Here is a 55760-nt window from a genome sequence, read left to right as displayed (position 1 = left end):
GCTTGCAGTTCGACTCCTGGATCGCCGGCGGCATGATGTGGTCCTCCGAGCCGGAGACGAACAGCAGCGGCGCCCGGTTGTCGTTGTGGTAGTCGACCCAGGTGTCCTGGTGGCCCGGCTGGAAGTTGGCCAGCACCCCGCCCCACAGGATCCCGCCGCTCGCCGGGATCGCGTACCGCTCGTAGAGCGCCCGCGCCTCGTCCTCGTCGAACGTGTTGGTGAAGGCGTACTTCCACTCCTCGAAGGTCAGAGGGATGGCCTTGTGCCGGTTGGCCGGCGACTTGAGGACCGGGAACGTGGACTTCAGCTGCGACAGCGGAACGACCCTCACGCCCTCGGTCGGCGCCGAGTTCAGCGCGACCCCCGCCACGCCGTGGCCGTGGTCGAGCAGGATCTGGGTGAACGCGCCGCCGGCCGAGTGCCCCATGATGATCGGCGACTCGGGCAGAGCACGGATCGCCTCCTCGAAATGCGCGATGATCTGCGGGACGGTGACGTTCAGGACCGGGGTGGGGTCGGCGTTGAGCGCCTCCACCTCGACCTCGAACCCGGGGTAGGCCGGCGCGATCACCTGGTGCCCCTTGGCCTCGTAGTGCGCGATCCAGTTCTCCCAGCTGCGCGGGGTCACCCAGAATCCGTGGACCAGAACGATCGGCTTCATGGGCCGATCGTGGTGGGAGCGCGTCCACCCGCGAATCACGTGCGGCGCGTAGTCAGTCGTGCAAACTCCCGCGTAGCTGCCGGCGCGACCGCACGCCGAGCTTCCGGTACACCTTGCGCAGGTGGTAGTCGACCGTGTTGGCGCTCAGGAACAAATTCGCCGCTATCTCGGCATTCGTTCCACCATCCCGGGCCAGGCGCGCAACGGCGGCCTCCTGGGGGGTCAAGGCCGTTTCGTCTGGCTTGCGTACGGGGGTGAGCACGGTCCCGCCGAGCGCGCGCAGCTCCTTGCGCGTCCGCTCGGCGAACGCCTCGGCCCGCACCGCCTCGAACATCTCCAGCGCCGTGCCGAGCTGCTCGCGGGCGTCCCGCCGTCGCCGCTGCCGGCGCAGCCATTCGCCGTAGAGCAGATGCGCCCGGGCCAGGTCGCCGTAGCCGAGGGTGCCGGTCAGCCCGTCGATCGCCCGCCGGTGGTGCGCCTCGGCCTCGTCGTGGCCGGCCAGCAGGGCGCGCGAGCGATCGAGCAGCCCCCGGCCTCGGGGCGAGCCGGCGGCACGGACCGCCACGTCGAGGTCGGCGAGGGCGAGCTTGGCGGTGCGCCGGTCGCCGGAGCGCAGCGCGGCCTCGACCAGGTCGGGCAGGCCCCAGGCGTACCGTCGCGGGTTGCCGAGCTTCATCAGGCCGAGCAGAGTGTCCCGGGCCGACGCGTACTGGCCCTCGGCGATGTCGCGCGTCGCCAGGCTGAGCTGGGTCACGGATTGCAGCGCACCAAGGTTGAGCATCTCGAAGACGCCGAGCGCCGCGCGCACCGATTCCTTGACCCCCGGCTCGTCGCGCCAGGTCACCAGCTCGGGGTGGCGCCAGACCAGCTCCTGGTCGGCGGTCATGCCGAGAGCCCGGCGCAACCGCTGGCCGGCCGCGTCGTGCCGGTCGGCCTCGAGCAGCCGGCCGAGCAGCGCCTCGGTCATCGCGCCGAGGTAGTGCACCTGGTCGAGGGCGTACAGCGCGCCGGTGCGGCGGGCGGCCGCCTCGGCCCGGTCGAGAAGCTCCTTCTTGGTGTCGTCCTCCCAGATCAGGTTGGCGAAGTTGACGCCCACCACGAGGCGGGACAGCAGGATGTCGTCGGGCACGGCCGGGTCGGCGATCGCCGCGATCGCGCGGCGCAGGGCCGGCACCCCGTCCTCGTACCGGCCGAGCGTGAACGCCGTGTATCCGGCCAGGATCAGCTCGTCGACGCCGGCCGGGTGCTCGCCGGCCAGCGGCGCGGCCGCGGCGGCGATCTCCGCCTCGGACACGGTGGACACGTATTCGGCGCCGATCGCCTGCTCGACCGCCTGCACCACGGCCCGCAACGCCCGCTCCCGGTCGTCACCGAACGCCTCGGCTGCGGCCAGGCATCGCGCCACCCCGAGCTGCTGCCCGATCGGCACTCCCGCGTTGATCTCAGCGGCGGCCCGGGTGAGCAGGGCCTTGCCGCGCGACGGTCCCGGCAGCGCCGCCTCGTCGACCGCGTCCAGCAGCAGGACCGCCCGGCTGAAGGCGCCGGCGGCGACGGCCGCCTCGGCCGCGTGGACCTGGCGGATGTCCCGGGCGGCCGGGTCGGGCGTCAGTTCGACCGCCCGGGTCAGGAAGGTGGCGCGGGCGGTGTGGCCGCCGCGGGCCCCGGCCCGGTCGGCGCGGCGTTCCAGTTCGGCCGCGACCTGTTCGTCCGGCCCGTCGGCCGCCGCGGCCAGGTGCCAGGCGCGCCGGTCGGCGTCGGCGCCGTCGGTGGTGACCTCGGCCAGCGCCCGGTGCACGGCGCGGCGGGCCGCGGTCGTGGCCCCGCCGTAGACGGCCGAGCGCACCAGCGGATGCCGGAACGTCGCGGGCGGGGACCCGGTGACGAGACGGTCGGCCTCGGCCGGCGCGGCGTCGGCCGGACCGGCGCCGAGCAGTCGCCCGGCCGCCGTCAGCTGGTCGCCGCTGCCCCCGGACGCCGCGGCCAGCAGCAGCCACGTCCGCGTCGCCTCGGGATAGTCCCGGATCTGGGCGGTGTAGTGCGCCTCCAGGCGGCTGCCGACCGGGATCGGCTCGGGCAGCGGGGCGCTGCCGGTGAGTTGTTCGGCGGTGAGCTCCCGGCCCAGATCGGTGATCGCGAGCGGGTTGCCGCCGGTCGACCGGGCGACGTGCTCGGCCAGGGCCCGGTCGACCGGGGTGTCCACCACGTCGGTGAGCAGTGCCACCGCGGGGTCGGCGGCCAGGCCGGCGATGTGCCGCTGCTCGACCCCGGCCAGCAGGCCCGGCTCGTCGTCGTCGTCGGCGCGCAGGCCGAACAGGAGCACCACGCCCTCGGCGTGCAGGCGACGGGCGACGAAGGCGAGGGCCCGCAACGACTCGCGGTCGAGCCACTGGGCGTCGTCCACCACGCACAGCTGTGGCGAGTCGGCGAGCAGGGTCAGGGCCGCGAGGCTCACCAGGAACAGGTCGGAGGTCGGGCCGTCGGCGAGGCCGCAGGCCACCTCGAGGGCGGCGCGCTGTCCGGCCGGTAGCCGCCCGCGGTCACCCAGCAGCGGGATCAGCAGCCGGTGCAGCGCCGCGTACGGGAAGTCGGCCTCCGACTCGACGCCGCTGATCCACAAGGCTCCGGGCGCGGTGCTCTCGGCGTACCGAAGCAATGCGGTCTTGCCGACGCCGGCCTCTCCGCGCAGCACCAAGCTCGAGCTGCGCCCGGCTCGCGCCTGCCGGAGAAGCGCGTCAAGCGCGGCGCACTCCGCCTCGCGGCCGAAGAGTCGAAGGGATTCCACGGCGAGACGACCCGGCGATCCTTGTCACAGGCCGGAGAGGCGCTGGCCGGCGCGGACGACGGCCATCGCGTGCCGCTCGCCGGGGCGGCGACCCAGGCGCTCGATCGGTCCGCTTATCGAGATGGCGGCGATCACCCGGCCGGTGCGGTCGCGGATCGGGGCGGAGACACTCGCCACACCCGGCTCGCGCTCGGCGACGCTCTGCGCCCAGCCGCGCCGGCGCACCTCGGCCAGCGTGCGGCCGGTGAACTTGCAGCGGGGCAGCAGCGGCATGACGGCCTCGGGCGGTTCCCAGGCGAGCAGGATCTGCGCGGCCGAGCCGGCGGTCATCGGCAGCACCGAGCCGACCGGGACGGTGTCGCGCAGGCCGCTCGCGCGCTCGGCCGCGGCCACGCAGATGCGCTCGTCGGCGCGGCGCAAGTAGAGCTGCCCACTTTCCCCGGTGGCATCCCGCAATGCGGAAAGCAGGGGCTCGGCCGCGGTCAGCAGAACGTCCGGTGCGGCGTTCGCCAGCTCGCCCAGACGGGGGCCCGGACGCCACCGGCCCTGGGTGTCGCGGACCAGCATCCGGTGTATCTCCAAGGCCTGGGCCAGGCGATGTGCCGTTGCCCGGGGCAGCTTCGTGCGCTCGACGAGCTCGGCCAGGCTGGCGCCGTCGACACACGCCGCCAGGATGACTACCGCCTTGTCGAGAACGCCGACACCGCTCATACTGTGTCCCACAAGCCGAAACATACCTCCCAGAATTTAGGATGTCCAGATGGTGGGAGTCACTCCGAAGCCGCGGACCTTGGCGGAAAAGGTCTGGGACGACCATGTCGTGCGTGCCGCCGACGGCGAGCCCGATCTGCTCTACATCGACCTCCACCTCCTGCACGAGGTGACCAGCCCGCAGGCCTTCGACGGTCTGCGGATGGCGGGCCGGCCCGTGCGGCGCACCGACCTCACGCTCGCGACCGAGGACCACAACACCCCGACCGGGTACGCGGATCCCTCGTTCAACACCCGTCGCGGCGAGCTCCTCACGATCACCGACACGGTCTCCCGCACGCAGATCGAGACGCTGCGCAAGAACTGCGCCGAGTTCGGCGTGCAGATCCGCCCGCTCGGCGACGTGCAGCAGGGCATCGTGCACGTGATCGGCCCGCAGCTCGGCCTGACCCAGCCCGGTCTGACCATCGTCTGCGGCGACTCGCACACCGCGACCCACGGCGCGTTCGGCGCGCTGGCCTTCGGCATCGGCACGAGCGAGGTCGAGCACGTGCTCGCCACCCAGACGCTGCCGCAGGCCAAGCCGAAGACGATGGCCGTCACGGTCGTCGGCGAGCTGCGCCCCGGCGTCTCCGCGAAAGACCTGATCCTCGCGCTCATCACGCAGACCGGCACCGGCGGCGGCAACGGCCACATCGTGGAGTACCGCGGCGAGGCCATCCGCAACCTCTCGATGGAGGGCCGGATGACCATCTGCAACATGAGCATCGAGTGGGGCGCCAAGGCCGGCATGATCGCGCCGGACGAGACCACGTTCGCGTACCTGAAGGGCCGCGAGCACGCGCCCGCCGGCGAGCAGTGGGACGCCGCGGTCGAGTACTGGAAGACGCTCGTCACCGACGAGGGCGCGGAGTTCGACACCGAGATCATCCTGGACGCCTCGGCGGTCAGCCCGTTCATCACCTGGGGCACCAACCCCGGTCAGGGCGCGCCGCTGGACGGCGTGGTGCCCGACCCCGACGAGTTCATCGAGGAGACCGACCGCAACGCCGCGCGCCGCGCCCTGGCGTACATGGACCTGACCCCGGGCACGCCGTTCCGGGACGTCCCGGTCGACGTGGTCTTCGTCGGCTCCTGTACCAACGGCCGGCTCGAGGACCTGCGCGCCGCCGCCGACGTGCTGCGCGGCCACCAGGTGCACGACGGCGTCCGCATGATGATCGTCCCGGGCTCGTACCAGGTGCGCGAGGCGGCCGAGGCCGAGGGCCTGGACAAGGTCTTCACCGACGCGGGCGCCGAGTGGCGCTTCGCCGGCTGCTCCATGTGCCTGGGGATGAACCCCGACACGCTCAGCCCCGGCCAGCGGGCCGCCTCCACGTCCAACCGCAACTTCGAGGGCCGGCAGGGCAAGGGCGGGCGCACCCACCTCGTCTCGCCGCAGGTCGCCGCCGCCACCGCCGTGGCCGGCCGGCTGGCCGCTCCGGCGGATCTGTAAGAGGAGATACCAGAGATGGACAAGTTCATCGCCCACAGCGGCAAGGTGATGCCGCTGCGCCGTTCCGATGTGGACACCGACCAGATCATCCCGGCGGTCTACCTCAAGCGGGTCACCCGCACCGGGTTCGAGGACGGGCTGTTCAACGCCTGGCGCGACGACCCCTCCTTCGTGCTCAACAACCCGGCCCACGCGGGCGCCACGATCCTGGTCGCCGGCCCCAACTTCGGCACCGGCTCGTCCCGGCAGCACGCGGTCTGGGCACTGCGCGACTGGGGCTTCAAGGTGGTCATCGCCGCCCGGTTCGGCGACATCTTCCGCGGCAACGCGCTCAAGGAGGGCCTGCTGCCCGTCCAGCTCGACCAGAAGGCCGTCGAGGCGCTCTGGGACATGGCCGACAGCGAGCCGGAAAAGCAGATCACGGTGGACCTCGAGGGCCGTCAGGTGCGCGTGGACGACGCCTCCTGGCAGTTCCCGATCGACGATTTCAGCCGCTGGCGGCTCATGGAGGGCCTCGACGACATCGGACTGACGTTGCGCCACGAGGCCGCGATCACCACGTACGAGAACAAGCGTCCCGTCTTCAAGCCGGCCGTCGCCTAAGGCGCGAAAAGCCCTGTCAGAACACGGATTTTCGCCCCCGCCGAGTCCCCGGCGGGGGCGAATTCGTTGCAACACAAGGGATTTTTTTGCACTAATGTTTGTGTCTGCTGGTCAGAGGGCATACGGTGCGCGCAGAATGGCTCGCATTGGGGCCTATTCTCAAGTTCGGGAGGAAAAACCGTGAACAAGGCCGAGCTCATCGAGGCGCTCGCCGCCCGACTGGGAGACCGGAAGACGGCGACGGCAGCGCTGGATGCGGTCATCAGCGAGGTACAGAACGCTGTTACCAAGGGCGACAAGGTGGCCATCACCGGCTTCGGCTCCTTCGAGAAGCGGGTGCGCAATGCGCGTACCGCGCGGAATCCCAGGACCGGCGAGACGGTGAAAGTGAAGAAAACGTCGGTGCCCGCGTTCCGGCCCGGCACGGCCTTCAAGGACATGGTCGCGGCCGGGAAGGTCGCCAAGGCGGCCCCCGCGAAGAAGGCGGCCACGACCGCGGCGGCGGCCAAGAAGACCACCGCCACCGCCGTGAAGGCGGCACCGGCCACCAAGACGGCGGCGGCCAAGAAGACCACCGCCACCAAGGCCGCGCCGGCCAAGACGGCGACGGCAACGAAGGCGGCGCCGGCCAAGAAGGCGGCGACCGCGACCAAGACGGCGGCGGCCAAGAAGACCACCGCCACCAAGGCCGCACCGGCCAAGACGGCGGCGGCCACCAAGACGGCCGCGGCGAAGAAGACGACCGCGACCAAGGCCGCACCGGCCAAGACCGCCGCCAAGACCACAGCCGCCAAGTCGACGGCCGCGGCCAAGAAGACGACGGCCGCGAAGTCGACGGCCACGAAGGCGACGGCCACGAAGGCGGCGCCGGCGAAGAAGGCGACGGCCGCGACCAAGACGGCGGCGGCCAAGAAGACCACCGCCCGCAAGACCACGACGGCCGCGGCAACCACCCCGGCCCGGGCCCGGGCGACCACCCCGACGGCCCGTAAGACCCGCTGACGTAGCCGTCAACGCCGCGTGAGGCGTCCACCCTTACGGTGGACGCCTTTCGTGTGTCCGAGCGCGGAAACGGCCGCTGGGCCTACCGTCCGGGCATGGAGCGAGAAGCGACACCCCGGGGGCTGGTCGGCCGGTCCGTGGTCGCCGTCGGGCTCTTCGCGGTCGCCATCGTGCCCGGGTGGACGCTCGGCGACCTGACCGAGGCGTGGACGGGCAACGGCCTGCTCGACTGGCTGGTCACCTGTGCCTGGTCGGGCCTGGCCGTACGCGTGCTGGCGCCGTGGGGCTCGTACCGGGCCCGGGACGGCTGGCTGGGGGCGATCCCGCTCTACGGCTGGTACCTGGTCTGCGTGCTGTGCTGGCGGGTCGCGCTGCTGCCCTATCGCGACTGGGAGCCGCGCGAGGACGAGCTCTGCCGGGCCCGCTGGCTGACCGGGGACCAGCTCGGCCTGTGGCGCTCCGACCGGGCGCCACGGTCGCTCAGAGCCGAGACGCGTCCAGCAGTCGGTCACCGGCCCAGGTGAGCAGCCAGCCGTCGCCCTTGGGCGTCTTGTAGGGCTCGGGATCGGCCTCGTCGCGCAGGGTGGCCAGCAGCGTCGGGATGATTTTGCCCTGACTGCAGATCACCGGCGGGCCGGCGCCGCGCAGTTCGAGCAGGCGCTGCGCGGCCAGTTTCGCCCGGGCCGGCGCCTCCTCGGCCACCGGCGGCTCGGCGAACGCGCCGTCCTGCACGATCGGGACGCCACCGAGCCGTGCGGCCAGCGGTTCCAGCGTCTGCTTGCAGCGCAGCGGCGTGGCCGAGATCAGCCGCTCGGGCCGCAGCAGCGAGAGCACCACGCCGATCCGGTCGGCCTGCTGCCGGCCGCGCTCGTCGATCGGGCGCAGCGCGTCGTTGCCCTTCCACTCCTTGCGCTCGCCGGCGTGCGCGTGCCGCACCAGCGCCACCACCGCGGTGATCGGTGGCAAGGCGGCCGCGTGGGCGAGCACGCCCCGCTCGTCGTCGTAGCTGAGCCGTTCGTGTGCGTCCTCGGGCGACAGCCAGGCGACCTCGTCGACCTCGGACGTGTCCACCACCGGCCCCTCGCCGGCCAGCCGCATGAGCCAGTGGTCGACCGTCTTGGGCGTGCCGCCGGGCAGGTCGTAGGCGACCGTGGGCAGCTTGATCAGTGGCACGCCGGCGCAGCCGGTCTCCTCGGCCACCTCCCGGACCGCGGCGGCGAGCGGGTGCTCGCCGGCGTCCAGCTTGCCCTTAGGCAGCGCCCAGTCGTCGTAGCGCGGCCGGTGCACCAGGCAGACCTCGATGCCGTCGCCCGCCGGGCGGTAGAGAACCCCGCCCGCCGCGTGGACCGGGACCGGCATCAGCCCGCCTTGCCGATGACCCGGCGCAGCAGGGACTCCTGCAGGTGCATGTGCGGATCGGACGGACCGAACGGCCGGCGGTGCCAGGTGCCGTCGCCGTCCAGGTCCCAGCCCTCGCTCTCGTCGCTCATCGACAGCTCCAGCACGTTGCGCAGGTCGCGCTGGGCCGACGGCTGCGTCACCCGCACCAGCGCCTCGACGCGGCGGTCGAGGTTGCGGTGCATGAGGTCGGCCGAGCCGATCCAGTACTCGGCGTCGTCGCCGGGGCCGAACCGGAACACGCGGGAGTGCTCGAGGAAACGGCCCACGATCGAGCGGACCCGGATGTTGTCGGACAGACCCTTTACGCCCGGCCGCAGCGCGCACATGCCGCGGATGATCAGGTCGGCTCTCACCCCCACCTGCGAGGCGCGGTAGAGCGCGTCGATCGTCTCCTCGTCGACCAGCGAGTTCACCTTGAACTGCACGAGCGCCTCGCCACCCTCGCGGGCGATCTCGGCCTGCTGTTCGATCCGCTCGATCAGCCCGGCGCGGACCCCGTGCGGCGCGACCAGCAGCCGGCGGTACTGCCGCTGGCGGCTGTACCCGGTCAGGACGTTGAACAGGTCGGTGACGTCCGCGCCCACCTCCGGGTCGGCCGTGAGCATGCCGAAGTCCTCGTACAGCCGGGCGGTCTTGGGGTGGTAGTTGCCCGTGCCGATGTGGCAGTACCGGCGGATCTGGTTGCCCTCCTGACGCACGACCAGGGCGGTCTTGCAGTGCGTCTTGAGGCCGACCAGGCCGTAGACGACATGGCAGCCGGCCCGCTCCAGAGTGCGCGCCCAGGCGATGTTCGCCACCTCGTCGAAGCGCGCCTTCACCTCGACCAGAACCACCACCTGCTTGCCGGCGGCGGCCGCGTCGACCAGCGCGTCGACGATCGGGGAGTCGCCCGACGTGCGGTACAGCGTCTGCTTGATGGCCAGCACGTTGGGGTCGGCGGCGGCCTGCTCGATGAAGCGCTGCACGCTGGTCGAGAACGAGTGGTACGGGTGGTGGACCAGGATGTCGCTCTCCCGCAGGCGGTTGAAGACGCTGCGCGGGACCTCGCCGTCGGCCAGCTGCGGGTGGGTGGACGGGACGAACGGGCGGTCCTTGAGGTCGTCGCGGTCGCACTCGCCGAACACCTGCCACAGCGCCGACAGGTCGAGCAGGCCGGGCACGCGCTGCACGTCCTGGCTGTCCATGTCGAGCTCGCGGACCAGGGTGTCGAGCACGTGGTCGCTGATCGACGCGGCCACCTCGAGGCGGACGGGCGGGCCGAAGCGGCGCTGGGCCAGCTCGCGCTCGAGGGCCTGCAGGAGGTCCTCGTCGCGGTCCTCGTCGACCTCGAGCTCGGCGTTGCGGGTCACCCGGAACAGGTGCCACTCCTGGATCTGCATCCCGGAGAAGAGCTGGTCGAGGTGGACCGCGATGAGCTCCTCGACGGGCAGGAACCGGGCGCCTCGGCTGTCGTTCTGCACCGTGACGAAGCGGGGCACGTTGTTCGGAACCTTTATGCGGGCGAACAGCTCGGAGCCGCCGTCGTCGGGGTCGCGCAGCACCACGGCCAGGTTGAGCGACCGGCTCGAGATGTACGGGAACGGGTGCGCCGGGTCGACCGCGAGCGGGGTCAGCACCGGGAAGACCTGCTCCCGGAAGTACGTCCGCAGGCGCTCGCGCTCGGCCGGCCCCAGCTCGCCCCAGCTGACGATCTCGATGCCCTCGGCCGACAGCTTGGGCCGCACCTCGTCGGCGAGGCAGGCCGCGTGCCGGGTGACCAGGTCGGCCGTCCGCTCGGTGATCATCTCGAGCTGGTTGCGCAGCGAGCTGCGGTCGCCGCCGCGCATCGGCAGGCCCGCGCTCAGCCGGCGTTTCAGCCCGGCGACCCGGACCATGTAGAACTCGTCGAGGTTGCTCGCGAAGATCGCCAGGAATTTGGCGCGCTCGAGCAACGGCGTGTTCGGGTCCTCGGCGAGCGCCAGGACGCGCGCGTTGAAGTCGAGCCAGGAGAGCTCGCGGTTGAGGAAACGATCCTCGGGCAGCTCGGGGGCACTGTCCGACTCGAAGACCTCGTCCGTCGCCGTCGACTCGGTGGCGTCGGCTATGTCCGTCATGAGGTGCTCCGTCGCTGTCGCCGGGACCTGCTCCGGCAGAGGCTGGATGGGACTGTCTTCCCCGCTCCGGGGCAGGAAGCGGCCGTTGGGGCCACGCCGGCGGGCTTCGGGGATCCGGGGCGAGGTCTGCATCGTTCCATCATTACGGTTTCCGGTGAAACGTGAAACGAACTGGACCTAGATCAACTCAACCGATTCCGGCTATTCCCAAACGGTGGACTTCCCCGCTGACCTGCGTAACGTCGACCCGCTGGCCGAGCCGCAGCAGCCGCAGACCCGATCGCTGGAACGCGTCGGCGCCGAAGGCCAGCTCAGTGCCGTCGTCGAGGAGGAGGGTGCCGGCCCGGGTGTGCGGGTCGAAGGTGGCGATGGTGCCCTGCATGCCCTGCACGCTACCGGGTTCAGGCGGCGGGGACGCAGCTCACCGTGAGTCCGAGATCACGCAGCAGAGCGCAGGTGTGCCGGCCGGCGCCGAGCGTCAGCACGCGGGCCAGGTCGTCGGGCGTGTCGACGTCCTGCCGCAGGCCGGGCCAGTCGCCGGTCAGCGGGGTCGCGCCGGAGGTGGCGTGGGCCGAGGCCGAGCCGATCCCGAACCGAGGGTCGAGCGGCTCGCCGGGCGGGACGGCCAGCAGCACGGTGCCGGTGCCGGCCGCGTCGGCCACGAAGCTGCGCCCAAGCGCCGCGCCGAGTGCCTCGTCGAGCTGCCCGGGGCGCAGGGCGGGCAGGTCCCCGGCGAGCACGGCGCGGAAGCGGCCGAGGCCGGCCACCTCGTCGGCGCCGAACCGCATGGCCCCGTTGAGGTCGGCGCCGGGAACGTCGGGCACGACCCGGGCGCCGAGGGCGGTCACCGCGGCCGCGGCCTGCGTGTCGTCGGTCACCACCACGAGCTCGGCCACGGCCGAGCCGGCCAGCACGGCCGACACCGTGTCGCGCACCATGGCCAACGCCAGGTCGGCGTGCCTGGCCGCGGGCACGGCGCCACGCAGCCGGCTCTTCGCCGCACTCAGCCGCTTGACGGGAATCACGGCAACCCACTCCCGATCCATTTCGTCAAGTCTGCCAGTGCGCAGCTCGCCGACCCCTGCCTGGTCCCGGGCGCCGCGAGCAGGCATGATTCCTGGCGAGGATGGGGCCGCGGTGGGGACACGCCGCGGGTAGGGCGGGAGGAACCGTGGTGCGGCGCAGGCTGGGATTCTGGCGGCGTTTCGCGGTCGTGGTGGTGCTGCCGGTGCTGAAGGTCTGGACCAAGCGGACCTGGAACGGGCTGGAGAACATCCCGCCGACCGGTGGCGTGATCGTCGTGCCGAACCACGCGTCGCACTTCGACCCGCTGGTGGTGGCGCACTTCATCTACGGGGCCGGCCGCTGGCCGCGCTTCCTCGGCAAGGCGAGCCTGTGGAAGGTGCCCGTTCTCGGGCCGTTCCTGCGCAAGGTCCAGCAGATCCCGGTGGAACGCGGCAGTGTGGAGGCGGTGAAGTCGCTGGACGCGCTGATCGAGGCCATCAACGAGGGCGGCGTCGTGGTGATCTACCCGGAGGGCACGACGACCCGGGAACCCGACCTGTGGCCGATGCGCGGCAAGACCGGCGCGGCCCGGCTCGCCCTGGTCACCGGCGCGCCGGTGATCCCGATGGCCAATTGGGGCGCCCACACCATCTACGACCCGCGCACCAGCAAGCTGAAGATCCGGGCGCGGACTCCGGTCGCGGTCACCGCCGGCAAACCCATCGACCTGTCCCGCTGGCAGGGTGCCCCGCCCACCCGGGCCACGCTCGAGCAGATGACCGACGAAATCATGCTGGACGTCCAGGAACTCGTCGGCCAGGTGCGCGGCGAGCAGCCACCGGCCGAGCTCTACGACCGGCCGGCGGCCAAGCGCGGCGCCTCCCCCGAGGAAGCGTGATGACCCGCGCCGTCGTCATCGGCTCCGGGGCCTGGGGCACGGCGTTCGCCAAGGTGCTCGGCGAGGCCGGGGCCAAGGTGACGATCTGGGGCCGGCGCGTCTCGGTGGTCGAGGAGATCCGCGACCGGCACACCAACGCGGGCTCGCTGCCCGGCCTGCGACTGCCCGAGCAGGTCACGGCGAGTTCCGATCTGGCCGCCGCGACCGACGGCGCCGAGCTGATCGCGATCGCGGTGCCGTCCCAGACGCTGCGCGGCAACCTGGCCGAGTGGGCCGGGCATTTCGGCCGCGACGCCACGGTCATCTCGCTGATGAAGGGCATCGAGCTCGGTACGACCAAGCGGATGAGCGAGGTCATCGTCGAGACGGCGAACGTCGAGCCCGAGCGGGTGGTGGTCGTCTCCGGCCCCAACCTGGCGCCCGAGATCGCCGAGGGGCAGCCCACGGCCACGGTCGTGGCCTGCCTCGACGAGGAGCGCGCCAAGCGGGTGCAGCACGCGCTCGCGCTGCCCTACTTCCGGCCGTACACGAGCGACGACGTGGTCGGGTGCGAGCTCGGCGGCGCGGTCAAGAACGTCATCGCCCTCGCGTACGGGATGGCCGCCGCGATGGGCCTGGGCGACAACACCCGGGCGTCGCTGATCACCCGCGGGCTGGCCGAGACCGCCCGGCTGGGCGTGGCCCTGGGCGCCGACCCGCTCACCTTCGCCGGCCTGGCCGGGCTGGGCGACCTCGTCGCGTCGTGCTCGTCGCCGCTGGCCCGCAACCGCACCTTCGGCGAGCACCTGGGCCGCGGCGAGAGCCTGGAGCAGGCGCAGGCGGCCACCCGGCAGACCGCCGAGGGCGTGAAGAGCTGCCTCTCGATCCGCGACCTGGCCCGGGCGCACGACATCGAGATGCCGATCGTCGAGCAGGTCGAGCGCGTGTGCCACGAGGGAGTGGACCCGCAGATCGCCGTGAAACTGCTCATGGGCCGGGAGATGAAGCCAGAATGACCTACTCCGACGGCACCCGAGCCGTGCACGCCGGCCTGCCCGAGCCCGTCGTGGGCGAGCCGTTCCTGCCCAGTCCGGTTTTTGCCGCGCCCTACCACCTCGACCCGGTGGAGGGGCCCGGGCAGAACGACTACGCCCGCACCCAGCACCCGACTCGCCGGCAGCTGGAGGCGGCGATCGGGCAGCTCGAGGGCGCGCCGACGCTGGTCTTCGCGAGCGGCCAGGCGGCGATCACCGCGCTGTTGCTGTCGACGCTGCGCGCCGGCGACACGGTGGCGCTGCCCTCCGACGGGTACTTCACGGTCCGCGCCTTCGCCCAGGGAACGCTTCGGGACCTCGGCGTCGCCTCCATCACGGTGCCGACCGCCGGGCCATATCCCGATTTCGCGGGCGTACGCCTCGTGCTGCTGGAGACGCCGGCCAACCCGGGCCTCGACGTGTGCGACATCGAAGCCGTCGCCGCGGCCGCGCATGCCGCCGGCGCCCTGGTCGCCGTGGACAACACCACGCCGACGCCGCTCGGGCAGAACCCGCTGGCGCTGGGCGCGGACGTCGTGGTCGCCTCCGGAACCAAGGCGCTGACCGGCCATTCCGACGTGCTGCTCGGTTATGTCGCGACGCCCGACGACGCGGTCTTCGCCAAGGTGGAGACGTGGCGCAAGCAGACCGGAGCGGTGCCGGGCGCGTTCGACTGCTGGCTCGCGCACCGGTCGATCGCGACGCTCGACCTGCGGCTGGCCCGGCAGACCGCGAACGCCGCCGCGATCGCGACGATGCTGCTCGAGCGGCCGGACGTGACCGGCGTGCGCTGGCCGGGGCTGGAGTCCGATCCGGCGTACGCGGTGGCCAAGGCGCAGATGCGCCGGATCCCCGGGGTGGTCTCGTTCGACCTCGGCACGGCCGACCGGGTCGCCCGGTTCCTCACCGCGGCATCGCTGGTCTTCGCGGCCACCTCCTTCGGCGGGGTGCACACGACGGCCGACCGGCGGGCGCAGTGGGGCGACGACACCTCTCCCGGTTTCGTGCGCCTGTCCTGCGGCATCGAGGACACGGCCGATCTGGTGGCCGATCTGAAGGCTGCCCTCGACGAAGCTTGATCGTATGAGTTGGGACAGCTTCTCCGGGGACGAGGTCGCGGCACTGACGACGGGCGAGGGCTTCTTCGCCGCGCCGGGGGAGCGGGTCTGCCCGGCCTGCGGCGAGCGGCGGCTCCGGGCGTACGTCAATGTGCCGGAGAATGCTCGCCGCCCGACCCTCGTCAGCTATGTCTGGTGCTCCGGGTGCCGAAAGTTCGTCGGCACCCGGGCCCGCCACCCGGAGGGCCTGGTCTTCTCCGACCCGCTCGCCGCGCTCTCCGTCGCGGAACGGCGTGAGCTGGAGCGCAGCCTCGTCGGCTTCCTCGCCCACCTCGATCGTCTGTGGGACGACGGGGTGCTGCCGCAGACGTTCGCGGCCTGACGCCTGCACGACACCGCCTTGCCAAGGGTGCTTCGTCGGCTCTATGGTTCATTACATGAGTAATGAACCGCAGAACTAGGGAGGCTCGGCGTGTTCGACGACCGCAGCCCGATCTACCTGCAGATCGCCGACGGGATCAAGAACGACGTCCTGAGCGGCGCCCTCAAGGAGGACGAACAGGTCATGTCCACCAACCAGTACGCGGCGTTCTACCGCATCAATCCCGCCACCGCGGCCAAGGGGTTCGCCCAGCTGGTCGAGGAGGGCGTGCTCTACAAGAAGCGAGGAATCGGCATGTTCGTCAGCCCCGACGCCCGGGAGAGGCTGCGCCGGGAACGGCGCGAGCGGTTCTTCACCGAGGTGGTCGACCCGATGCTGGCCGAGGCCAAGCGCATCGGTATCGAGGTCGACGAGATCGTGCGGCACCTCGGCGGTGCCCGATGATCGAGCTGCGCGGAGTCACCGTGCGGTACGGCCGGACGGTCGCCGTCGACGATGTCACCCTCGACCTGCCCACCGGCAAGATCTACGGCCTGCTCGGGCGCAACGGCTCGGGCAAGACCAGCCTGCTCAGCGCGCTCGCCTCGTTCCGCCGCCCGGCGTTCGGCGTGGTCCGGGTCGACGGCGCGGACGCCTTCGAGAACCCCGCGGTCATGCGGAACACCTGCTTCATTCGCGACACGCTGGACTGCAACGAGTCCGACAAGGTCCGCCAGCTGATGTGCTTCGCCGGCTGGATGCGGCCCACCTGGGACGCCGACTACGCCGCCAAGCTGCTCGACCTCTTCGAGATCAACCCCCGGAAGCGGGCCTCGTCGCTCTCCCGCGGGCAGAAATCTGCGGTCGGGGTCGTGCTCGGGCTGGCGTCGCGGGCGCCACTGACCATCCTGGACGAGACCTATCTCGGGATGGACGCGGTGGCCCGGGCCGCCTTCTACCGTGAGCTGCTCGAGGACTACCTGGCCCACCCGCGCACGATCGTCCTCTCCACCCACCTCATCGAGGAGGTCGCCGACCTCTTCGAGCGCGTGGTCATCATCGACCGCGGGCGGCTGCTGCTGCACGAGGAGACCGACGAGCTGCGCGGGCGCGGGGTCACCGTGACCGGGCCGGCCGCGGCGGTCGGCGAGTTCGTGGCCGGGCACACCGTGCTCGGCGAGCAGAGCCTCGGCGGCGTACGTGCGGTCACCCTCGACTGGCACCCGGCGGCGGACGACGTGGCCCGCGGCGAGTCGGCCGGGCTCACCTTCGGTCCGGTCGGCATCCAGGACCTCTTCATCCACCTCACGTCCCGAGCCGAGCGGCTGGAGGCCACCCGATGAGCGTCACCCGCGTCCTTTTCCGCGTCTACCGGCCGATCATCCTGCCGTTCGTGGCCATCATCGTGGTGGCCGAGGTGATCGCGGCAACCGCCGTCGCCTCGGCCCAGGACCTCGGCTTCAGCATGTGGCTGGTGCTGGGCGGCCAGGCGGCGAAGTACTGGCTGCTCGTGGTCGGCATCATCCTGATCGCCATGCAGCTGCGGCAGTTCGTGGTCAACGGGGCCACCCGGCACGAGTTCCTGGCCGGGATGGCCGTGTTCGGACTGGTCCTCGTGGTGGGCTGGGCCGTCGCGATCGTGCTCGGGCACGGTATCGAGAGCGCGGTGCTGGGCGCCTTGGACAAGCAGGGGCCGGACTACCCGACGTTCACCGCCGGCGGCGCATTGCGGGAGTTCGGGCAGCAGCTGCCGGTCTCGCTGGCCTACTTCGTGTCCGGGGCGACGATCGCGGCCGGGTTCTACCGCTGGCGGGCCTGGATCGGGCTCGTCGTGATGGTGGGCGGGGCGGTGCCCGCCATCGTGGCCGATGCGTTGCTCGGTTTCAACGAGTGGGGCGGCCTCACCCACGACGTGCCGTACCCCGGGGCGCTGGCGGCGTCGCTCGCCGCCACCGCCCTGGTGGCCTGGGGCCTGCACCGCGCGATCAGCGACGTGCCGATCCGCCGGACGGCCGGCTAGATGCGAACGGCGTGCTGGACCGAGTGCTCGTGCAGCCAGTCGCGGGTGACCGGCGTCGGAGAACCGCCGGTCACCCGGCGCAGGGCCTCGCCCGGGCCGACGCCCAGCAGCACCAGCGTCGTGCAGGCCAGCAGCGTCGAGCGGCCGACACCGCCGAAGCACTGCGTCGCCACGAAACGCCCGGCCCGTACGTGGGCCGCGAGGCGCCCGGCGAGACCGACCACCTCGGACGCCTCGTCGCGCGGCTCGGCACCCTCGCTCGGGAAGGGCAGGAAGTCGACGCCCAGTTTCGCCGCCGTGGCGACGGTGCCTCCGAGACCCATCTCCTGCTGCTCGGCCGTGGTCAGCGCGGACACCAGCACGGAGACCCCGTCGCCGGCCAGCGCGCTCAGCTGATCGTCGGCCCAGTCGTCCCCGCGCGGATGCGGGATGATCGCGAGCCGGCCGGAACCCATCCCGGCGATCACGTGGAGTGATGCAGTCATGAACGTGCTGTTTCCTTGTCCGGTGGCGGCGGACGGGTCAACCCGTGAGTGGCTAACGCAGAGTAGGGTTCCCCCCGGCATGACCGCTAGCGAGAGGCGCGAAGAAAAGTGACGACTCCCCGGAAAACCCGCGTCGCGATCGTGTTCGGTGGTCGCAGCACCGAACACGCCATCTCGTGCGTGAGTGCCGGGAGCATCCTCCGCGCGCTGGACCCCGACCAGTACGAGGCGGTCCCGGTCGGCATCACCCGGGACGGCGCCTGGGTGCTCGCCGGCACCGACCCGGCCAAGCTGGCGATCAGCGACCGCACGCTGCCCGAGATCACGTCGGCGAGCGGCAACGCGATCGTGCTCGCCGCCGACCCGACCGCCACCGAGCTGATCGTGCGCGACCCGGTCGACGGAGTCTCGTCGCTGGCCGGGGTGGACGTCGTCTTCCCGGTGCTGCACGGGGCGTACGGCGAGGACGGCACGATCCAGGGCATGCTCGAGATGGCCGGGATTCCGTACGTCGGCGCCAACGTCTTCGCCTCGGCCGCGGCCATGGACAAGGAGTTCACCAAGAAGCTCGCCGCCGTCGAGGGCATCCCGGTCGGGCCGTACGCGGTGCTGCGCGCGGGCGTTTCCCTCAGCGACGAGGACAAGGACCGCCTGGGCCTGCCCGTTTTCGTGAAGCCGTCGCGGGCCGGCTCGTCGCACGGCATCACCAAGGTGACCGACTGGGCCGAGCTCGACGCCGCGATCGCCACCGCCCGGCAGATCGACCCCAAGGTGCTGGTCGAGGCCGCGATCGTGGGCCGCGAGATCGAGTGCGGGGTGCTCGAGGGCGAGGCCGGCGGCGCGCCCGAGTCGTCGCTGCTCGCCGAGATCCACGTCGACGAGCACGACTGGTACGACTTCGAGGCGAAATACCTCGAGGGCGGGCGCTACGACATCCCCGCCACCCTCCCGGCCGAGGTGACCCGCAAGGTCCAGGAGTACGCGCGACGCACCTTCACCGCGCTCGACTGCGCCGGGCTGGCCCGGGTCGACTTCTTCGTCACCGCCGGCCACGAGGTCTACCTCAACGAGATCAACACGATGCCGGGCATGACGCCGACGTCGATGTTCCCGCTGATGTGGGCCGCGACCGGCCTCGAGTACCCGAAGGTCGTCGACCGTCTCATCCGGACGGCGCTACGCCGCGGAACCGGGCTTCACTGATCACATCCGGTGGGTACGCCCTTGGTGGTGGACTTCACGGTCTTGACCACCGGGTCGGAGAACTCGTTCGCCCATTGGGCGGTCTGGTTGTAGCTGGCCGGCACGGTGACCCGGACGGCGACCTCACGGTCCATTGTGGTGAACACGTCGGCGGCCGGGCCGTCCTCGCCCCACCAGCAGACGCCGTTCATCTTGAACATCGTCGCGTCCAGCGGCACACAGCCCGGGTGGCCGCCGTCGACCCGCTCGCACATCGTCGGCTGGGTGACGCCGCAGGCGACGGTGATCGGGGGCTCGCCCCAGGCCGCGTTCTGCTCCGGGCCCGCGCTGACCTTGCGGCCGGGCAGGTCGCGCAGCGTCGTCGGCAGCTGCGACGTGACGGCGAGGCAGACCTGGCCGGTGCGGGCGTCGAGCTTGGGCGCCGCCATCTGAACCGGGGTGGACGGCACGACGGCGGGAGTGGAGGCCGTCGCGGCGGGACTCGCCGCGTCGTCCTGCGGCAGGAACCGCCAGAAAATCAGGAGACCGGCCACGATGGCGATCGGGACGGCGAACGCGGCGGCCCAGAGGGCGGCGCTGCGTGTCGTCCTGTCCGGCTCGCGCACCTCGGGTGGCGTCTCCACGTCGACCATGCTCAGAGGTTTACCACGGAGCAGGTGAGGGTCCGCATGATGCCCGCGACGTTCTGGACTTTGCTCACAATGAGCCCGCCGAGGTCGTCGACCGTGTGCGCCTCGGCCAGCACGACCACGTCATAGGGGCCGGTGACCGCGTCGACCCGGATGACACCGGGGATCTTTCCGATCGATACGGCCACGTCATGGGCCTTTCCGACCTCTGTTTGGATCAGGATGTATGCCTGGACCACAATCCGCTCCCATCCGCCGCCAGCCGTAACCAGAACGTGAAACTACCGTAAGAATCCACTCGGCTGCGGGACGCATCGTCCCGGGTGCCCGCAAAGAGGAGAGGCTGCACAGGTGAGCATTGCCGAGATCGGCGAGTTCGGGCTCATCTCCCGGGTCGTGGCGCGGCTCGGGTCCGGGCCGAGGGCGCTGCTCGGCCCCGGGGACGACGGGGCGGTGGTGGCCGCTCCCGACGGCCGGGTCGTGGCCTCCACGGACGTTCTGGTCGAGGGCCGGCACTTCCGGCGGGACTGGTCGGGGCCCGCCGACATCGGTCACCGCGCGGCCGCGGCCAACCTCGCCGACATCGCGGCGATGGGCGCCGAGCCGACCGCGCTGCTGGTCGCGTTCTGCGCGCCGGGCAATCTCGACGTGGCGTGGGCGGAGGAGCTCGCGGGCGGCCTGTCGGCCGAGGCGGCGCTGGTGGGGGCGAGCGTCGTGGGCGGGGACATGTCGTCGAGCCCGACGCTCACGGTCGCGGTCACCGCGCTGGGCGATCTCGGTGGGCGGGCCCCGGTCGTACGGTCGGGGGCTCAGCCCGGCGATGTTCTCGCGCTGGCCGGGCGTACGGGTCATGCCGCGGGCGGCTACACGATCCTGTCCCGCGGATTCCGGACGCCGAAGATGCTCGTCGAGGCATACCGGCGACCCGTCGTGCCGTACGCCGCGGGCCCGTCGGCGGCCGACGCCGGAGCCACCTCGATGATCGACATCTCGGACGGACTGCTGCAGGACGTGGGACACGTCGCCGCGGCCAGCCTGGTGGCCATCGACATTCGCACCGACACGTTCACGGTGCCCCCAGCGATGCGGGACGCGGCCACGGCACTCGGCGTCGACCCGTACCAGTGGCTGCTGGCCGGGGGAGAGGACCACGCGCTCGCCGCCACCTTCCCGCCCGGCGCCACGCTGCCGGAGGGCTGGCAGGAGATCGGCACGGTGCACGACGGCGCCGGCGTGACCGTCGACCGCAAGCCCTGGAGCGGCCCGACGGGCTGGGACCACTTCCGCTGACCTAAAGTCGTCAGGTGTACGAGATCAAGATCAGAATGGCGGATTTCGGTGACCCGGCGGTGCGCGCGCTGCTGATGGACGTTCTCGGCGAATTGTCCGAGCGGTACGGCGGGAGCGGCGACGACACCCCCATCGGCGACGACGACTTCACCCCGCCGGACGGGGCGTTCTTCGTGGCCGACGACGGCGAGCGGCTGGTCGGCTGCGCCGGCTGGCGGCGGCACGGCGACGACGCCGAGCTGAAGAGGATGTTCACCGCGAGGTCGATCCGCGGGCGCGGGCTGGGCCGGCGGATGCTCGCGACCATCGAGGAGTCGGCGCGGGCGGCGGGCTGTCGCCGGTTGATCCTGGAGACCGGGGACAAGCAGCCGGAGGCGATCGCCCTCTACGAGTCGGCCGGGTACGCCCGGATCGAGGACTTCGGGTACTACAAGGACGAGGCGGACGTACGGTCCTTCGCGAAAGACCTGTGACACACACAGCCGCTGACACACGTAGCCGCCGGGCCATCGGCCCGGCGGCTCGGAGTGAGCTGGTCAGCTCAGGTCAGGCGCGGACGACCTTGCCGGCCTTGATGCACGAGGTGCAGACCTTGAGCTTCTTGGTCGTGCCGCCACCGGCCGGGGTGCGCACCGACTGGATGTTCGGGTTCCAGCGGCGGTTGGTCCGCCGGTGCGAGTGGGACACGTTGTGGCCGAAGCCCGGTCCCTTGCCACAGACGTCGCACACGCTAGCCACGGGTAACTCCTGGGTGTGAAGCGAAAACGTTGAACGTGCCCAGCAGTCAGCGCCAGGGCAACCCGGCAAGGTTACCCGATGGCCCCGCCGGACAGCCAATCGACCCCGCTGAGGTGCGGTCACCGGAGATTGTCAGGGGGCGTTAGTACGATTTTCGCGTGCTGGAGACCCTCGATGCCGCCGCGGTGCACCGCTGGTGCGGTGGTGGGCTCGCCGCGCTCCGCGCCCACCAGGACGAGATAGACGAGCTGAACGTCTATCCCGTCCCCGACGGCGACACCGGCACCAACCTCGTTCTGACCCTCACGTCGGCGCAGGAGGCTCTGGACGGGCCCCTCTCCGCCGACACCGGCGAGGCCGATGCCGAGGCCCCGCCGGCCGGCAACGCGCTGCGGCGCATGGCCCGCGGCGCCCTGCTCGGCGCCCGGGGCAATTCCGGCGTGATCGTCTCGCAGATCCTGCGCGGCATGGCCGACAGTCTCGCCACCACGGTCGCGGTGCGCGGGGTCGAGCTGGCCGGCGCGCTGCGCTCGGCCTCCGAGGCGGCCTATGCGGCGGTGGCCCGCCCGGTCGAGGGCACCGTGCTGTCGGTCGTCGCGGCCGCCGCCGACGGCGCCGGCCGCATCAAGTCCGACGATCTGGTCGTGGTGGCCCGGGCCGCGGCGCGGGCGGCGGCCGAGGCGCTGGCCCGCACCCCGCAGCAGCTGCCGGTGCTGGCCCGGGCCGGGGTGGTCGACGCCGGCGGGCGCGGCCTGGTGCTGCTGCTCGATGCCCTGGTCGACGCCCTCACCCTGTCCGCATCGGCCGTGCTCGCGCCGCCCGTGGTTGTCATCGAGGGCGAGATGTCCAATCATTTCGGATATGAGGTGCAATACCTTCTCGACGCCGCCGATGACGCCGTCGACCGGCTGCGCGAGACACTCGACGATCTCGGCGACTCGCTGGTGGTGGTCGGCTCCGGCGACGGCACGTGGAATGTGCACGTCCACGTGAGCGCGACGCGGATCGGCCCGGCCGTCGAGGCGGGCGTCGCCGCCGGCCGGCCACACCGCATCAGCGTCACGCCGCTCGAGTCCGGCCCGGCGCGCGCCGTCGAGGCCGCGCCGCCCGCACCGCAGGGCCGGGGTGCGGTGGTCGTGGCGGCCGGTGACGGGCTCACCGCGCTCTTCGAGGCCGAGGGCGCCACGGTCGTCGGGCGCAACCCGTCGATCCGCGAGATGCTCGACGCGATCGCCTCCACCGGCGTCGGCAGCGTCGTCCTGCTGCCCAACGACGCGAGTACGCACGCCGTGGCCACCGGCGCCGCCCGTGAGGCCGAGGCGGCGGGCGTGCGGGTCAGCGTCGTGCCGACCCGGTCCCCGGTGCAGGCGCTCGCCGCCCTCGCCGTGCGCGACCCGGCCCGCCCCTTCGCCGACGACGTGATCGCGATGGCCGAGGCCGCCGGCGCCTGCCGGTACGGCGAGGTCTGCACCGCCCAGCGCGACTCGCTCACGGTGGCCGGTCCCTGCCGGGCCGGCGATCTGCTCGGCCTGGTCGACGGCGAGGTGCACGTGATCGGCGCCGATCTGGACGACGTGAGCCGCCGCCTGCTCGACCGCATGCTCGGCGGCGGCGGCGAACTGGCCACCCTGGTGCTCGGCGCCGACGCCCCGGCCGCGCTGGAGGAGACGCTGCGCGGCCACGTCACGCACGTCTGGCCCTTTGTCGAGCTGGAGTGCTACGCGGGCGGTCAGCCCCGGTACCACCTGCTGGTTGGAGTGGAATGAGCGACCCGACGACCACCACCACACCGCTGCGCGCGGTGCTCGGCGAGCGCACGGCCAAGGCGCTCGCCACCCACCTCGAGCTGCACACCGCCGGCGACCTGATCTATCACTTCCCCCGGCGCTACGACGAGCGCGGCGAGCACACCGACCTGCGTGACCTGCAGATCGGCGAGCAGGTCACGCTGCTGGCGCAGGTGCAGTCGGTCAGCGTGAAACCGATGCGCGCCCGCAAGGGCAACATGCTCGAGATCACGATCGGCGACGGCTCCGGCGCCACCCTCACCTGCACCTTCTTCAACCAGGCCTGGCGCGAGCGCGACCTGAGACGTGGGCGGTGGGGCCTGTTCGCCGGCAAGGTCACCGACTTCCGCGGCAAGCGCCAGCTCAACGGCCCCGCCTATCAACTGCTGAGCGCCGACGCCACACAGGACGAGGCGGCCGAGGAGATCGAGGAGTTCGCGGGCGCGCTCATCCCGGTCTATCCCGCCGCCCAGGCCGTGCCGACGTGGGTGATCGCCAAGTGCGTCCGCACGGTGCTCGACACGTTCGAGCCGCCGCCCGACCCGCTGCCGGCGGCCGTGCGGGCCAACCGCAACCTGGCCGGCATCGGCACCGCCCTGCGCGAGATCCACCGTCCCAGCTCGAAAGAGGCGCTGTTCTCCGCGAAATACCGGCTGAAGTGGGACGAGGCGTTCGCCGTCCAGCTCACGCTGGTGCAGCGCCGGGCGCGCGCGGCGGCCACCCCGGGCACGGCCCGGCCCCGTACCGACGGGGGCATTCTCGAGAAATTCGACGCGAGCCTGCCGTACGAGCTGACCGAGGGCCAGCGTCACGTCGGTGAGGAGATCGCGGCCGACCTGGCCCGCCCGCACCCGATGCACCGGCTGCTGCAGGGCGAGGTGGGCTCCGGCAAGACCCTGGTCTCGGTGCGCGCGATGCTTCAGGTGGTCGACGCCGGCGGCCAGGCGGCCCTGCTCGCGCCGACCGAGGTGCTCGCCACCCAGCACTTCCGCGGCATCAGGGAGCAGTTGGGCGCGCTCGGCCGGGCCGGCGAGATCGACGGCGACCCGGGCGGCACCCAGCTCACGCTGGTCACCGGCTCGCTCGGGGCGGCCGCCCGGCGGGCCGCGCTGGCCAAGGTCGCCGACGGCACCGCCGGCATCGTGGTGGGCACCCACGCCCTGCTCTACGAGGGAGTCGACTTCAAGGACCTCGGCCTCGTCGTCGTCGACGAGCAGCACCGGTTCGGCGTCGAGCAGCGCGACGCGTTGCGCGCCAAGGCGGCCCGCCCGCCGCACGTGCTGGTGATGACGGCGACGCCGATCCCGCGCACGGTCGCGATGACCGTCTACGGCGACCTCGAGACGTCCACGCTGTCCGAGCTGCCGCGCGGCCGGTCGCCGATCGCGTCCCACGTCGTGCCGCCGGAGAGACCCGCCTTCCTCGACCGGGCCTGGAAACGCCTGCGGGAGGAGGTGGCGGCCGGCCACCAGGCGTACGTGGTATGTCCCCGCATCGGCACCGGCGGCGCCGATGAGGACGAGGAGCCACCGGGAGACAGCGAGCCCGCCCGGCGCCCACCCCTGGCCGTGACCGAGGTCGCGCCGCTGCTGGCCGAGGGTCCGCTGCACGGGCTGCGCATCGGGGTCCTGCACGGCAAGCTTCCCACCGACGAGAAGGACGCGGTGATGCGCGCCTTCGCCGCCGGCGACCTCGACGTGCTGGTCGCCACCACGGTGATCGAGGTCGGCGTCGACGTGCCCAACAGCACCGTAATGATCATCATGGATGCCGACCGGTTCGGCGTCTCGCAGCTCCACCAGCTGCGCGGCCGGGTGGGCCGGGGCTCGGCCGCCGGCATCTGCCTGCTGGTCACCGAGTCGGTGGAGGGCACCGCGGCCCGCGAGCGGCTCGACGCGGTCGCCTCCACGACCGACGGCTTCCGGCTCTCCGAGATCGACCTCGAGCAGCGCCGCGAGGGCGACGTGCTGGGTGCGTCCCAGTCGGGCCGCCATTCACACCTGCGGCTGCTCTCCCTGCTGCACGACGCCAAGCTGATCACCGACGCGCGCACCGAGGCGTCCGAGCTGATCGCCGGCGACCCCGACCTGTCCCGTCACCCCGCCCTGGCCGCCTCGGTGGCCGCGCTGGTCGACGAGGAACGCGCCGAGTACCTGGAGAAGGGATGATCCTGCACATCTGCCCACGCGACACGTGGGAGGCCGCGCGCGCCGCGGGCGTCTACGAGGGCGACACCCTCGCCACCGACGGATTCATCCACTGCTCGACCGAGCAGTGGGTGCACATGCCGGCGACGCTGCGGTTCCGCGGCCGCACCGACCTTCTCCTGCTGGAGATCGCCGAAGACCGCCTGCCGGTCGAGGTCACCTGGGAAGAGGGCGACCCGCCGCATCCCGAGGGCGCGCTCTTCCCGCATCTGTACGCCGCCCTGCCGACCGCCGCGGTCGTCGCCGTCCACGACTACCAACCGAACGAGGACGGCTCCTTCTCCCCGCCGAACATCTAGCTCGGAAAGACAAAGGGCGCGCCGGCCGATGGCCGACGCGCCCTTTCGTTACGTGCCTATCAGGCGGTGAACTTCAGCTTGCGCCGCCGGGCGACGAAGAAGAGCACGGCACCCGCGATCAGCAGGGCCGCCGCACCGGCCGCCAGGCCGCCGGCCGCGGCACCGGTGATCGGCAGGCTCGGGCTGCCACCGCCGCCACCGCCGGCCACCGGGGTGGTGGTGCTGGTGCTGGGCGTGGTGCAGACGAGCTGCTTCAGCGCGGCCTTGATCTCCTTGAGACCCACGATGTTGATCGTCACCTCGGTCGCGGAACCGGCGGCGAAGACCGCCTTCTCCGCGGTGCCGGCCGCGACGGTCAGCTTCTTGGTCTCGTCGCCGTACGCCACCGTGGCCTCGGCCGGGATGACGCCCTCGGGGTTGGTCACCGTCACCGTGACGTCGGTGCAGGTGTTCACGACGTCGACCGTCGGGAGCGCGCAGTCCGCCGGGGCGGCCCAGTTGTAGGTCTGGGTCTCCATGTTCGGGGCGCTGACGGTCACGGTGCCGGCACCGGCCGGAACGGTCACGGTCTCACCCTTGCCGGCGCCGACGGTGACGGTCTTGACCTGGTCGCCGTACTTGACGGTGAAGGTCTCCTCGTACTTGCCGTCGTTCGACAGGTTGATCGCCTGGGTGCCGTCGCAGGACGAGACCGCGGTGCTGGCCGGCGTGGTGCAGGACTTGTCGCCGCCGTTGTACCAGGCCTGCGGGCCCTTCGACTTGTTGCCGGGCGCGCCCTTCGAGCCGAGCTTGGTGTCGCCGTAGCGCGGGCCGTTGTCGGTGATCGTCGGGATGACGTCGTCGAGCGTGCCGAAGAACGAGTCGACCTGGGTGTAGCACGGCGGGGTCCGGACCCACAGCTTCAGCGAGCGCTGGTCGTTCGAGACGTAGCCGCTGTCCGTGTCGAACACGTACTGCGGAACGCTGAACTCCGGCTTCGGCGCGTAGTAGGCGACCGACGTGACCGGAACCTTGACGCCCTCGCAGAGGGTCACGTTGTCGTTCAGGTTGATGATCGTCGTGCCGCCGACGTGGTCCACCGCGAAGGTGTGGTTGAACGTGGCGCCCTTGGCGTCGACGCAGGTCGGCGCGGGCGGCGCACAATCCTGCTCGAGGGTCACCGTCGCCTTGTTGTTGTGGTCGGTCCAGTCGCTCCAGACCGCGTCGAACGAGATCGTGGCGGTCGCGGCCTGGTCGACGATCTGGGTGAACTGAACCGTGGACACGTGCCGGCGGGTCGCCGGCAGCAGCACGGTGCCGTTCTGGAGCGTCGCGTTCGAGTCGCCCACCTTGACCGGGGCCTCGCCCGGCGGCAGCTGCAGGTTCTGGACCGTGGCGCCGGTGGTGTCCTTGTAGTCGTTGGTGAGCGTCCAGGTGACCTGGTTCTTGCCGTTCACACACTTGGTCTTGCCGGTGACGTCGGCGGTGTGCGCGCTGGCGGGGCCGGCGACTGCCGCGACTCCGACCAGACCGATCACGGCGCCCGCGAGGACGGTCGCGGAGCGGTAGAGGAGCGATTTCCGCAAGAGGGGAACTCCATCCATCTGAAGGGGGGACAGGAGGTGCGGGGGCGCACCGACGTGGTCGGTACGCCCCGGGGTGTTGCTGTGCCTGCAAATGCCGCGGCGTCAGGCGGTGAACTTCACCTTGCGACGGCGGGCGAGGACGAACAGGACCGCGCCGAGGGCGAGAACCGCGGCCGCCGTGCCGGCGATGCCACCGGCCGCGGCGCCGGTCACGGGAAGCCCGCCACCCTCGCCGCCGGTGCAGTTGTCCGGCTTCTGGTAGTCGATCGTGGTGAAGTCCGAGAAGGTCTGGCCCTGGACGGTCACCGAGATCGTGACCTTCACCGAGAAGCCCTCGGTCGCGCTGAACTTCTCCGACTTCTTCTCACCCGGCTTGAGCGTGAAGGAGCGCTCCTCGCCCTTGGACGTCTTGAAGACGAACTTCCAGGTGATGCCGTCGGCCGGGTTGTCCGCGCCGATGGTGATCGTGGTGCAGTCCTCTTCGAGGAGCGGCGTGAAGACGTTCGGCTCACCGGTCGGCGGGGTCGGGATCGGGAGGCCGGGCTTGGTGTTCGTCGGAGTCGGCGTGGCCGACGCGGACGAGGAGGAGGGCGTGCCGCCGGCCGGGGTGCACTTCTCCGTCGGCGTGTCGACCGTCAGGGTCGCCGGAGCACGGTGATCGCCCTGGCCGTCGTTGGTGTAGCCGTCCGGCCAGACCAGGATGACCTTGAGCGTCACCGACGTGACCTTCGCGTCGGTGATACCGGTCGTGGCGGCGAGCGAGTCCTTCCAGTTGCCGGCGGTGTTCGCCTTGGCCACGGCGTCGGGCTCGATGGCCGGGCCGTGGACCTGCACCGGGGTGGTGGCGTCGCTGCCCTCGGTCTTGGCGGTCGCCGAGATCTCGCCCACCGTGGCGTCGGCCGGGTAGTCGTTGCCGATCTTCCACAGCACGGTCCAGTGACCGTCGGCTTCGAGGCAGGGCTTGTTGGCCTGGATGTCCGGGCTGTGCGCGCTGGCGGGCGCCGCGAGGGCGGCGACTCCGGCCATGCCGAGCAGCAGACCGGCGACCACGGACGTCGTACGCCGAAGCCGGGTCTTGAACAGGTTCACGCCTACTCCTGGGTCGGGTACAGGGGTGCGGCGAGGAAGCGGCGAGGCCGACGCCTTGTGCTGGGCGGGACCGTCGACGACGCTCCCACGTCGTCGAGACGCAGCCGTAACTACGTCCAACGGGGGATGACCCTAGCGACTTAGATGAATCTGGGAAATGCCTCAGGGATCCTTAAAACTGTTGTTGCGGTTCCGTGATCTTCGATCAACCGAGCGGCACGCGGCGGCTGCCGAGAGTGGTGGAAGAAAGGGGAATTGTTCACTCTCTGATAGCACTCGGTACGTGTTGAAGTAGCTTCGACTCGTGTTGTCGAATGACCCCGGCGAGGCCGTATGACCAGGATCATTGCGGGCGCCCACGGTGGCCGGCGGCTGTCCGCTCCGGCCGGCGTCCTCACCAGGCCCACTTCGGACCGTGTTCGTGAGGCTCTCTTCAGCGCGATCGACACGATGACCGACCTGTCTGGAGCGCGGTTCGCCGACCTGTATGCCGGATCTGGGGCGGTTGGTCTGGAGGCGCTGTCCCGCGGCGCGAACCATGCGCTTCTGGTCGAATCGGACGCTCGCGCGGCCCGGACGATCCGGGACAACATCGTGGCGCTGCGCGTCGGCTCGGCGGCCCGGCTGATCACCGGCAAGGTGTCCCAAGTGCTCGCCGGTGAGCCGGACGGCGGTCCGTACGACGTGGTGTTCGCCGATCCGCCGTACGCGGTCGGCGACGACGAGATCCTCCAGCTGCAAGAGGCGCTGGTGGCCGGTGATTGGCTCGCGCCCGACGCCGTGGTGGCGATCGAGCGCTCCAGCCGGGGTGATCCGCTGACCTGGGTGGACGGCATCACCGCCGACCGCAGCCGACGTTATGGGGAGACTACTCTTTGGTACGGTCGCCGATCATGAGACGAGCGGTGTGTCCCGGCTCCTTCGACCCGGTCACCAACGGCCACCTCGACATCGTCGGGCGGGCCAGCCGGTTGTTCGACGAGGTGATCATCGGTGTGCTGATCAACCAGTCGAAGACCGGCCTGTTCACCATCGAGGAGCGTCTCGAGATGCTCCGCGAGGCGACCGCCGAGTACGGCAACGTGCGGGTCGCCTCGTTCCACGGGCTGCTGGTCGACTTCTGCCGGTCGCAGGGCGCGGCGGTCGTGATCAAAGGACTACGCGCGGTCAGCGATTTCGACTACGAGTTGCAGATGGCGCAGATGAACATTGGGTTGTCCGGCGTGGAGACGTTGTTCATGCCCACGAATCCGCTCTATTCGTTCCTGTCGTCCAGCCTTGTCAAAGACGTGGTCAAGTGGGGTGGCGACGCATCGGCGTACGTTCCCGACTTCGTCGGCGAACGTTTGGTCACCCGGCTCAAGCAGAACTGACCTTCGGCGCGCCGAAAACCGGACAGGCGTGGACGCAGTAACGTGATCGCACCACGCTGCGTAGGTGGGCTGCCTTCAGTCCGTTCATGGGCGGCGGGCGGGGCGGTTGGATGGATGACAGGAGTGAATCACCGGTGGATCCGCTCGACAGCATCGACGAGATCATCGAACGCGTCCAGGACGCGCGCTCCGTCCCGATGTCGCGCACGAACTTCATGTACGACCGCGGCGACATGATCGAGATGCTCGACGCGCTGCGCTCGGAACTGCCGTCGGAGATCCGCAAGGCGGCGGCGGTGCTCGACGAGCGCGACCGGATCATCGAAGCCGGCCGCCGCGAGGCCGACCGGATCATCAGTGAAGGTGAGGCCGAGCACGCCCGGCTGGTCTCCGTCAACGAGATCACCGTCTCCGCCGAGCACGAGGGCGCCCGGATCATCGCCGAGGCCCGCACCGAGGCCCAGCGGCTGCGCGAGGAGGTCGACGACTACGTCGACACCGCGCTGGCCAACTTCGAGCAGTTCCTCACCCGGGCGCTGGCCTCGATAGAGCGTGGCCGGGACAAGATGCACGCCCTCCGCGAGATCGGCACCTTCCAGGGCGAGGACACCGAACGACCCCTGCCGTTCTGAGCGCCGCCCCGATTCGACGCTACGGCTGCTGCTCAGGTAGTCTTCTTCGTCGGCCTACCCACGGCTGAGAGTTCATGATGCCCAAGTCTTCCGCGCAGAGTCACCTGGATCCCAGGCTGCCCATGGTCGTCGATACGACCAAGCTTCCCCGGCAGCCTGGTGCGACGCGTGCCCTGAAACGGGTGATCCCGGCACCGGAAGATCTCGGCCTGGAACTGATCAAGGTTCCCGAGGGTTCGGATGTCGAGCTCGACCTCGTGCTCACCTCCGTCTCCGAGGGCGTCTACGTCTCGGGCCGGGTCCGTGGCTCGCTCACCGGCGAGTGCGGCCGCTGCCTCAACGAGATCAGCGAGTCCTTCGACGTCCCGATCGCGGAGTTGTTCGCCTACGCGGACAGCACCACCGAGGAGACGACCGACGAGGACGAGGTCGGCCGGATGCAGGGCGACCTGATCGACCTGGAGCCGGCGGTCCGGGACGCGGTGGTGCTCGCACTGCCGACGACCCCGCTCTGCCGGCCCGACTGCCCAGGCTTGTGCCCCGAGTGCGGGGTGCATTTCGACGACCTCCCGGCCGATCACAGCCACGAGGAAGTCGATCCCCGCTGGGCCGCTTTGCGCAACCTGACAGAAACTGAGGAGTAACCGTGGCCGTCCCCAAGCGCAAGATGTCGCGCAGCAACACCCGGTCCCGCCGGGCGAACTGGAAGGCGACCGCGGTCGCGACCCAGGCGTGCCCGCAGTGCAAGTCGCCGAAGCTGCCCCACACGGCCTGCTCGGTCTGCGGCACTTACAACGGCCGTCAGGTCCTCGAGGTCTGAGCCTCGCGGAGTGACGCGCCCAATTGTCGGGCGGGTCGCACCTGGGCTACGGCGCTCCACCGGTACGCCGGCTTCCTCAGCGGAGCCGGTGACCGCGCGGATCGCCGTCGACCTCCTCGGCGGGGACAACGCTCCCGCCGTCGTGGTTGACGGCGCTCTGCGCGCCTTCCAGGACGATCCGTCCCTCCACCTGCTTCTCGTCGGCACGCATGAAGCGGCCGGCGCGGTTCTTGCTGCCGTCGAACCGGCCGAGCGCGACCGGGTGGACACGCTGCCGATGCCGGCCGTCGAGCTGCACCCCGACGACGTCGCCCGGGCCGCCCTGCGCGCGGTGGCCGACGGCCTCGCCGACGCCGTCCTCTCGGCCGGGAACACGGCGGCCATCGTCGTCTCGGCCGCCCGCGCGCTGGGCCGCTGGCCCGGGGTTCGCCGCCCACCGCTCGCCGCCGTGCTGCCCAGCGCCGCGGGCCGGCTGGTCCTGCTCGACGTCGGCTCCGCCGTCGACCCCGACGCGCCGACCCTCGCCATGCACGCCCGGCTCGGCGCCGCGTACGCCGCGATCGTGCACGAGCTCGCCGAGCCTCGGGTCGGCCTGCTCACCATCGGCACCGAACGGGGCAAGGGCGACCGGCTGCGCCGGGCCGCGCCCGACCTGTTCGCCTCTCTCGACCTGCCGGCCGGCGCCCGATACGCCGGTCTGATCGAGGGGCACGATGTCGTGCTCGGTGACGCGGCCGATGTCGTCGTGACCGACGGCTTCACCGGAAACGTCCTGCTCAAGGGGCTCGAGACCGCGTACGCCAAGCTCGGCCCGCCCGGCGGGGGCACGGACGTGCCACCGCGCGCCGCCCTCCTGCTCGGCGTCGCCGGCACCGTTGTCGTCTGCCACGGTGCCGCGTCCGGCGCCGATCTGGCCGCCGGCATCGCGTTCGCCGCCCGGATGCACCGCCGCGCCGCCGTAGCGGCGATGGCCGAACACGTCCTTGAAGATCAGCAGAGCCCGCACAACGAGGTGTCCCCATGAGTGACAAGCGCCGCCGGCCGCCGACTCTCCCCCTCGAGGAGGCGTTCGGCGTCCCGCTCGAGCCGTCCCTGCTCGAGCGCGCCCTCACTCACCGGTCGTACGCGTACGAGAACGGCGGCCTGCCCACCAACGAGCGCCTGGAGTTCCTCGGCGACTCGGTGCTCGGCGTCGTGATCACCTCGGCGCTGTACCACAACCACCCCGACCTGCCCGAGGGTCAGCTCGCCAAGCTGCGGGCCAGCGTGGTCAACATGCACGCGCTGGCCGACGTGGCCCGCGGCCTCGGCCCGCACGGCCTCGGCCAGCACCTGCTGCTCGGCAAGGGCGAGGAGACCACCGGCGGCCGGGACAAGGCGAGCATCCTGGCCGACACCCTCGAGGCGCTGCTCGGCGCGATCTACCTGGAGCACGGCCTGGACGTGGCCGGCGAGGTCATCCACCGGCTGTTCGACCCGCTGATGGCCGAGTCGGCCGGGCGCGGCGCGGCGCTCGACTGGAAGACCAGCCTGCAGGAGCTGACCGCGGCGCTCGGGCTGGGCGTCCCCGACTACGTGATCGAGGACTCCGGCCCCGACCACGCCAAGACCTTCACGGCCTGGGTGGTGGTGGCCGGCGAGCGGTACGGCGGCTCCGAGGGGCGCAGCAAGAAGCAGGCCGAGCAGCGGGCCGCCGCGGCCGCCTGGCGAACGCTGAACGACCGCGGCGTCGACGCCATCGAGGATCCCGACGGCGAGAACGAGTGAGCGTCGCCGTGGACGAGAGACCCGGCGCCGAGCGGGCCGAGCCGCGCCCGGCGCTGTGGGAGCTGGCCGGCGCCTGGCGCGGGGTGCTCACTGCCGTCGGCATCTTCGCGGCGACCCGCCTCGGGCAACTGATCATGCTGGCCTGGCTCGGGAACGCCGCGCACAGCGACCGAACCCTGCGCGGCCAGCTGCTCGTCTGGGACGCGGGCTGGTTCCTGCGGGTCGCGGTCAACGGCTATCCGCATGGCTACACGTACGACGTCAACGGCCAGCTGCAGGGCAACGAGCTCGCGTTCTTCCCGCTCTACCCGATGCTCATCCGTGGCGTCGCCGCGCTCGGCATGAGCCCGCAGACGGCCGCGATCGGGGTCAGCTGGGTCGCCTCGATCGGCGCCGCGATCGCGCTGCACCTGCTCGGCACCAGCCTGTACGGCAAGCGGGCCGGCTGGGCGCTGGTCGCGATCTGCTGCAGCGCCCCGGTCTCGGTGGTGCTGTCCATGGCGTACTCGGAGGCGCTCTTCCTGGCCCTCGTGGCCGGCATGCTCGTCGCCGCCCACCGCCAGGTGTGGTGGGTGGCCGGGCTGCTCGGCCTCGGCGCCGCGCTGACCCGCCCGACCGGCGCCGCCGCCGCGCTCGCCCTCGCGGTGGCCGCGGTCATGGCGGTCCGCGAGTCCCGGCGCAAGGCGTGGCAGCCGCTCGGCGCCGCCGCGGTCGCGCTGGCCGGCGTGCCGCTCTTCCTGGCCTGGGTGGGGTGGCGGGTCCACGACCCGAGCGCCTGGTTCCGCATCCAGGCCGCCGGCTGGGGAACGTCCTTCGACTTCGGCGAGAGCACGTGGACCTTTCTGAGCCAGACGCTGAGCACCGGCGACGGCTGGGTGCCGATGAGCGTGGCGCTGATCCTGCTCGCCGCGCTGGCCGCGGCCGGGGTGGCGCTGGCCGGGAAGCCCTGGCCGCCGCTCGCGGTTTACGGGGTCGTGGCCATGGTGCTGGTCTACGGCCAGGCCGGTTTCTACCACTCGAAACCGCGCCTGCTGTTGCCCGTACTGTTGACGCTGCTTCCCGCCGCCGTCGCGGCGGCCCGAGCCCGCCCTCGGGTCGCGGTGCTGTCGATCGTGGCGTGGGCGGCGTTCGGCCTCTGGTACGGCGCCTACCTGGTCGCCGTCTGGCCCTACACCTTGTAAGAGGAGACCCCGTGCCCGAGCTGCCCGAGGTCGAGACCGTCCGGCAGGGCCTGGCCAAGTGGGTGGCCGGCCGGACCATCGCGACCGTCGAGGTGCACCACCCCCGCGCGATCCGCCGCCATCTGCCCGGCGACGCGCATTTCATCGCCATGCTGACCGGCCGCACGATCCTCGACGTGTCCCGCCGCGGCAAGTACCTGTGGCTACCGCTCGACTCCGGCGACGCGGTCATCGGCCACCTCGGCATGAGCGGCCAGCTGCTGATGCAGCCGGCCACCGCCGAGGACGAGAAGCACCTGCGCATCCGGTTCACGTTCACCGACGGCGGGTCCGAGTTGCGCTTCGTCGACCAGCGCACGTTCGGCGGCCTGTCCGTCTCCGAGGGCGGCGCCGACCTGCCCGATGAGATCGCGCACATCGCCCGCGACCCGATGGACCCGCTCTTCGACGACGAGGCGTTCGTGGCCCGGCTGCGCGGCAAGCACACCGAGGTCAAGCGGGCGCTGCTCGACCAGACGCTGATCAGCGGGGTGGGCAACATCTACGCCGACGAGGCGCTGTGGCGGGCCCAGCTGCACGGCGCCCGCCCCACCGACCAGCTGACCCGGCCCGCCGCCCGCCGGCTGCTCGCCCACGTCCGGGACGTTCTCGGCGAGGCGATCGTGGCCGGCGGGACGAGCTTCGACGAGCTCTATGTGAACGTGAACGGCGAGAGCGGCTACTTCGACCGGTCGCTCAACGCGTACGGCCGGGAGGGCGAGCCCTGCCACCGCTGCGGCACCCCGATCCGCCGCGAGCAGTTCATGAACCGCTCGTCGTTCAGTTGTCCCCGCTGCCAGCCGCGCCCCCGGCTGCGTACACGCTGAGGTAGGGGCTGGCGTCGGTCGCGAGGCCGAAGCCCGCCCCGCGCCGGCCCATCAGGCGGCGGGCGGCGGTGAGCAGCGCCGGCGGCACCCCGTGCACGATGTGCCCGTCGCCCGGCCGCACCCCCTCGCCGTCCCAGCTCTGGTAGGCCGACCACGGCCCCTCGAACGTGCAGATCCGCACGCCCAGATCGCGGTAGAGCGGGTGGGTCGGCACGCCCGGGTTGAGCACCACCCGGTGCAGCCCGCGCCGGGCGGCCAGCCGCACGGTCAGCGCCACCGGCCCCACCCCGCCCGACCCGGCCGGCGCCCGGTCGAGGAACAGCCCCTCCACCCCGTCCTCCCGCCAGGCGTCCACGTCGGCGAGCACGTCGGCCAGCGACCGGCTGCCCCAGTCGAGGTCGATGCGCCCCAGCGACTGGTGCAGCGTGCGGCGTTCGCCGGGCAGGTCGCGGATGATCCAGGTCTCGGCGTCCAGGGCCAGGTCGGGCGCGGGATGGGCGTACGGCGGGAAAAGGGTCTTCACGAGAGTCTCCGGTGGTCGGCAGCGGTCAGGGCGACGGCGAGCAGGCCGGCCAGGTGGGTCACGGCGAGCGCGCCGACGGCGTCCGGCAGGGGGCCGGCGGCCGGTAGCGGAAGGATCTTCAGAGCGACGGTGACCAGCGGCGGCGAGACCGCCATGGCGGCGGCGATGCCGGTGCGGCCCCGGGCGGCGAGCAGATAGGTGACGGCGAAGACGCCGCCGAGCAGCGTGCCCCCGGCCAGCGCGAGCACGTCGGCGGTGGCGGTGGTCCGGTAGGCGGCCACGGCCAGCGCGCACCCCATGGCCAGCGGCGGCAGCAGGCCGGCGAGCGTGACCGCGGTGACGCCGCGCCGCCCGGCCGGATCGTGACCGGCCTCGGTGCTCCACCCGATCAGCGCCTCCAGGATCGGCACGGCCAGCAGCAGCGGGAGCCAGAACGGGGCGGTCGACCCGGACGGCCCGGCCCGCCAGACGAGTCCCACGCTGATCGCCTGGGACGCGCCGATGATCAGGTATCCGGTCGCCTGCCGCAGCTCCGGCCCGGTGAGCCGGAACGACCGGCGGGTGCCGGGCAGCATGGCCGGCCGGAAGGCACGGACCAGCGGCACCACGATGGCGGCCGGCAGCAGCGTGCCGATCGGCAGCCACGGCACGGGCGATCCCGCCAGCGCGACCAGAGCGGCCACGGCGAGCAGCCAGCAGGGCACGCACCAGCGCACGACATCGGCCTCGGCCCGGGTGACCAGCGCCGCGGTGACGGTCGCCAGCGTGGCCAGCCCGCCCAGCCCGACGACGAGCGCGAGCCCGCGATGGGGCCCGAGCAGCGCGGACGGCGCGATCCAGACGAGCGCGCACCACACCCCGGTCACCGCCGCGAAGCCCGTCCCGACCAGCCGGCAGGCGGCCGAGGGACCGGCGCGCCGGGCCACGGCCACGCCGGCGCAGGTCAGGGTCTGGGCCGCGGTCCAGCCGAGCAGCAGCGCGACCAGCGGCACCGGCCACGCAACCTGTCCGAGCGATCCGCCGCCGGCGATGGCGACGCTGAGCGGCCCGAGATAGAGCCCGCAGCGCAGGAGGGTGGCGGTGAGGTAGGCCCGGCGCGCCGGCGCATGCCGGGCACCCCGCACGGACGTGGGTGGGGCGATTTCTTCGAGGACCGGTGGCGGCTCGGCGGCGTGTCGTGCCCTTGCCCGTACGGCGGGAGCGTGCCGCCCGGCGCCGACCGGTCCCTGACGACGCGTGCGCGTCCGCACCGCTCGCGACGATGTGGCGGCCCGCCTCGGCGTGATCGTCACAGCTGTTCACCACCCTTCGGTCCGACCGGCCAGGACGGGAGTTCGCCCGCCCCGGCCGGCGATACGCCCGCGAACGCCTCCTCCGGCTCGGGCTCGGGCTCGGCATGCCGGCCCGGGCGCGGCGGGAAGACGTCCAGCGCGATCGGCGCGGCGCTCGCGATGTGCCGGGCCGGTGGGACGGCCGCCAACGGGTCGTCCCGATCGCCGGGCATCGGGCCGCCCGGCGACAGGGGAGCGGCCGCGTCCTCCCGCGGCGCCGGCGTCAGCCAGCGAAGCGTGGCCGGCAATTCCGCGCGTGGGGCCGGCACAGCCAGGGCGAGCTCGAACGCCGGCGCGGGTGGCGGCCCGGCCAGGTCGGTGTAGAGGGCGCCGTACACCCGTACCACCCGGTCGGTGGTGAAGTGCAGCAACGCCCGCCGCCGGGCCGCCTCACCCAGCTGCCGGCGGCGGCCCGGCGCCCGGAGCAGTCCGACGATCGCGATCGCCAGCTCGGCCGGGTCGTCCGGCTGCACCAGCACGCCGGCGTCGCCGAGCGTCTCCGCGGCCGGTCCGACGTCGACCCCCACCACCGCGCGGCCCGACATCATCGCTTCGATCAGCCGGTACGGGGGATCGGCCGGCCCCGGCACATGCGCCACGACGTGCCCGGCCGTATACCGGTCGCGCGGGTCGGCCGGCAACGGGTGCAGCCGTACCGCGCGGCCCAGCCCGGTGCGCTCGATCTGCTCGGCGCAGTGGTCCTCGTGCGCCGGGGTGACGCCGACCAGGTGCAGCACGGTCCCCGGCATCGCGGACGCGACCTGCTCGAACGCGGCCAAAAGAGGGGTCAGCCCGCTGTCCGGCCCGCCGCTGCCGGCCCACACCACGGCCGGGTCGGTGTTCAGCTCGGCCGCGCCCGGATACTCCGACGGGTCGACCCCGGCCGGCACCTGCACGAGCCGGCTCGCCTCGGCGCCGTGCCGCAGCGCGTACCCGTGGTGGTAGGCGCTCAGCGGCGCGATCAGTCCCGCCTCGGTGTATCCCGTCCGCGCGACCGCGGCCCGGAACCGGCGCAGCACCGCCCGCACCGCCGGCGACAACCGCTCCTCGGCGGGCTTGTGCCGGGCGACCGGCGCCCGGGCCTCGGTGAGCAGCAGCGGCACCCCGGCCCGCCACCGGCCGGCCAGCGCGGCGACCAGCGGCGTCGTCCCGCCGACGCAGTGCACGAGATCGGTCTCGGGCAGCGACACGGTCAGCGCCCCGAGCGCGTGCTTGAGCAGCGTGGCGGCGGTGCGGGCGTCCCGGGCGCCGAGCCGGGGCAGCGGCGGCTCGTCCGCGTCGGGCCGTCCGCGCCAGGCGTCCATGAGCAGGTCGGCCAGGGGCACCCCGGCCAGCGGGTCGGGCCGCTCGGCGGCGAGCTCGGCGAGCCCGCGCAGCCCGGTGGCGAAATGCCGTTCCTCGATCAGCCCGCGGCAGAGCAGATGCGCGGCGCCGCGGCCGGTCTCGTTGGAGTCGCCGCGGCGGCGTTCTCGGGCCGGCTCGCGGCCGATCTGCACGGCCGAGGCCGAGCCGACGTTGAGCGGCAGCGGGTACGCGGGCGCGGACGGCGGTTCGCGGTCCGTGACGGTCAGCAGGTCGAAGCGGAAGCGGCGGAGGCCCTCGACGAGGGTTCGGCACCACCCGCTCAGCGCGTCCCGCCGGTACGGGTACCCGCCGCCGGTGAGCAGGCAGACGCGCTCGTGCGACGGGGTCGATTTCACGAAGGAGGCAACGAGACAGCACGGAAAAGTTACGAGACCCTGTCGGGTAGGCGACAGATCTGCGCGACTTTTATCCGATTTGCCGCCTGGTTTGTCGGTATTAGGGAAATTTACGCCGACGGGGCCGGGTGCCCCGCCACCGGCACCCGGGCCCGTCGGCTCCCGGCGGGGGCGATCGCGGCCGCGCGCCACCCGGGCCTGTCCCGTTGCCGGCTGCCTCGCGAGGAGGGAGGCTGAGCCGGTCGGGCCGGAAACGATGATCGAGATGCCGACGTTCATCGCCGGCGCGCGGCCGCGACACCGTCCCGCCCGATCCCGAACCGGGAGCGGACGGTGCCGAACGGGCCTGACCGTACGCATCGGTCAGATCTGGCAGCAAACCCGCTAAGCAAAACGTAAGGCCAGGTAAAGAACGTCAAGGTGGCAAGATTCACTGGCCTGGCCGGCTCGACGGCGGGTGCACGGCTTGACGGAGCGTGGGTATCGGCGGACTATGGAGGTGTCGCCAGTCGCGCCCACTCATGCCCGGTTTCAGTGGCCCAAAGCTTTGGCCGCTGCTCCGAGCGTGAGACATCTGCACCTAAGAGCACGTTCCGCGGGTGCACGATTCTGTGCCCACGCGTGCCCGTGTGCATGGAGGTGTGGTGCACGCTGGGCGCGCATGAGAGCGCGCGGTTTCAACAACACCCAAGAAGAAGCAGTGCTTCTCAAGGAGTCACCATGGCGAAGGCCCTCTTCGGCCACGTAGGTGCGGCGCCCGATCGGCGCCTGCTCGACGAGGTCACCCGACTGCGTTCCAGGGTGCAGGCTCTGGAGTTCGAGGTCACCCGCCTCCGGGCGGAAAACGATCGTCTCGCTGCCGCGGCAGCGGAAGCGGACGACATCCTGCGTCTGACCGAGCCGGCGCTGACCTGAGCTTCACCGGCCGCCGGCCTCCGGCGGTCCATCCCCCTCAGCACCTGAAAACGCATTCCCACAGCGCGCCTCCACCCCGTGGCGGCGCGCATCTTTTTGTCCGATTTGCAGGGCGGCGCCCCACGTCAAGCGCGGCGTGCCGGGCCGCTGACCCGGGCTACGGGTAGCCTGCACCCCAGTACCCCGTTGTCGACCCTCGGAGATCCGTGCACCTCAAGAGCCTGACGGTCAAGGGCTTCAAGTCCTTCGCCTCCGCTACGACGCTGCGCCTGGAGCCGGGCATCACCTGTGTGGTGGGCCCCAACGGCTCGGGCAAGTCCAACGTCGTCGACGCCATCGCCTGGGTCCTCGGCGAGCAGGGTGCCAAGGCGCTGCGCGGCGGAAAGATGGAGGACGTCATCTTCGCCGGCACCGCCGGCCGCGCGCCGCTCGGTCGCGCCGAGGTGACGCTCACGATCGACAACAACGACGGCGCCCTCCCGATCGAGTACACCGAGGTCTCGATCACCCGCCGCATGTTCCGCGACGGCGCCAGCGAGTACGAGATCAACGGCAACGCCTGCCGACTGCTCGACATCCAGGAACTGCTCAGCGACTCCGGCATCGGCCGCGAGATGCACATCATCGTGGGCCAGGGCCGGCTCGACGCGATGCTGCACGCCAAGCCCGAGGACCGCCGCGCGTTCATCGAGGAGGCCGCGGGCGTCCTCAAGCACCGCAAGCGCAAGGAAAAGGCGATCCGCAAGCTCGACGCGATGCAGGTCAACCTCAACCGGCTGACCGACCTCACCGCCGAGCTCCGCCGTCAGCTCAAGCCGCTCGGCAAGCAGGCCGAGGTGGCCCGGCGCGCCGCCGGCATCCAGGCCGACCTGCGCGACGCCCGGCTCCGGCTGCTCGCCGACGACCTGCACACGCTGCGCACCACTTTGGACAAGGAGATCGCCGACGAGTCGGCGATGCGCGAGCGCCGCCAGCAGGTCGAGGAGGAGACCCGGGAGATCCAGCGCCTGCTCGCCGACCTCGAGGCGGCACACGCCGAGGACGCGCCGCTGCTGCAGGCCGCCCAGGACACCTGGTACAAGCTTTCCGCGCTGCAGGAGCGCTTCCGCTCGACCGAGCAGCTGGCCAGCGAGCGGCTGCGGCACCTGGCCGCCACCCCCGACGACGAGCGACCCGGCCGCGACCCCGACCAGCTGGTCGCCGAGGCCGAGCGGGTGCGCGAGCAGGAAGAGGAGCTGCGCGAGGCGCTCACCGACGACCAGATGCGCCTGGCCGAGGCGGTCGAGCGGCGGCAGGAGCAGGAACGCCAGCTCGCGGCGGCCGAGGGCGCGCTGCGGGCGGCCGCGAAGGCGATCGCCGACCGGCGCGAGGGGCTGGCGAAGCTCACCGGAAACGTGAACGCGGCGCGGGCGCGTACGGAAGGAGCCGCGGAAGAGATCGAGCGGCTCGCGGCGGCCCACACCGACGCCCTGATGCGCGCCGAGGCCGCGCAGGCCGAGGTGGACGCGGTCGCCGCCGAGTCCACCGAGGCCGATCGCGACAACGTCGAGCTCGACGAGCGCCACGCCGAGGCCGTCGGCGCGCTCGACAAGGCCAATGCCGTGGTGCGCGAGCTCTCCGACGCCGAGCGGACCGCCGAGAAGGACGCGGCCAGCTGGAAGGCACGCGAGGAGGCGCTCGCGCTCGGCCTGCGGCGCAAGGACGGCGCCGGCGCGCTGCTCGCCAAGTCGGCCGAGGTGCCCGGACTGCTCGGCAGCCTCGCCTCGATGCTCACCGTCCGCGGTGGCTACGAGACGGCCGTCGCCGCCGCGCTGGGCACGCTGGCCGACTCGGTCGCGCTTTCCGGCGTGGACGAGGCGATCGAGGCGATGCGTACGCTGAAGATCGCCGACGCCGGCCGCGCGGCCCTCGTGGTGGCCTCGCCCGCCGCCCCCGGCATGCGCGGGTCGCTGGAGAGCCTGCGCCCGCAGCTGCCCGAGGGCGCCGTCTGGGCGCCCGAGGTGATCGACTGCCCCGAGCAGATCCGGCCCGCGCTCAACCGCGTCCTGCGCGACGTGGCGCTCGTGCCCGACCTGGGCGCCGCCGCCCGGCTCGTCGCGCAGAACGCGGAGCTGCGCGCGGTCACTCCCGACGGGGACGTGCTCGGTGCGTTCATCGCGGCCGGTGGCTCCGGCAAGGCCACCAGCTACATCGAGGTGCAGGCCGCGGTCGACGAGGCGAAGGCGAGCCGGGCCAGCTCCGAGGCGACGATCCGCGAGGTCAAGGCCCAGCTGGTCGACGCACGCGCCGAGGTCGCCGAGCGCAAGCAGGCCGTGGACGTCGCCTCCGCCGCCAAGCGTGCCGCCGAGGGTGAGCGCAACGCCGCCGCCCGCCGGCTGGCCGAGCTCGGCGCGGCCGCCCGCTCGGCCAAGGCGGAGAGCGAGCGCCTCGGCGCCGCCCGGCAGAAGGCGGAATCGGCCCGCGAGACCGACCTCATGCGCCTGGCCGAGCTCGAGGAGCGGCTCTCGCTCGCCGAGTCCACCCCGATCGACGAGGAACCGTCCACCGAGGAACGGGACACGCTCGCCGCGCTGGTCCCGCAGGCCCGGCAGAACGAGATGGAGGTTCGGCTCGCCGTGCGTACGGCCGAGGAGCGGGTCTCCTCGATCGCCGGCCGGGCCGACTCGCTGATGCGCCAGGCCAACGCGGAGCGGCAGGCACGCGAGCGGGCCGCCGCACGCCGGGCCGCCCGGGCCCGCGGCGCCGAGATCGCCAAGGCGGTCGCGCTCGGCGCGGCCACCGCCATGGTCCGGGTCGAGGTGTCGCTCGCCGCCGCCGTCGAGGCCCGCGACGAGCTGGCGCAGGCGCGCACCGCCCGCGAGGCCGAGCTGCAGGAGGTACGCGCCGGCGCCAAGCGCCTGTCGTCCGAGCTGGAGCGCCTCACCAGCGAGGTGCACCGCGACGAGATGGCCCGCGCCGAGCAGCGGATGCGCATCGAGCAGCTCGAGGCGAAGGCCGCCGAGGACTTCTCCCTCGACGTCGACACCCTGATCACCGAGTACGGCCCGGACCAGCTCGTGCCGCCGAGCGCCGCCGAGAGCGCACAGGCCGAGAAGGACGGCAAACCCGTACCCGAACCGGCGCCTTTCCATCGGCCCACCCAGGAGAAGCGGGCCAACAAGGCCGAGCGCGACCTGCAGTTGCTCGGCAAGGTCAACCCGCTGGCGCTGGAGGAGTTCGCGGCGCTCGAGGAGCGTTTCAAGTTCCTCTCCGACCAGCTGGAAGACCTCAAGGCCACCCGCAAGGACCTGCTCACCGTGGTCAAGGATGTCGACGACCGGATCCTCGAGGTGTTCACCTCGGCGTTCGAGGACACGGCCCGCGAGTTCCAGGTCGTCTTCCAGGTGCTGTTCCCCGGCGGCGAGGGCCGGCTCGTGCTCACCGACCCGGAGGACATGCTGACCACCGGCGTCGAGGTCGAGGCCCGCCCGCCCGGCAAGAAGATCAAGCGGCTGTCGCTGCTCTCCGGCGGCGAGCGCTCGCTGACCGCGGTGGCGATGCTCTGCGCGATCTTCCGGGCCCGCCCCTCGCCCTTCTACATCATGGACGAGGTCGAGGCCGCCCTGGACGACGTCAACCTGGGCCGGTTGATTACGCTCTTCCACCAGTTGCGGGAGCACAGCCAGCTGCTGATCATCACGCACCAGAAGCGGACCATGGAGGTCGCCGACGCCCTCTACGGCGTCACGATGCGCGCCGGCGTGACCCAGGTGATCAGTCAGCGGCTGAAGCACGATTCGGAGGACTAACCAGCATGTCGCGCGAGCGCGCCCAGGCCCTGCTCATCGACCTGGACGGCGTGCTGCGCCGCTGGGACCCGGCCCCGATGATCGCCGTCGAGCTCGAGTACGGCCTCAAGCCGGCCGCGTTGCTGGAGACGGCGATGTCCTGGGACATCTATCGCCCCGCGGTGACCGGCGAGATCACCGACGCCGAGTGGATGCGGCTGATCGCCTCGCGCCTGCCCATCGACCCGTCGGCCGCGGCCGAGGCGGTGGCCCGCTGGCAGGAGTACCGCGGCGAGCCCGATCCCGACGCGCTGGCCCTCGTCCGCGAGGTGCGGGCCGGCGGGCGCAAGGTCGGCCTGGCCACCAACGCCACCGACCGCCTGCGCCCCGACCTCGACGCGCTCGGCCTGACCGACGAGGTCGACGTGGTGATCAGCTCCTGGGAACTGAAGGTCCACAAGCCGGCCCCCGAGTTCTTCGCCCTCGCCTGCGAGGCGATCGGCACCAGCCCCGGCAACGTCCTCTTCGTGGACGACGACGACCGCGTGGTGCGTGGCGCTCGCGCGGCGGGCCTGTCCGCGTACCGCTGGACCGGCCCGCACCACATCGAGCTGCTGAAGAAGGTCCTCGAAGTGAGTTAGGTGCCTAGTCGCCGGTGGCGCCGTCGATGCGCTCGCGGATGAGGTCGGCGTGGCCGTTGTGGCGGGCGTACTCCTCGATCATGTGGAGGTAGACCCAGCGGAGGCTGATGGTGGAACCGCGGCTGGTGGTGAACTCGTGCTCGAGGGCGAGGTCGGCCACCGCCTTGTCGGCCTCGGAGAGCTCGGCCCGGAAGGCGGCCAGGTTGGACTCGGCGTCGGCGTCCGCCACGTCGTCGAAGTCGCCGTCGACGTTGGTGTCGCTGATGTAGAGGTCGTCGGCGAGGGTCTGGCCGGCCGCGCGGACGCGGAACCAGGAGCGCTCTACCTCGGTCATGTGCCGCACCAGGCCCAGCAGCGTGAGGTTGGACGGCTCGGTGCTGGCCGTCTTGAGCTGCTCGGCGGTCAGGCCGGCGCACTTGGTCAACAGGGTCTGGCGGTGCCAGTCGAGCCAGCCCTGCAGCATCTGCCGCTCGGGGCCGGTGAAGGGTTCGCTCTCGCGTGGCGCCTCGGGCGCAGTCCAGGTAGTCATCGTGCGCCATCCTGCCGGGGATAGCTCACCTGGGCCACCGAGAAAAGATGGCCGTCCTTCGTCGTGCCCTCCACGCGGACCGTGGCGGTCGGGCCCGTCAACAGCAGGGTGCTCACGGCGTTGCCGAAGTACGGGCCGGCCAGGCGGCGCCAGCGCCAGGCCGGGCGGCGCACTCCGGCGGTGCGGGCCAGGCCGCGTACGCCTCGTGCAGCCAGTCGCGACCAGCTGAAACGCATCATCGGGCGCATGAAGGCGGGCACCTGGTTGTGCACGGGGGAGCAGGTCAGCTGCAATACCGGGGTGCGCATGCCGGGGCCGTAGTCGGCCTCGGCCACGTAGGAGTGGTGCACGTCGCCGGAGAGGACGCTGATCGTGGCGGGTGCGGCGTACGCCCCGCCGGCCCCGACCCGGCCGCCGGTCGCCTCACCCTCGCCGAGGTGCCGGAACAGCTCGCCCAGCGCCGTGAACGACCGGCCGAACGCCGCCCAGTGCTCGAGGTCGAAGGTGCGCCGGATCTTCTCGGCGCGGGTCGCGACCCGGGGCGAGGGCGAGTCGGCCCGCCGCTCGTTCCAGGCCTCCAGGTGGTGGATGGCGGGCGGCATCAGCCACGGCAGCGACGAGCCGACGACGAGGTGGTCGTAGTCGCCATGTGCCCGGTCGACGAACCACTGCCACTCCTCGGCGGGCAGCATCTCGCGGGCGCCGGGGGTCAGCACCCGGTTGCAGCGGTTGTCGAGCATCACCAGGCGGGTGCGGCCCAGGTCGAGGGCGAAGCTCCAGCGGAAACGGTTCACCGAGGCGCCGTCGACCGTGCGGCCGAAGTCGTGCAGCAGGACCGTGGCGTCCTCGGCCTCGCTCACCTTCTGATAGAGCGGCTCGGTCTCCAGCTCGTCGGGGGAGAGGTTGCCCAGGTGCTGGTAGACCCAGTAGGAGGCGAGCCCGCCGGCGATCCGCTCGATCCACCACGGCTGGGCGGCCATGTCCTCACGCCACGAGGCGGACGTGTTCCAGTCGTCGATCAGCTCGTGGTCGTCGAAGATCATCACACTCGGGACGGTGGCGAGCAGCCAGCGGATCTCCGGGTCGCGCCATGACTCCAGGTAGAGCTTCGTGTACTCGTCGAAGGTCACCACCTCGTCGACCGGGCCCTGGTGGCCGGCGGCGCGGCGGCGGCGCAGGAAGCGCTTGACCTTGGCCGACGTGTTGTCCGCGTACACCTGGTCGCCGAGCAGGACGATCAGGTCGGGGCGCAGCTCGGGGTCGCCCGGGTCGCCCATCAGCCGGCGGGCGTAGGCGTCCAGCGCGTCGGGCGGCAGGCGGCGGGCGGTCGCGCGCGGCGTCGCCTCCCGACAGGATCCGAAGATCAATCGGACCGGGCCGTCGTTCTCCTCCGCCGGGCGGGTGCTGATCAACGATGGCGGGTACGCCGTGCCGGCCGCGGGCCACACCTGGTGGTCGTCCAGCAAGACCGTGTACGGGCGGGTCGAACCCGGGGTCAGCCCGTCGACGACTACCAGCGCGTAATGGTGCCCGTACGCGGAAAATGTGGTCGCCGTGCCGGCGGCGCCTCCCTCGACCTCGACCCGGACGGTGGCCGGCGAGGTCGTCTCCACCCAAATCGTGGCGCGGGTGCCGACGACGCGCCGGAGGAGTGGGCCGATGAGCAGGTGAGCGGTCACCGATGAGAGCCTCCAGTTCGGGGGCCCTCATCCTCCGCCAGATGTGCCGGATGTCGCCACTGCACGGCCCACGCCACGCGCGGACGGCTCGTCTGTCAGGATTTGAGCCATGGAATACGTGGTCGCCGCAGTCATCCTGCTCGTGGTCCTGGTGGCCGGCGTCGTCGGCCTGGTGGTGCCGCGCATGCGCCGCCGTGAGCTGCCGCCTCCGGGGTCCGCCCCGACGACCACGATCGAGCGTCCTCCGGCCGACGAGACCGAGGCGCCCGAGCTGATCGTGCCGGCCGAGGCCGACGAGCTGCCGCCGCTGATCGCCGAGCCGCCGGTGATCGAGGAGCCGGTCGCCGAGAAGCCGGCGCTCGAGCAGCCCGAGCCGACCGCCGGGCGGCTGGTCCGGCTGCGCGCCCGCCTGGCCCGCTCGCAGAGCGCGCTCGGCCGCGGCCTGCTCAGCGTGCTCTCCCGCGATCACCTCGACGACGACGCCTGGGAGGAGATCGAGGAGAGCCTGATCAGCGCGGACGTCGGCGTCGAGGCCACCCAGGTGATCGTGGCGCGGCTGCGCGAGCGGGTACGCGTGCTCGGCACGCGCACGGTGGCGGAGGTGCGCCAGCAGCTGGCCGAGGAGCTGACCGCGGCGCTCGAGCCCGACCTCGACCGCAGCCTCAAGACCGCCCCGCACGACGGCCGTCCCGCGGTCGTGCTGGTCGTCGGCGTGAACGGGGCCGGCAAGACCACCACCTGCGGCAAGATCGGCCGGGTGCTGATAGCCGACGGGCGGACCGTGCTCTTCGGCGCGGCCGACACGTTCCGCGCGGCCGCCGCCGACCAGCTGCAGACCTGGGGCGAGCGGGTCGGCGCCGAGACCGTGCGCGGCCCCGAGGGCGGCGACCCGGCGAGCGTGGCGTTCGATGCGGTCAAGCGCGGCATCGACACCGGCGTCGACACGGTCCTGATCGACACGGCCGGCCGCCTGCAGAACAAGGTCGGCCTCATGGACGAGCTCGGCAAGGTCAAGCGGGTGGTGGAGAAGCACGGCCCGGTCGACGAGACCCTGCTGATCCTGGACGCGACAACCGGACAGAACGGTCTCGAGCAGGCGCGGGTGTTCACCGAAGTGGTGGATGTGACGGGCGTCGTGCTCACCAAGCTGGACGGCACGGCGAAGGGCGGAATTGTCATCGCCGTGCAGCGCAAGCTGGGGATTCCCGTCAAGCTGGTCGGCCTGGGCGAGGGTCCGGACGACCTCGCGCCGTTCGAGCCGGCCGCCTTCGTCGAGGCACTCCTTGGCTCCGACAGCTAGTCTCGAAGACCAGATGTCGGGTGGAGCTAGGGGGCCGTGGGTGACGCAGGAGCCGGTGCGGGAGATTCCGCTGCACGGCGGCAACGTCAGCACGGTCTCGCGGATCGGTGACACCGTCCGGCGCAACACGGGACCGTGGACCCCGGCCGTGCACGCCCTGCTCAACCACCTGGAGCGGGTGGGCTTCACCGGCTCGCCGCACGCGCTGGGCGTGGACGAGAAGGGCCGCGAGGTCCTGTCGTACCTCGACGGCGAGTGCGGCGAATACCCGCTGGCCCCGCACTGGGTGACCGAGGAAGCGCTGGTCACCGTCGCGACCATGCTGCGCATGTTCCACGACGCGCAGTACGGCTTCGTCCCGCCCCCGAACGCGGTGTGGCGCTCGTTCGGCCCGCCCCCGCCGGACACCGAGGTGATCTGCCACCACGACGCCGCCCCGCACAACGTGGTCTGGCGGCCGGACGGCACGCTCGCCCTGATCGACTTCGACCTGGCCTCGCCGGGCGCCCGCATCTACGACGTGGCCTACGCCGCCTGGACCTGGGTGCCGCTGTTCAGCGACCGCGACTCGTACACGCTGGGTTGGAAGCGGCCGAACCGCCCGCGCCGGCTGCGGCTGTTCGCGGACGCGTACGGGCTGATCCCGCGCGACCGGCACCGGCTGGTGCGCACGATCCGCAAACGCATCGTCGACCACGTCGAGGGGATCCGGCGGATGGCGGCGGCCGGCGATCCGGCCTTCGTCAGAATCGTGCACAAGGGGCATCTCCGGCGGCCGATGCGCGATCTCCGGCTGCTCGATTACGAGCGTCACACCCTCGAATACGCGCTTCGTTGATCGCCCGTTGACATACCCGGGCATCGGTTCACGCTACTTCCTCGCGGCTATTGCCCCAGTTCACGGTGTTTCCGGGTGCAGCCTGTGAGGGTTTCTTCACACGTACGAAACAACCCGTCACGTGCCGGAAATCGCGCGTAGACCGTGCGCGAAACAGCGGACCGGAAGGCTTCCGCCACGAACCGGCCGACTGGCGACGCTGCCCCGTGGGTCGTGTGGGAGGACACCTAAATTCCGAGAGGAGGCAGCGTGGAGATCAACACCGGCAATACCGCCTGGTTGCTCCTGTCGTCTGCGCTCGTTTTGCTCATGACCCCCGGCTTGGCGCTCTTCTACGGTGGCCTCAACCGGTCCAAGGGCGTTCTGAACATGATGATGATGAGCTTCTCGTGTATCGGGCTCGTCTCCATCCTCTGGACCATCTACGGCTTCACGCTCGCGTTCGGTACGAACAGCAACAGCGGCCTCAACAACATCATCGGTAGCTTCTCGCAGTACTTCGGGACGGGCACCGGGACGATCTCCGAGGAGTGGCTCTTCCTCGGCGGCAAGACCGGCATCCCGACGTACGTGGTGATGGTCTTCCAGATGATGTTCGCGATCATCACGGTCGCGCTGATCAGCGGTGGCGCGTCGGACCGCATGAAGTTCGGCGGCTGGGTTCTCTTCGCGTTCGGCTGGTTCACGCTCGTCTACATCCCGGTCGCGCACTGGGTATGGGGCGGCGGCTTCATCGGCGGCAAGCTCCACGCTCTCGACTTCGCCGGCGGCACCGCGGTGCACATCAACGCCGGTGCGGCGGCACTGGCTCTCGCGCTGGTGCTCGGCAAGCGGGTCGGCTGGCCGCGGGAGAACATGCGCCCGCACAACGTCCCGTTCGTCGCGCTCGGCGCCGGCCTGCTGTGGTTCGGCTGGTTCGGCTTCAACGCCGGCTCGGAGCTCACGGTCGACGGCACCACTGTCTTCGCCTTCATCAACACCCAGGTCGCCACGGCCGCCGCGCTCGTCGGCTGGGTCGTCGTCGAGTGGCTGCGGGACGGCAAGCCGACCCTGGTCGGCGCGTCCTCCGGCGCGGTCGCCGGCCTGGTCGCCATCACCCCGGCCTGTGGTTTCATCGCCCCGATCTCGGCCATCATCCTGGGCCTGATCGCGGGTGCGGTCTGCGCCCTGGCCGTCGGCCTGAAGTACCGGTTCGGCTACGACGACTCGCTCGACGTGGTCGGTGTCCACTTCGTTGGCGGATGGCTCGGCTCTCTCTCGATCGGCTTCTTCGCCACCAATCAGGTCAACGCCGCGATCAACAGCGACCCCGGCCTGGGCGCCAGCGAGGGCCTGTTCTACGGCGGCGGGCTCACCCAGCTGGGTCACCAGTTCCTGGGCAGCCTTTCGGTCACGGTCTACTCGTTCGTGGTCGCCGCGATCCTCGCCCTGATCATCAAGTCCGTGAAGCTTCTGCGGGTCAGCGATGACGCCGAGGTCAGCGGCATCGACGTGGCGGACCACGGCGAGAGCGCGTACGACTTCACCCCGGCCGGCGGTTCCGGCGGCGCGTTCGCGATGGCGGGTATTTCGTCCAAGGACGGCGCGGACAGCAAGGCCGACGAGAAGGTCGCCGGTTAAATTCCCCCATGACTGCTCCGAGAGAGGGACTGAGCATGAAGCTGGTGACCGCGGTCATCAAGCCGTACCAGCTCGACGCGGTGAAGGAGGCGTTGCACGCACTCGGCGTGACCGGCCTGACCGTGAGCGAGGTACAGGGCTACGGACGGCAGAAGGGCCACACCGAGGTGTACCGGGGCGCCGAGTACACGGTGGAGTTCCTTCCGAAGATCAAGGTTGAGGTGGTCACCGACGAGATCGACGTGGACAAGATCGTCGACGCCGTCGTCACCTCGGCGCGTACCGGCAAGATCGGTGATGGGAAGGTCTGGGTAACCGCCGTCGAGGAGGTCGTCCGGGTTCGTACCGGCGAGCGCGGCCTCGACGCGCTCTGAGCCGATCTTCCATCACATGATCAACTCGTCCAGTGAGCCGCCGGCCCCACCGTCGGTGCCGGTCGGCGGCTCGCTCGACAAACTCAAGGACCACATCGGTGCCGCGGCCCGGGCTGACCGGGCCGCGGCGCTCGATGCCTGGCTGAACGCCATCTTCCCGAGCCATCTGCCCGGCGTGAGCCTGCTGGCCGTGGGCGGGCTCGGCCGGCGCGACTGCGCCCCCTACAGCGACCTCGACCTGGTGCTGCTGCACAACGGCACCGCCGGGATCGACCGGATCGCCTCCGGCCTGTGGTACCCGATCTGGGACGCCCGGCTCGGCCTCGACCACTCGGTGCGCACGCTGCCCGAGGCGCTGTCGGTCGCGCACGACGACGTCAAGGTCGCCCTCGGCCTGCTCGACGCCCGGCACGTGGCCGGCGACCCCGCCCTCTCCGGCGAGCTCATCGCGGCCGCCGGGGACCAGTGGCGGCGCACCGCCGTACGCCTGATGCCGCAGCTCAAGGAGCTCACCACGAGCCGCTGGGCGAGCCACGGCGAACTCGCCTTCCTGCTCGAGGGCGACCTCAAGGAGGCGGCCGGAGGGCTGCGCGACGTCACGATCCTGCGCGGCATCGGCCGGGCCGGCGTCGCCGACACCATGCGTCCCGCGGTGCGCGCCGCCAACCTGCGGCTGCTGGACACCCGCGACGCCCTGCACCTCGCGGTCGGCCGCCGGGTCGACCGACTGGTCGCCCAGGAGCGCGACGCGGTCGCCGACCTGCTCGAGCTGGACGACGGCGATGCCCTGCTGCGCCGGGTCGCCGGCGACGCGCGCACGATCGCGCACGCGGTCGACGACGCCTGGCGGGCCGTCGACCGGCTCACCGCCGGGCGCCGCCGCGGCTCCGCGGGCTCGTCACCGACTCGCCGCCCGGTCGCCCGGGACGTGGTCGAGCAGGACGGCGAGCTGGTGCTGGCGCGTACCGCCATCGGCCCGGTCCCCGACCCCAGCCTTTCGCTGCGGGTGGCCGCCGCGGCCGCCACGGTGCGGCTGCCGATCGCCCGCGCCACCTGCGAGTGGCTCGCCGCGTTCAGCCCGCCGCTGCCCAACCCGTGGCCGCCGGCCGCCCGGGCCGCGCTGATCTCGCTGCTCGGCTCGGGGCCCGGCCTGCTGCCGGCCTGGGAGACCTGTGACCGGTACGGGCTGATCGACGCCTGGCTGCCCGAGTGGGCCCGGATGCGCAGCCTCCCGCAGCACCATCCGATCCATCGCTTCACGCTCGATCGGCACCTCGTGCAGGCCGCGTACGAGGCGACCGCGTACGCCCGCGAGGTGGACCGCCCCGACCTGCTGCTGATCGGCGCGTTCCTGCACGACGTCGGCAAGGGACTGCCCGGCGACCACAGCATCGTCGGTGCCCCGATCGCCGCCGAGATCGCCACCCGGATCGGCCTGCCCCCGGCCGACGTCGCCACGGTCGAGAAGCTGGTGCGGCTGCACCTGCTGCTGCCCGACGTCGCCACCCGGCGCGACCTGAGCGACCCGGTGACCATCTCGACCGTCGCCGAGAAGGTCGGCGACACCGCGACGCTCGACCTGCTGCACGCGCTGGCCCGCGCCGACTCGCAGGCCACCGGCCCGGCCGCCTGGTCGGACTGGAAGGGCCGCCTGATGGCCGAGCTCGTCCAGCGGGTGCACGCCGCGCTGGACACGGGCGAGCTGCCCGAGCCGCCGGTGCCCGATTCCGAGCTTCTCGAGGGCGACCTGCCGGCCGTGCACCTGGACGGCGACCGGGTCTCGGTGGCCGCCGCCGACCGGCGCGGGCTGCTGGGTCAGGTCGCCGCCTGCCTGGCCCTGCACCGGCTCGACGTGGTCGGCGCGAACGCGTCCACGGTCGACGGCCGGGCCATCGTCGAGTTCCTCACCCAGCCGCGCTACGGCACGCCGTACGACCCGGTTGCGCTCGCCGCCGACCTGCGCCGGGTCGCGGGCGGGGATGTGTCGGTCACCCAGCGGGTGCGGGCCCGGGCGATGAGCGCCCGCGGCGGCACCGCCTCGCCCCGGGTGGTCTGGCACCACGACGCCGCGACCGACGCGGCCGTGCTGGAGCTGCGCGCGGCCGACTCGGCGGGCCTGCTCTACCGGGTGGCGACCGCGCTCGACGAGGCCGGCGCCGAGGTGCGCGCGGCCCGCATCTCCACTCTCGGCGGTGACGTGGTGGATGCCTTCTATCTCGTCGGGTCCTGGGCTGAGCAGGCGGAACGGGATCGGGTCGAGGCGCTGGTGCTCGCCGCGGTGTAACCAAAGCGGTCCAGAGACGTTGGTCGTGGCATGCGCGAGCCTCAACCCCCGGGCCTGCTGGACGATCACATCTTCTCGATCGGTCCCGGGTTGCGGCTGGCACTGACCGCCACCGTCACCCGCAACCGCTCGCTTCAGGCGCGGCAGTTGCAGGCCAGGGCCGCGCTCGGCGACGCCGCGAGCCTCGACGATCTGGTTGCCGCCGCGCGGGCCGGCGACCGGCGCCGGCTGCGCCGGATCCGGCGCAAGGTGAACCCACCGCTGCTGGCCGCCGTCGCGCAGACCTTCGCGCAGCAGGAGCTGCTGCCCACCGACCGGGCCGACGCGCTCGCCCTCTACGACCTGATCCGCCGGGCCGTCGGCGGCCGGGCGCTCAACCCGGCCAACCAGGCGCTGCACGTCCAGCTCACGCTGGCCGACGCCGGCCCCGAGCGGGCCCGCGAGCTGTTCCGCGGCTACCGCAAGATCAACGACCCGGCGCGGGCCTGCCTGCGTGCCGACCTGATCAACCCGTTCGTCGCGGACCGGCCGGTCGAGCCCTGGCTGCGGGCCTTCCAGGCGATGCTGCCGGCGCCCGGGCCGACGGTCGGCGACGGCGAGGGCGTGCCGTTCGACCGGCTGGCCGCGCCCGCCGTCGAGCGGGTCGAGGCCGCGCACCGGGTCTCGGTGGTGGTGACCTCCTACCGCCCGGACCGGGGGCTGATCACGGCGGTCCGCTCGATCCTGGCGCAGAGCTGGGCGAACACCGAGATCGTCATCGTCGACGACGCGTCGCCCCCGGAGTTCGACGAGGTGCTGCGGGCCGCGGCCGCGCTCGGCGACCGGATCCGGCTGGTGAAACTCGCGGTCAACTCCGGCACGTACGCGGCCCGCAACGCCGGCCTCGAGGCGGCGGGCGGGGAGTTCGCGGCGTTCCAGGACTCCGACGACTGGTCGCACCCGCGCCGGCTCGAGCTGCAGGTGCGGCCGATGCTCGACGACCGCCGGGTGGTCGCCACGACGTCGGACGGGATGGCCGTGACCGACCAGCTCATGCTCAGCCGCCCGGGGGTACGCAGCGGCCGGCTGAACCCGTCGTCGCTGGTGTTCCGGCGCAACGCGGTGATCGGCCGGGTCGGCTGGTTCGACCGGGTGCGCAAGGCCGCGGACAGCGAGTACATCGGGCGCATCCAGGCCGCGTTCGGGGCCCGGCGGGTGCGGCACCTCGACGCCCCGCCGCTCGCCCTCATCCGGCTGAGCGCGAACTCGCTGTCCCGCTCGGAGATCAAGCCGAACTGGATGCACCCGGCCCGGGTCGCGTACAGCTCGGCGTACCTGCGCTGGCACCAGCGGATCGCGGAGGGGACGGCGTCGCCGGTGCGGCCGGTCGACGGATCGGGCCGGCCGTTTCCGGCGCCCGGGCACCTGCGCGGCTCCGATCCCGAGCTGGTCACGGAGTACGACGTCGTGGTGGTCGCCGACTGGCGGTTCCTGGAGAGCGCGCAGCGGACCGCGCTCGACGAGATCGGGGCGCTGGTCGCGGCCGGCCTGCGGGTCGCGGTGCTGCAGCTGGAGTCGTACCGGGCGGTCTATCTCAAGCGGCAGCCGGTCTGCGCGGCGGTGCAGGACCTGATCAACGACGGGGTGATCGGCCGGGTCGGCATCCAGGAGCGGGTCGAGGCCGGGCTCGTGCTGGTGCGGCAGGCCTCGGTGCTGCAGTTCGCGGGCGGCCAGGCCAGCCGCACCCGGGGGCGGCGGGTGGTCGTGGTCGCCGACCGGGCGCCGCGCCGCTCCAACGGGACCGATCACCGGTACGTCCCGGAGACCTGCGCCGCGGCGGCGCGTGAGCTCTTCGGGGCGGACCCGATCTGGGTCGCCCAGGATCCGGGAGTGCGGGCTGCCCTGCGTACGGGAGAAGACCGGGACTTTCCCACCGCTCTGGCACCCGGCGGATGGGTCGCCCAGCGAGCCGGCGCCGCACCCGGACCGGCACTGGTCGGTACCGATCTCTGCGACGCCGCCGCCTGGCCGCCGGACGCCGCGGAGATCCTCGCCGTGTGCCGCCGCCTGCCCGAGGCCGACGTGCGGGTGCGGCTGCCCGACCGGCCGCGCGGCTCGCTCGACATCCCGATGCGCCGCACCTGGCTCGGCTACGAGGCCGGTGACCTCGGCCCCCGGGCGTTCCTCCACCAGCTCGACTTCTACCTGCACTTCCCGCCGCCGGAGAGCGCCGAGTGGTACTCACGACCGGCGCTGGAGGCGGCCGCCATGGGCTGCGTCGTGGTGATGCCGGAGCGGTACGCCGGGCTGTACGGTGACGCGGCGGTCTATTGCGGCCGATCCGAGGTGGCGGCGCTGGTCGCGCGGTATCGGGGCGACCCGGCCCTGTTCGCCGAGCAGAGCCGCCGGGGGCGGGCGGTGGTCGCCCGAGCGCATGACCCGGTCCAGGTGGTCGAACGGATCATGGAATGGCTTCCCGTAACGACGCTCGCGGCGGCTGCGTTACCGAAGGTGTGCCTTTAGTCGATTCCAGGGTGGCGGGCGGGGTGGTTGGACGGGTGAGATCGAAGCTCAAGCGGCTCATACGGGCCGCGCTTGGCCTCTCCCGTCGGCAGGTCGCAGGCCTGCTGGGTGCGGCCATCGTCGGCCTCGGCGTCGCGGTGGCCTCGGCCGCGGGCCGCGCCGCGCTCGCCACCAGCCTGCTCGCGTTGCTGCTGGTCGCCCTTCCGGCCGGGGTGGTCCACCTGTCCCGGCGGCTGGGCCGGGTCACCCGCGCCAACCGGGAAGCCGTCCGCGAGCTCCGGGTGCTCGTCGAGCAACTGCAACGCCGGGTGATCGCCGCGGTGGAGAAGGAGCGGCTCGCCGCCGGTGACCGGCACCTGGAGCTCACCGAGACGCTGTCGCGGGCCGAGCGGCTCACCGGCCGCGGCGCCGAGCTGCTGCTGCGCGAGCAGACCCGGGAGATCGAGGCGCTGTTCCAGCTCTTCCAGCAGGTGTCGCCGCGCGCGCCGATGCCGGCCGGCGGCTCGCTCAACCCGACCGACCTGCTCGGCCTGCACAACCTCGCGGTCGGGCGCCGGCCCGCGCTCACCGTGGTGCTCGGTGGGGCCGGGCCGGCGGCGGTCTGGCTGGGATACGCGCTGGCCGAGAGCGGCGGGCGGCTGGTCGTGGTCGAGCTGGACCAGGCTCGGGCCGAGGCGATCCGGGGCGCCCTGCACGAGCACGGCCTGGCCGCCGTCGAGGTGC

General features: G+C 72.1%; 54 protein-coding genes (2 of these 54 running past the window's edge). 36 read left to right on the top strand and 18 right to left on the bottom strand.

Annotation, left to right across the window (positions count from 1 at the left end; all coding sequences use genetic code 11):
* The 3 genes in view from A3CQ_RS0147550 to A3CQ_RS0147540 are tightly spaced (at most 52 nt apart) and all read right to left on the bottom strand, a layout consistent with a single transcriptional unit that may run on beyond the window.
* Positions 1–661 carry the 5' portion of an alpha/beta hydrolase gene (locus A3CQ_RS0147550; RefSeq protein ID WP_020518044.1) on the bottom strand. The gene continues 128 nt to the left of window position 1, outside the view, so the window shows 661 of its 789 coding nt (coding positions 1–661); the start codon lies at positions 659–661; the stop codon falls past the left edge of the window.
* 52 nt (positions 662–713) lie between these two features.
* The gene (locus A3CQ_RS0147545) at positions 714–3443 is read right to left on the bottom strand and encodes an AAA family ATPase (protein WP_020518043.1); all 2730 of its coding nucleotides are present in this window, start codon (positions 3441–3443) and stop codon (positions 714–716) included.
* Between the two features lie 24 nt (positions 3444–3467).
* Positions 3468–4154, bottom strand: coding sequence for an IclR family transcriptional regulator (locus tag A3CQ_RS0147540; RefSeq protein ID WP_020518042.1), 687 nt, complete (start codon positions 4152–4154; stop codon positions 3468–3470).
* A 49-nt stretch (positions 4155–4203) separates the two neighbouring features.
* On the opposite strand from A3CQ_RS0147540, the gene leuC reads away from it, so the two are divergent.
* The 4 genes from leuC to A3CQ_RS0147520 all read left to right on the top strand — a co-directional run bounded on the left by leuC (position 4204) and on the right by A3CQ_RS0147520 (position 7778).
* Positions 4204–5649 carry a 3-isopropylmalate dehydratase large subunit gene (gene leuC / locus A3CQ_RS0147535; RefSeq protein ID WP_026207007.1) on the top strand — a complete coding sequence of 482 codons (1446 nt, stop codon included), beginning with the start codon at positions 4204–4206 and terminating at the stop codon, positions 5647–5649.
* A gap of 15 nt (positions 5650–5664) precedes the next feature.
* A complete protein-coding gene (leuD, locus tag A3CQ_RS0147530) occupies positions 5665–6252 on the top strand; it encodes a 3-isopropylmalate dehydratase small subunit (protein ID WP_020518040.1) in 588 nt (195 codons plus the stop codon).
* Between the two features lie 180 nt (positions 6253–6432).
* A complete protein-coding gene (locus tag A3CQ_RS0147525) occupies positions 6433–7254 on the top strand; it encodes an HU family DNA-binding protein (protein WP_020518039.1) in 822 nt (273 codons plus the stop codon).
* A gap of 95 nt (positions 7255–7349) precedes the next feature.
* On the top strand, positions 7350–7778 hold the full coding sequence (locus A3CQ_RS0147520) for a hypothetical protein (protein WP_051115565.1): 429 nt from the start codon (positions 7350–7352) through the stop codon (positions 7776–7778).
* On the opposite strand, the gene A3CQ_RS0147515 is transcribed toward A3CQ_RS0147520, so the two are convergent.
* The 4 genes from A3CQ_RS0147515 to cofC all read right to left on the bottom strand — a co-directional run bounded on the left by A3CQ_RS0147515 (position 7735) and on the right by cofC (position 11794).
* Entirely contained in the window at positions 7735–8613 is an 879-nt protein-coding gene (locus A3CQ_RS0147515; RefSeq protein WP_020518037.1) for an NUDIX hydrolase, read from the bottom strand. The two genes, A3CQ_RS0147520 and A3CQ_RS0147515, sit on opposite strands and share 44 nt — an antisense overlap.
* Positions 8613–10748: an RNA degradosome polyphosphate kinase gene (locus A3CQ_RS0147510; RefSeq protein ID WP_020518036.1), complete on the bottom strand. Its 2136-nt coding sequence runs from the start codon at positions 10746–10748 to the stop codon at positions 8613–8615. The genes A3CQ_RS0147515 and A3CQ_RS0147510 overlap by 1 nt, the downstream gene beginning before the upstream one ends.
* 187 nt (positions 10749–10935) lie before the next feature.
* A complete protein-coding gene (locus tag A3CQ_RS63480) occupies positions 10936–11130 on the bottom strand; it encodes a cold-shock protein (RefSeq protein WP_026207005.1) in 195 nt (64 codons plus the stop codon).
* 19 nt (positions 11131–11149) lie between these two features.
* Positions 11150–11794 carry a 2-phospho-L-lactate guanylyltransferase gene (cofC, locus tag A3CQ_RS0147500; RefSeq protein WP_020518034.1) on the bottom strand — a complete coding sequence of 215 codons (645 nt, stop codon included), beginning with the start codon at positions 11792–11794 and terminating at the stop codon, positions 11150–11152.
* 125 nt (positions 11795–11919) lie between these two features.
* On the opposite strand from cofC, the gene A3CQ_RS0147495 reads away from it, so the two are divergent.
* The 7 genes from A3CQ_RS0147495 to A3CQ_RS0147465 all read left to right on the top strand — a co-directional run bounded on the left by A3CQ_RS0147495 (position 11920) and on the right by A3CQ_RS0147465 (position 17103).
* The gene (locus A3CQ_RS0147495) at positions 11920–12651 is read left to right on the top strand and encodes a lysophospholipid acyltransferase family protein (RefSeq protein ID WP_020518033.1); all 732 of its coding nucleotides are present in this window, start codon (positions 11920–11922) and stop codon (positions 12649–12651) included.
* Positions 12651–13646 (top strand): NAD(P)H-dependent glycerol-3-phosphate dehydrogenase, encoded by a 996-nt coding sequence (locus tag A3CQ_RS0147490; protein ID WP_020518032.1) that lies wholly within the window; start codon positions 12651–12653, stop codon positions 13644–13646. The genes A3CQ_RS0147495 and A3CQ_RS0147490 overlap by 1 nt, the downstream gene beginning before the upstream one ends.
* On the top strand, positions 13643–14743 hold the full coding sequence (locus A3CQ_RS0147485; protein ID WP_020518031.1) for a cystathionine gamma-lyase: 1101 nt from the start codon (positions 13643–13645) through the stop codon (positions 14741–14743). The genes A3CQ_RS0147490 and A3CQ_RS0147485 overlap by 4 nt, the downstream gene beginning before the upstream one ends.
* Positions 14744–14747: 4 nt before the next feature.
* Positions 14748–15104 carry a hypothetical protein gene (locus A3CQ_RS0147480; RefSeq protein ID WP_020518030.1) on the top strand — a complete coding sequence of 119 codons (357 nt, stop codon included), beginning with the start codon at positions 14748–14750 and terminating at the stop codon, positions 15102–15104.
* 90 nt (positions 15105–15194) lie between these two features.
* Positions 15195–15548 carry a GntR family transcriptional regulator gene (locus A3CQ_RS0147475; RefSeq protein ID WP_020518029.1) on the top strand — a complete coding sequence of 118 codons (354 nt, stop codon included), beginning with the start codon at positions 15195–15197 and terminating at the stop codon, positions 15546–15548.
* Entirely contained in the window at positions 15545–16426 is an 882-nt protein-coding gene (locus A3CQ_RS0147470) for an ABC transporter ATP-binding protein (RefSeq protein ID WP_020518028.1), read from the top strand. The genes A3CQ_RS0147475 and A3CQ_RS0147470 overlap by 4 nt, the downstream gene beginning before the upstream one ends.
* Positions 16423–17103 (top strand): hypothetical protein, encoded by a 681-nt coding sequence (locus A3CQ_RS0147465; protein ID WP_020518027.1) that lies wholly within the window; start codon positions 16423–16425, stop codon positions 17101–17103. Before A3CQ_RS0147470 ends, A3CQ_RS0147465 begins: the two co-directional genes overlap by 4 nt.
* On the opposite strand, the gene A3CQ_RS0147460 is transcribed toward A3CQ_RS0147465, so the two are convergent.
* Positions 17100–17588: a protein-tyrosine phosphatase family protein gene (locus A3CQ_RS0147460; RefSeq protein WP_026207003.1), complete on the bottom strand. Its 489-nt coding sequence runs from the start codon at positions 17586–17588 to the stop codon at positions 17100–17102. The genes A3CQ_RS0147465 and A3CQ_RS0147460 overlap by 4 nt on opposite strands.
* Before the next feature lie 108 nt (positions 17589–17696).
* Between A3CQ_RS0147460 and A3CQ_RS0147455 the strand changes: the two genes are divergently transcribed.
* Positions 17697–18791, top strand: a complete 1095-nt coding sequence (locus A3CQ_RS0147455) for a D-alanine--D-alanine ligase family protein (RefSeq protein ID WP_020518025.1) — start codon at positions 17697–17699, stop codon at positions 18789–18791.
* On the opposite strand, the gene A3CQ_RS0147450 is transcribed toward A3CQ_RS0147455, so the two are convergent.
* Positions 18785–19423 (bottom strand): DUF3515 family protein, encoded by a 639-nt coding sequence (locus tag A3CQ_RS0147450; protein WP_020518024.1) that lies wholly within the window; start codon positions 19421–19423, stop codon positions 18785–18787. The genes A3CQ_RS0147455 and A3CQ_RS0147450 overlap by 7 nt on opposite strands.
* Before the next feature lie 2 nt (positions 19424–19425).
* Entirely contained in the window at positions 19426–19659 is a 234-nt protein-coding gene (locus A3CQ_RS0147445) for an Lrp/AsnC ligand binding domain-containing protein (protein WP_020518023.1), read from the bottom strand.
* Between the two features lie 112 nt (positions 19660–19771).
* On the opposite strand from A3CQ_RS0147445, the gene A3CQ_RS0147440 reads away from it, so the two are divergent.
* Entirely contained in the window at positions 19772–20710 is a 939-nt protein-coding gene (locus tag A3CQ_RS0147440) for a thiamine-phosphate kinase (RefSeq protein WP_020518022.1), read from the top strand.
* A 14-nt stretch (positions 20711–20724) separates the two neighbouring features.
* A complete protein-coding gene (locus tag A3CQ_RS0147435; protein ID WP_020518021.1) occupies positions 20725–21183 on the top strand; it encodes a GNAT family N-acetyltransferase in 459 nt (152 codons plus the stop codon).
* A 73-nt stretch (positions 21184–21256) separates the two neighbouring features.
* Here the strand turns inward: A3CQ_RS0147435 and rpmB are convergent, their stop codons facing one another.
* Positions 21257–21448, bottom strand: coding sequence for a 50S ribosomal protein L28 (rpmB, locus tag A3CQ_RS0147430; RefSeq protein ID WP_026207002.1), 192 nt, complete (start codon positions 21446–21448; stop codon positions 21257–21259).
* Positions 21449–21606: 158 nt separating this feature from the next.
* On the opposite strand from rpmB, the gene fakA reads away from it, so the two are divergent.
* The 3 genes from fakA to A3CQ_RS0147415 are packed head-to-tail and all read left to right on the top strand — an operon-like array spanning position 21607 to position 25741.
* Entirely contained in the window at positions 21607–23214 is a 1608-nt protein-coding gene (gene fakA, locus A3CQ_RS0147425; RefSeq protein ID WP_020518019.1) for a DAK2 domain-containing protein, read from the top strand.
* Positions 23211–25403 (top strand): ATP-dependent DNA helicase RecG, encoded by a 2193-nt coding sequence (gene recG, locus A3CQ_RS0147420; RefSeq protein WP_020518018.1) that lies wholly within the window; start codon positions 23211–23213, stop codon positions 25401–25403. Before fakA ends, recG begins: the two co-directional genes overlap by 4 nt.
* Entirely contained in the window at positions 25400–25741 is a 342-nt protein-coding gene (locus A3CQ_RS0147415) for a DUF952 domain-containing protein (RefSeq protein ID WP_020518017.1), read from the top strand. Before recG ends, A3CQ_RS0147415 begins: the two co-directional genes overlap by 4 nt.
* A 59-nt stretch (positions 25742–25800) precedes the next feature.
* Here A3CQ_RS0147415 and A3CQ_RS0147410 read toward each other — a convergent pair whose 3' ends face one another.
* Positions 25801–27306: a hypothetical protein gene (locus A3CQ_RS0147410; protein WP_020518016.1), complete on the bottom strand. Its 1506-nt coding sequence runs from the start codon at positions 27304–27306 to the stop codon at positions 25801–25803.
* Positions 27307–27408: 102 nt separating this feature from the next.
* Positions 27409–28395 (bottom strand): hypothetical protein, encoded by a 987-nt coding sequence (locus A3CQ_RS0147405; protein ID WP_020518015.1) that lies wholly within the window; start codon positions 28393–28395, stop codon positions 27409–27411.
* Between the two features lie 333 nt (positions 28396–28728).
* Here A3CQ_RS0147405 and rsmD point away from each other — a divergent pair, with 333 nt between their 5' ends.
* From rsmD to mutM, 9 genes are all read left to right on the top strand, one after another.
* Positions 28729–29292 carry a 16S rRNA (guanine(966)-N(2))-methyltransferase RsmD gene (rsmD, locus tag A3CQ_RS0147400; protein ID WP_026207001.1) on the top strand — a complete coding sequence of 188 codons (564 nt, stop codon included), beginning with the start codon at positions 28729–28731 and terminating at the stop codon, positions 29290–29292.
* Positions 29289–29768 (top strand): pantetheine-phosphate adenylyltransferase, encoded by a 480-nt coding sequence (gene coaD, locus A3CQ_RS0147395; RefSeq protein ID WP_040434207.1) that lies wholly within the window; start codon positions 29289–29291, stop codon positions 29766–29768. Before rsmD ends, coaD begins: the two co-directional genes overlap by 4 nt.
* 134 nt (positions 29769–29902) lie before the next feature.
* Complete coding sequence (locus tag A3CQ_RS0147390) at positions 29903–30400, top strand: SPFH domain-containing protein (protein ID WP_020518012.1); 498 nt, start codon at positions 29903–29905, stop codon at positions 30398–30400.
* A gap of 77 nt (positions 30401–30477) precedes the next feature.
* Positions 30478–31044 carry a YceD family protein gene (locus A3CQ_RS0147385; protein WP_026207000.1) on the top strand — a complete coding sequence of 189 codons (567 nt, stop codon included), beginning with the start codon at positions 30478–30480 and terminating at the stop codon, positions 31042–31044.
* Positions 31045–31046: 2 nt separating this feature from the next.
* The gene (gene rpmF / locus A3CQ_RS0147380) at positions 31047–31220 is read left to right on the top strand and encodes a 50S ribosomal protein L32 (RefSeq protein ID WP_020518010.1); all 174 of its coding nucleotides are present in this window, start codon (positions 31047–31049) and stop codon (positions 31218–31220) included.
* A 22-nt stretch (positions 31221–31242) separates the two neighbouring features.
* Positions 31243–32244, top strand: coding sequence for a phosphate acyltransferase PlsX (locus A3CQ_RS56525; RefSeq protein WP_370657646.1), 1002 nt, complete (start codon positions 31243–31245; stop codon positions 32242–32244).
* Complete coding sequence (rnc, locus tag A3CQ_RS0147370) at positions 32241–32987, top strand: ribonuclease III (RefSeq protein ID WP_020518007.1); 747 nt, start codon at positions 32241–32243, stop codon at positions 32985–32987. The genes A3CQ_RS56525 and rnc overlap by 4 nt, the downstream gene beginning before the upstream one ends.
* An 8-nt stretch (positions 32988–32995) precedes the next feature.
* Complete coding sequence (locus A3CQ_RS0147365; RefSeq protein WP_245577669.1) at positions 32996–34168, top strand: mannosyltransferase family protein; 1173 nt, start codon at positions 32996–32998, stop codon at positions 34166–34168.
* A gap of 11 nt (positions 34169–34179) precedes the next feature.
* The gene (mutM, locus tag A3CQ_RS0147360; RefSeq protein WP_020518005.1) at positions 34180–35034 is read left to right on the top strand and encodes a bifunctional DNA-formamidopyrimidine glycosylase/DNA-(apurinic or apyrimidinic site) lyase; all 855 of its coding nucleotides are present in this window, start codon (positions 34180–34182) and stop codon (positions 35032–35034) included.
* On the opposite strand, the gene A3CQ_RS0147355 is transcribed toward mutM, so the two are convergent.
* The 3 genes from A3CQ_RS0147355 to A3CQ_RS0147345 are packed head-to-tail and all read right to left on the bottom strand — an operon-like array spanning position 34988 to position 38588.
* Positions 34988–35557: a spherulation-specific family 4 protein gene (locus A3CQ_RS0147355; protein ID WP_020518004.1), complete on the bottom strand. Its 570-nt coding sequence runs from the start codon at positions 35555–35557 to the stop codon at positions 34988–34990. The genes mutM and A3CQ_RS0147355 overlap by 47 nt on opposite strands.
* Positions 35554–36807 carry a hypothetical protein gene (locus A3CQ_RS0147350; protein ID WP_157297174.1) on the bottom strand — a complete coding sequence of 418 codons (1254 nt, stop codon included), beginning with the start codon at positions 36805–36807 and terminating at the stop codon, positions 35554–35556. Before A3CQ_RS0147350 ends, A3CQ_RS0147355 begins: the two co-directional genes overlap by 4 nt.
* 38 nt (positions 36808–36845) lie before the next feature.
* The gene (locus tag A3CQ_RS0147345) at positions 36846–38588 is read right to left on the bottom strand and encodes a DUF3492 domain-containing protein (RefSeq protein WP_020518002.1); all 1743 of its coding nucleotides are present in this window, start codon (positions 38586–38588) and stop codon (positions 36846–36848) included.
* A 720-nt stretch (positions 38589–39308) separates the two neighbouring features.
* Between A3CQ_RS0147345 and A3CQ_RS0147340 the strand changes: the two genes are divergently transcribed.
* From A3CQ_RS0147340 to A3CQ_RS0147330, 3 genes are all read left to right on the top strand, one after another.
* Positions 39309–39503: a hypothetical protein gene (locus A3CQ_RS0147340; RefSeq protein WP_020518001.1), complete on the top strand. Its 195-nt coding sequence runs from the start codon at positions 39309–39311 to the stop codon at positions 39501–39503.
* A gap of 206 nt (positions 39504–39709) precedes the next feature.
* Entirely contained in the window at positions 39710–43291 is a 3582-nt protein-coding gene (gene smc / locus A3CQ_RS0147335; RefSeq protein WP_020518000.1) for a chromosome segregation protein SMC, read from the top strand.
* Positions 43292–43296: 5 nt separating this feature from the next.
* Positions 43297–43911 carry an HAD family hydrolase gene (locus A3CQ_RS0147330; RefSeq protein WP_020517999.1) on the top strand — a complete coding sequence of 205 codons (615 nt, stop codon included), beginning with the start codon at positions 43297–43299 and terminating at the stop codon, positions 43909–43911.
* Positions 43912–43915: 4 nt separating this feature from the next.
* Here the strand turns inward: A3CQ_RS0147330 and A3CQ_RS0147325 are convergent, their stop codons facing one another.
* Both A3CQ_RS0147325 and A3CQ_RS0147320 read right to left on the bottom strand, forming a co-directional pair.
* The gene (locus A3CQ_RS0147325) at positions 43916–44440 is read right to left on the bottom strand and encodes a DinB family protein (RefSeq protein WP_020517998.1); all 525 of its coding nucleotides are present in this window, start codon (positions 44438–44440) and stop codon (positions 43916–43918) included.
* Complete coding sequence (locus A3CQ_RS0147320) at positions 44437–46119, bottom strand: alkaline phosphatase D family protein (protein ID WP_020517997.1); 1683 nt, start codon at positions 46117–46119, stop codon at positions 44437–44439. The genes A3CQ_RS0147325 and A3CQ_RS0147320 overlap by 4 nt, the downstream gene beginning before the upstream one ends.
* 109 nt (positions 46120–46228) lie before the next feature.
* Here A3CQ_RS0147320 and ftsY point away from each other — a divergent pair, with 109 nt between their 5' ends.
* The 7 genes from ftsY to A3CQ_RS0147285 form a co-directional block, all read left to right on the top strand.
* Entirely contained in the window at positions 46229–47419 is a 1191-nt protein-coding gene (gene ftsY / locus A3CQ_RS0147315) for a signal recognition particle-docking protein FtsY (protein ID WP_026206999.1), read from the top strand.
* Positions 47420–47459: 40 nt separating this feature from the next.
* Complete coding sequence (locus tag A3CQ_RS0147310) at positions 47460–48257, top strand: phosphotransferase (RefSeq protein ID WP_020517995.1); 798 nt, start codon at positions 47460–47462, stop codon at positions 48255–48257.
* Between the two features lie 249 nt (positions 48258–48506).
* On the top strand, positions 48507–49877 hold the full coding sequence (locus A3CQ_RS0147305; RefSeq protein ID WP_020517994.1) for an ammonium transporter: 1371 nt from the start codon (positions 48507–48509) through the stop codon (positions 49875–49877).
* A gap of 35 nt (positions 49878–49912) precedes the next feature.
* Positions 49913–50251 carry a P-II family nitrogen regulator gene (locus A3CQ_RS0147300; protein ID WP_020517993.1) on the top strand — a complete coding sequence of 113 codons (339 nt, stop codon included), beginning with the start codon at positions 49913–49915 and terminating at the stop codon, positions 50249–50251.
* Between the two features lie 16 nt (positions 50252–50267).
* On the top strand, positions 50268–52535 hold the full coding sequence (locus A3CQ_RS0147295; RefSeq protein WP_020517992.1) for a [protein-PII] uridylyltransferase: 2268 nt from the start codon (positions 50268–50270) through the stop codon (positions 52533–52535).
* A gap of 30 nt (positions 52536–52565) precedes the next feature.
* Positions 52566–55037, top strand: a complete 2472-nt coding sequence (locus A3CQ_RS0147290) for a glycosyltransferase (protein ID WP_020517991.1) — start codon at positions 52566–52568, stop codon at positions 55035–55037.
* A gap of 35 nt (positions 55038–55072) precedes the next feature.
* Positions 55073–55760, top strand: partial view of a coiled-coil domain-containing protein gene (locus A3CQ_RS0147285; protein ID WP_020517990.1) — the 5' portion only. It continues 317 nt past the right edge of the window; 688 of the gene's 1005 nt are visible here — the first part of the coding sequence; the start codon lies at positions 55073–55075; its stop codon lies beyond the right edge, outside the window.

Origin of the sequence: Paractinoplanes globisporus DSM 43857, assembly GCF_000379645.1 — a bacterium.
GTDB classification, from domain to species: Bacteria; Actinomycetota; Actinomycetes; order Mycobacteriales; family Micromonosporaceae; genus Actinoplanes; species Actinoplanes globisporus.
The sequence above is the reverse complement of the archived record's forward strand: the minus strand, read 5'-3'. Positions and strand labels throughout refer to the sequence as shown.

What these genes read in the sequence shown, in the direction of transcription:
- A3CQ_RS0147540 (WP_020518042.1), bottom strand. Translation starts at nt 4,154, where the DNA reads ATGAGCGGTGTCGGCGTTCTCGACAAGGCGGTAGTCATCCTGGCGGCG.
- leuC (WP_026207007.1), top strand. Translation starts at nt 4,204, where the DNA reads ATGGTGGGAGTCACTCCGAAGCCGCGGACCTTGGCGGAAAAGGTCTGG.
- leuD (WP_020518040.1), top strand. Translation starts at nt 5,665, where the DNA reads ATGGACAAGTTCATCGCCCACAGCGGCAAGGTGATGCCGCTGCGCCGT.
- A3CQ_RS0147520 (WP_051115565.1), top strand. Translation starts at nt 7,350, where the DNA reads ATGGAGCGAGAAGCGACACCCCGGGGGCTGGTCGGCCGGTCCGTGGTC.
- A3CQ_RS0147515 (WP_020518037.1), bottom strand. Translation starts at nt 8,613, where the DNA reads ATGCCGGTCCCGGTCCACGCGGCGGGCGGGGTTCTCTACCGCCCGGCG.
- A3CQ_RS0147510 (WP_020518036.1), bottom strand. Translation starts at nt 10,748, where the DNA reads ATGACGGACATAGCCGACGCCACCGAGTCGACGGCGACGGACGAGGTC.
- A3CQ_RS63480 (WP_026207005.1), bottom strand. Translation starts at nt 11,130, where the DNA reads ATGCAGGGCACCATCGCCACCTTCGACCCGCACACCCGGGCCGGCACC.
- cofC (WP_020518034.1), bottom strand. Translation starts at nt 11,794, where the DNA reads ATGGATCGGGAGTGGGTTGCCGTGATTCCCGTCAAGCGGCTGAGTGCG.
- A3CQ_RS0147490 (WP_020518032.1), top strand. Translation starts at nt 12,651, where the DNA reads ATGACCCGCGCCGTCGTCATCGGCTCCGGGGCCTGGGGCACGGCGTTC.
- A3CQ_RS0147485 (WP_020518031.1), top strand. Translation starts at nt 13,643, where the DNA reads ATGACCTACTCCGACGGCACCCGAGCCGTGCACGCCGGCCTGCCCGAG.
- A3CQ_RS0147480 (WP_020518030.1), top strand. Translation starts at nt 14,748, where the DNA reads ATGAGTTGGGACAGCTTCTCCGGGGACGAGGTCGCGGCACTGACGACG.
- A3CQ_RS0147470 (WP_020518028.1), top strand. Translation starts at nt 15,545, where the DNA reads ATGATCGAGCTGCGCGGAGTCACCGTGCGGTACGGCCGGACGGTCGCC.
- A3CQ_RS0147465 (WP_020518027.1), top strand. Translation starts at nt 16,423, where the DNA reads ATGAGCGTCACCCGCGTCCTTTTCCGCGTCTACCGGCCGATCATCCTG.
- A3CQ_RS0147460 (WP_026207003.1), bottom strand. Translation starts at nt 17,588, where the DNA reads ATGACTGCATCACTCCACGTGATCGCCGGGATGGGTTCCGGCCGGCTC.
- A3CQ_RS0147450 (WP_020518024.1), bottom strand. Translation starts at nt 19,423, where the DNA reads ATGGTCGACGTGGAGACGCCACCCGAGGTGCGCGAGCCGGACAGGACG.
- recG (WP_020518018.1), top strand. Translation starts at nt 23,211, where the DNA reads ATGAGCGACCCGACGACCACCACCACACCGCTGCGCGCGGTGCTCGGC.
- A3CQ_RS0147415 (WP_020518017.1), top strand. Translation starts at nt 25,400, where the DNA reads ATGATCCTGCACATCTGCCCACGCGACACGTGGGAGGCCGCGCGCGCC.
- rsmD (WP_026207001.1), top strand. Translation starts at nt 28,729, where the DNA reads ATGACCAGGATCATTGCGGGCGCCCACGGTGGCCGGCGGCTGTCCGCT.
- coaD (WP_040434207.1), top strand. Translation starts at nt 29,289, where the DNA reads ATGAGACGAGCGGTGTGTCCCGGCTCCTTCGACCCGGTCACCAACGGC.
- A3CQ_RS0147385 (WP_026207000.1), top strand. Translation starts at nt 30,478, where the DNA reads ATGCCCAAGTCTTCCGCGCAGAGTCACCTGGATCCCAGGCTGCCCATG.
- rnc (WP_020518007.1), top strand. Translation starts at nt 32,241, where the DNA reads ATGAGTGACAAGCGCCGCCGGCCGCCGACTCTCCCCCTCGAGGAGGCG.
- A3CQ_RS0147340 (WP_020518001.1), top strand. Translation starts at nt 39,309, where the DNA reads ATGGCGAAGGCCCTCTTCGGCCACGTAGGTGCGGCGCCCGATCGGCGC.
- A3CQ_RS0147330 (WP_020517999.1), top strand. Translation starts at nt 43,297, where the DNA reads ATGTCGCGCGAGCGCGCCCAGGCCCTGCTCATCGACCTGGACGGCGTG.
- A3CQ_RS0147325 (WP_020517998.1), bottom strand. Translation starts at nt 44,440, where the DNA reads ATGACTACCTGGACTGCGCCCGAGGCGCCACGCGAGAGCGAACCCTTC.
- ftsY (WP_026206999.1), top strand. Translation starts at nt 46,229, where the DNA reads ATGGAATACGTGGTCGCCGCAGTCATCCTGCTCGTGGTCCTGGTGGCC.
- A3CQ_RS0147300 (WP_020517993.1), top strand. Translation starts at nt 49,913, where the DNA reads ATGAAGCTGGTGACCGCGGTCATCAAGCCGTACCAGCTCGACGCGGTG.
- A3CQ_RS0147295 (WP_020517992.1), top strand. Translation starts at nt 50,268, where the DNA reads ATGATCAACTCGTCCAGTGAGCCGCCGGCCCCACCGTCGGTGCCGGTC.
- A3CQ_RS0147290 (WP_020517991.1), top strand. Translation starts at nt 52,566, where the DNA reads ATGCGCGAGCCTCAACCCCCGGGCCTGCTGGACGATCACATCTTCTCG.